The 56,866-nt window shown below is 61.5% G+C and carries 52 protein-coding genes and 1 pseudogene (1 of these 53 running past the window's edge); 23 read left to right on the plus strand and 30 right to left on the minus strand.

The features are described from left to right. Positions 1–173 precede the first annotated feature (173 nt). From HX818_RS26385 to HX818_RS26415, 7 genes are all read left to right on the plus strand, one after another. On the plus strand, positions 174–755 hold the full coding sequence (locus tag HX818_RS26385; protein ID WP_003211820.1) for an alpha/beta hydrolase: 582 nt from the start codon (positions 174–176) through the stop codon (positions 753–755). A 48-nt stretch (positions 756–803) separates the two neighbouring features. Beyond that, positions 804–1,724 (plus strand): sigma 54-interacting transcriptional regulator, encoded by a 921-nt coding sequence (locus HX818_RS26390; protein WP_003211821.1) that lies wholly within the window; start codon positions 804–806, stop codon positions 1,722–1,724. A 232-nt stretch (positions 1,725–1,956) separates the two neighbouring features. After that, positions 1,957–2,739, plus strand: coding sequence for a MetQ/NlpA family ABC transporter substrate-binding protein (locus HX818_RS26395; protein ID WP_003211822.1), 783 nt, complete (start codon positions 1,957–1,959; stop codon positions 2,737–2,739). A 560-nt stretch (positions 2,740–3,299) separates the two neighbouring features. Next, positions 3,300–3,965 (plus strand): amino acid ABC transporter permease, encoded by a 666-nt coding sequence (locus HX818_RS26400; protein WP_003211825.1) that lies wholly within the window; start codon positions 3,300–3,302, stop codon positions 3,963–3,965. After that, positions 3,946–4,605 (plus strand): amino acid ABC transporter permease, encoded by a 660-nt coding sequence (locus tag HX818_RS26405; protein WP_177021014.1) that lies wholly within the window; start codon positions 3,946–3,948, stop codon positions 4,603–4,605. Before HX818_RS26400 ends, HX818_RS26405 begins: the two co-directional genes overlap by 20 nt. Further along, positions 4,602–5,378, plus strand: a complete 777-nt coding sequence (locus HX818_RS26410; RefSeq protein WP_003211829.1) for an amino acid ABC transporter ATP-binding protein — start codon at positions 4,602–4,604, stop codon at positions 5,376–5,378. Before HX818_RS26405 ends, HX818_RS26410 begins: the two co-directional genes overlap by 4 nt. Further along, entirely contained in the window at positions 5,375–6,250 is an 876-nt protein-coding gene (locus HX818_RS26415; RefSeq protein ID WP_003211830.1) for a transporter substrate-binding domain-containing protein, read from the plus strand. The genes HX818_RS26410 and HX818_RS26415 overlap by 4 nt, the downstream gene beginning before the upstream one ends. Positions 6,251–6,367: 117 nt before the next feature. On the opposite strand, the gene HX818_RS26420 is transcribed toward HX818_RS26415, so the two are convergent. Continuing rightward, positions 6,368–7,528, minus strand: coding sequence for an AAA family ATPase (locus HX818_RS26420; RefSeq protein ID WP_177021015.1), 1,161 nt, complete (start codon positions 7,526–7,528; stop codon positions 6,368–6,370). A gap of 122 nt (positions 7,529–7,650) precedes the next feature. On the opposite strand from HX818_RS26420, the gene HX818_RS26425 reads away from it, so the two are divergent. From HX818_RS26425 to HX818_RS26440, 4 genes are all read left to right on the plus strand, one after another. Continuing rightward, on the plus strand, positions 7,651–8,754 hold the full coding sequence (locus HX818_RS26425; RefSeq protein WP_177009308.1) for an efflux RND transporter periplasmic adaptor subunit: 1,104 nt from the start codon (positions 7,651–7,653) through the stop codon (positions 8,752–8,754). Beyond that, on the plus strand, positions 8,751–9,821 hold the full coding sequence (locus HX818_RS26430; RefSeq protein ID WP_003211833.1) for an efflux RND transporter periplasmic adaptor subunit: 1,071 nt from the start codon (positions 8,751–8,753) through the stop codon (positions 9,819–9,821). Before HX818_RS26425 ends, HX818_RS26430 begins: the two co-directional genes overlap by 4 nt. Further along, complete coding sequence (locus HX818_RS26435) at positions 9,818–12,871, plus strand: efflux RND transporter permease subunit (RefSeq protein ID WP_087692737.1); 3,054 nt, start codon at positions 9,818–9,820, stop codon at positions 12,869–12,871. The genes HX818_RS26430 and HX818_RS26435 overlap by 4 nt, the downstream gene beginning before the upstream one ends. Before the next feature lie 120 nt (positions 12,872–12,991). Then, positions 12,992–15,175 carry a glycoside hydrolase gene (locus tag HX818_RS26440; RefSeq protein WP_177021016.1) on the plus strand — a complete coding sequence of 728 codons (2,184 nt, stop codon included), beginning with the start codon at positions 12,992–12,994 and terminating at the stop codon, positions 15,173–15,175. Positions 15,176–15,269: 94 nt separating this feature from the next. Here HX818_RS26440 and HX818_RS26445 read toward each other — a convergent pair whose 3' ends face one another. The 12 genes from HX818_RS26445 to HX818_RS26500 all read right to left on the minus strand — a co-directional run bounded on the left by HX818_RS26445 (position 15,270) and on the right by HX818_RS26500 (position 27,195). Next, on the minus strand, positions 15,270–15,896 hold the full coding sequence (locus HX818_RS26445) for a bifunctional 2-polyprenyl-6-hydroxyphenol methylase/3-demethylubiquinol 3-O-methyltransferase UbiG (protein WP_177021017.1): 627 nt from the start codon (positions 15,894–15,896) through the stop codon (positions 15,270–15,272). Between the two features lie 39 nt (positions 15,897–15,935). After that, the gene (locus HX818_RS26450) at positions 15,936–16,580 is read right to left on the minus strand and encodes a methionine ABC transporter permease (RefSeq protein WP_003211840.1); all 645 of its coding nucleotides are present in this window, start codon (positions 16,578–16,580) and stop codon (positions 15,936–15,938) included. Then, positions 16,570–17,688 carry a methionine ABC transporter ATP-binding protein gene (locus tag HX818_RS26455; protein WP_102367883.1) on the minus strand — a complete coding sequence of 373 codons (1,119 nt, stop codon included), beginning with the start codon at positions 17,686–17,688 and terminating at the stop codon, positions 16,570–16,572. Before HX818_RS26455 ends, HX818_RS26450 begins: the two co-directional genes overlap by 11 nt. Then, entirely contained in the window at positions 17,685–18,500 is an 816-nt protein-coding gene (locus HX818_RS26460) for a MetQ/NlpA family ABC transporter substrate-binding protein (RefSeq protein WP_003211844.1), read from the minus strand. Before HX818_RS26460 ends, HX818_RS26455 begins: the two co-directional genes overlap by 4 nt. A gap of 143 nt (positions 18,501–18,643) precedes the next feature. Further along, entirely contained in the window at positions 18,644–19,996 is a 1,353-nt protein-coding gene (locus HX818_RS26465; protein WP_003211846.1) for an LLM class flavin-dependent oxidoreductase, read from the minus strand. Next, positions 19,996–21,189 (minus strand): SfnB family sulfur acquisition oxidoreductase, encoded by a 1,194-nt coding sequence (locus HX818_RS26470; protein ID WP_008435819.1) that lies wholly within the window; start codon positions 21,187–21,189, stop codon positions 19,996–19,998. The genes HX818_RS26465 and HX818_RS26470 overlap by 1 nt, the downstream gene beginning before the upstream one ends. A gap of 23 nt (positions 21,190–21,212) precedes the next feature. Further along, positions 21,213–22,454 (minus strand): SfnB family sulfur acquisition oxidoreductase, encoded by a 1,242-nt coding sequence (locus tag HX818_RS26475; RefSeq protein WP_008435817.1) that lies wholly within the window; start codon positions 22,452–22,454, stop codon positions 21,213–21,215. Between the two features lie 184 nt (positions 22,455–22,638). Next, positions 22,639–23,424 carry a hypothetical protein gene (locus HX818_RS26480; protein WP_003211852.1) on the minus strand — a complete coding sequence of 262 codons (786 nt, stop codon included), beginning with the start codon at positions 23,422–23,424 and terminating at the stop codon, positions 22,639–22,641. Positions 23,425–23,761: 337 nt separating this feature from the next. After that, positions 23,762–24,508, minus strand: coding sequence for an L-cystine ABC transporter ATP-binding protein TcyN (gene tcyN, locus HX818_RS26485; protein ID WP_177021018.1), 747 nt, complete (start codon positions 24,506–24,508; stop codon positions 23,762–23,764). A 3-nt stretch (positions 24,509–24,511) separates the two neighbouring features. Beyond that, the gene (gene tcyL, locus HX818_RS26490) at positions 24,512–25,177 is read right to left on the minus strand and encodes a cystine ABC transporter permease (protein ID WP_003211857.1); all 666 of its coding nucleotides are present in this window, start codon (positions 25,175–25,177) and stop codon (positions 24,512–24,514) included. Further along, a complete protein-coding gene (gene tcyJ / locus HX818_RS26495; protein ID WP_003211859.1) occupies positions 25,177–25,971 on the minus strand; it encodes a cystine ABC transporter substrate-binding protein in 795 nt (264 codons plus the stop codon). The genes tcyL and tcyJ overlap by 1 nt, the downstream gene beginning before the upstream one ends. 231 nt (positions 25,972–26,202) lie before the next feature. Next, positions 26,203–27,195 (minus strand): D-cysteine desulfhydrase, encoded by a 993-nt coding sequence (locus HX818_RS26500; protein WP_003211860.1) that lies wholly within the window; start codon positions 27,193–27,195, stop codon positions 26,203–26,205. A gap of 166 nt (positions 27,196–27,361) precedes the next feature. Between HX818_RS26500 and epsC the strand changes: the two genes are divergently transcribed. Then, entirely contained in the window at positions 27,362–28,288 is a 927-nt protein-coding gene (gene epsC / locus HX818_RS26505) for a serine O-acetyltransferase EpsC (protein WP_003211862.1), read from the plus strand. A gap of 449 nt (positions 28,289–28,737) precedes the next feature. After that, on the plus strand, positions 28,738–30,699 hold the full coding sequence (betT, locus tag HX818_RS26510; RefSeq protein WP_003211865.1) for a choline transporter BetT: 1,962 nt from the start codon (positions 28,738–28,740) through the stop codon (positions 30,697–30,699). A 3-nt stretch (positions 30,700–30,702) separates the two neighbouring features. Here the strand turns inward: betT and HX818_RS26515 are convergent, their stop codons facing one another. Together HX818_RS26515 and HX818_RS26520 are read right to left on the minus strand one after the other, a co-directional pair. Next, the gene (locus HX818_RS26515; protein WP_003211868.1) at positions 30,703–30,951 is read right to left on the minus strand and encodes a hypothetical protein; all 249 of its coding nucleotides are present in this window, start codon (positions 30,949–30,951) and stop codon (positions 30,703–30,705) included. Between the two features lie 177 nt (positions 30,952–31,128). Next, entirely contained in the window at positions 31,129–31,860 is a 732-nt protein-coding gene (locus tag HX818_RS26520) for an SDR family oxidoreductase (RefSeq protein WP_177021019.1), read from the minus strand. A gap of 119 nt (positions 31,861–31,979) precedes the next feature. On the opposite strand from HX818_RS26520, the gene HX818_RS26525 reads away from it, so the two are divergent. The 3 genes from HX818_RS26525 to mgrA all read left to right on the plus strand — a co-directional run bounded on the left by HX818_RS26525 (position 31,980) and on the right by mgrA (position 35,507). Further along, positions 31,980–32,870 (plus strand): LysR family transcriptional regulator, encoded by an 891-nt coding sequence (locus HX818_RS26525; RefSeq protein WP_008435806.1) that lies wholly within the window; start codon positions 31,980–31,982, stop codon positions 32,868–32,870. Between the two features lie 161 nt (positions 32,871–33,031). Further along, on the plus strand, positions 33,032–34,360 hold the full coding sequence (locus HX818_RS26530) for an OprD family outer membrane porin (RefSeq protein ID WP_080673292.1): 1,329 nt from the start codon (positions 33,032–33,034) through the stop codon (positions 34,358–34,360). A gap of 109 nt (positions 34,361–34,469) precedes the next feature. Next, on the plus strand, positions 34,470–35,507 hold the full coding sequence (gene mgrA, locus HX818_RS26535; RefSeq protein WP_003211877.1) for an L-glyceraldehyde 3-phosphate reductase: 1,038 nt from the start codon (positions 34,470–34,472) through the stop codon (positions 35,505–35,507). Positions 35,508–35,654: 147 nt separating this feature from the next. On the opposite strand, the gene tauD is transcribed toward mgrA, so the two are convergent. The 7 genes from tauD to HX818_RS26570 form a co-directional block, all read right to left on the minus strand. Beyond that, positions 35,655–36,491 carry a taurine dioxygenase gene (gene tauD, locus HX818_RS26540; protein WP_003213162.1) on the minus strand — a complete coding sequence of 279 codons (837 nt, stop codon included), beginning with the start codon at positions 36,489–36,491 and terminating at the stop codon, positions 35,655–35,657. A gap of 21 nt (positions 36,492–36,512) precedes the next feature. After that, complete coding sequence (gene tauC, locus HX818_RS26545) at positions 36,513–37,349, minus strand: taurine ABC transporter permease TauC (RefSeq protein ID WP_003213163.1); 837 nt, start codon at positions 37,347–37,349, stop codon at positions 36,513–36,515. Further along, the gene (tauB, locus tag HX818_RS26550; RefSeq protein WP_023659332.1) at positions 37,346–38,125 is read right to left on the minus strand and encodes a taurine ABC transporter ATP-binding subunit; all 780 of its coding nucleotides are present in this window, start codon (positions 38,123–38,125) and stop codon (positions 37,346–37,348) included. Before tauB ends, tauC begins: the two co-directional genes overlap by 4 nt. Positions 38,126–38,143: 18 nt before the next feature. Then, a complete protein-coding gene (gene tauA, locus HX818_RS26555; RefSeq protein WP_177021020.1) occupies positions 38,144–39,121 on the minus strand; it encodes a taurine ABC transporter substrate-binding protein in 978 nt (325 codons plus the stop codon). Between the two features lie 261 nt (positions 39,122–39,382). Next, on the minus strand, positions 39,383–40,966 hold the full coding sequence (gene gshA / locus HX818_RS26560; RefSeq protein ID WP_008435798.1) for a glutamate--cysteine ligase: 1,584 nt from the start codon (positions 40,964–40,966) through the stop codon (positions 39,383–39,385). A 214-nt stretch (positions 40,967–41,180) separates the two neighbouring features. Continuing rightward, on the minus strand, positions 41,181–41,564 hold the full coding sequence (locus HX818_RS26565; RefSeq protein WP_003213170.1) for a PaaI family thioesterase: 384 nt from the start codon (positions 41,562–41,564) through the stop codon (positions 41,181–41,183). Further along, a complete protein-coding gene (locus tag HX818_RS26570; RefSeq protein WP_102367889.1) occupies positions 41,564–43,888 on the minus strand; it encodes a Tex family protein in 2,325 nt (774 codons plus the stop codon). Before HX818_RS26570 ends, HX818_RS26565 begins: the two co-directional genes overlap by 1 nt. Before the next feature lie 357 nt (positions 43,889–44,245). Here HX818_RS26570 and ompR point away from each other — a divergent pair, with 357 nt between their 5' ends. Together ompR and HX818_RS26580 are read left to right on the plus strand one after the other, a co-directional pair. Beyond that, a complete protein-coding gene (gene ompR, locus HX818_RS26575; RefSeq protein WP_003213175.1) occupies positions 44,246–44,986 on the plus strand; it encodes a two-component system response regulator OmpR in 741 nt (246 codons plus the stop codon). A gap of 116 nt (positions 44,987–45,102) precedes the next feature. Next, positions 45,103–46,416 carry an ATP-binding protein gene (locus HX818_RS26580; protein WP_003213176.1) on the plus strand — a complete coding sequence of 438 codons (1,314 nt, stop codon included), beginning with the start codon at positions 45,103–45,105 and terminating at the stop codon, positions 46,414–46,416. A 124-nt stretch (positions 46,417–46,540) separates the two neighbouring features. Here HX818_RS26580 and rimK read toward each other — a convergent pair whose 3' ends face one another. From rimK to HX818_RS26595, 3 genes are read right to left on the minus strand one after another with little or no spacing between them, the layout of a single operon-like run. Next, the gene (gene rimK / locus HX818_RS26585; protein ID WP_003213178.1) at positions 46,541–47,446 is read right to left on the minus strand and encodes a 30S ribosomal protein S6--L-glutamate ligase; all 906 of its coding nucleotides are present in this window, start codon (positions 47,444–47,446) and stop codon (positions 46,541–46,543) included. Then, positions 47,443–47,907 (minus strand): ATP-dependent zinc protease, encoded by a 465-nt coding sequence (locus HX818_RS26590; protein ID WP_371132397.1) that lies wholly within the window; start codon positions 47,905–47,907, stop codon positions 47,443–47,445. Before HX818_RS26590 ends, rimK begins: the two co-directional genes overlap by 4 nt. A 34-nt stretch (positions 47,908–47,941) precedes the next feature. Further along, positions 47,942–48,721 (minus strand): EAL domain-containing protein, encoded by a 780-nt coding sequence (locus HX818_RS26595; protein WP_177021021.1) that lies wholly within the window; start codon positions 48,719–48,721, stop codon positions 47,942–47,944. 116 nt (positions 48,722–48,837) lie between these two features. On the opposite strand from HX818_RS26595, the gene HX818_RS26600 reads away from it, so the two are divergent. Continuing rightward, positions 48,838–49,245 carry a S4 domain-containing protein gene (locus HX818_RS26600; RefSeq protein ID WP_177021022.1) on the plus strand — a complete coding sequence of 136 codons (408 nt, stop codon included), beginning with the start codon at positions 48,838–48,840 and terminating at the stop codon, positions 49,243–49,245. 42 nt (positions 49,246–49,287) lie between these two features. Here HX818_RS26600 and HX818_RS26605 read toward each other — a convergent pair whose 3' ends face one another. Continuing rightward, a complete protein-coding gene (locus tag HX818_RS26605; RefSeq protein WP_087692726.1) occupies positions 49,288–50,088 on the minus strand; it encodes a phosphatase PAP2 family protein in 801 nt (266 codons plus the stop codon). A gap of 125 nt (positions 50,089–50,213) precedes the next feature. Here HX818_RS26605 and hslO point away from each other — a divergent pair, with 125 nt between their 5' ends. After that, positions 50,214–51,116, plus strand: a complete 903-nt coding sequence (hslO, locus tag HX818_RS26610) for an Hsp33 family molecular chaperone HslO (protein ID WP_102367891.1) — start codon at positions 50,214–50,216, stop codon at positions 51,114–51,116. 179 nt (positions 51,117–51,295) lie between these two features. Further along, entirely contained in the window at positions 51,296–52,837 is a 1,542-nt protein-coding gene (locus HX818_RS26615) for a phosphoenolpyruvate carboxykinase (RefSeq protein ID WP_003213191.1), read from the plus strand. A 57-nt stretch (positions 52,838–52,894) separates the two neighbouring features. Here HX818_RS26615 and HX818_RS26620 read toward each other — a convergent pair whose 3' ends face one another. Next, positions 52,895–53,746 (minus strand): DMT family transporter, encoded by an 852-nt coding sequence (locus HX818_RS26620; RefSeq protein WP_087692724.1) that lies wholly within the window; start codon positions 53,744–53,746, stop codon positions 52,895–52,897. Between the two features lie 21 nt (positions 53,747–53,767). Between HX818_RS26620 and HX818_RS31560 the strand changes: the two are divergent. Further along, a pseudogene (locus tag HX818_RS31560) lies at positions 53,768–53,890 on the plus strand (outer membrane lipoprotein carrier protein LolA); the annotation flags it as partial. On the opposite strand, the gene HX818_RS26625 reads toward HX818_RS31560, so the two are convergent. From HX818_RS26625 to HX818_RS26635, 3 genes are all read right to left on the minus strand, one after another. Beyond that, on the minus strand, positions 53,868–54,221 hold the full coding sequence (locus HX818_RS26625; protein ID WP_134325549.1) for a DUF1493 family protein: 354 nt from the start codon (positions 54,219–54,221) through the stop codon (positions 53,868–53,870). The pseudogene HX818_RS31560 and the gene HX818_RS26625 sit on opposite strands and share 23 nt — an antisense overlap. Positions 54,222–54,530: 309 nt before the next feature. Then, complete coding sequence (locus tag HX818_RS26630; protein ID WP_003213199.1) at positions 54,531–55,124, minus strand: putative adenosine monophosphate-protein transferase Fic; 594 nt, start codon at positions 55,122–55,124, stop codon at positions 54,531–54,533. Continuing rightward, positions 55,124–55,294, minus strand: coding sequence for a YhfG family protein (locus tag HX818_RS26635; protein WP_003213201.1), 171 nt, complete (start codon positions 55,292–55,294; stop codon positions 55,124–55,126). The genes HX818_RS26630 and HX818_RS26635 overlap by 1 nt, the downstream gene beginning before the upstream one ends. A gap of 209 nt (positions 55,295–55,503) precedes the next feature. Between HX818_RS26635 and HX818_RS26640 the strand changes: the two genes are divergently transcribed. Continuing rightward, on the plus strand, positions 55,504–56,866 hold the 5' portion of the coding sequence (locus tag HX818_RS26640; RefSeq protein WP_177021023.1) for an ATP-dependent DNA helicase RecQ. 575 nt of this gene lie beyond the right edge of the window; only the first 1,363 of its 1,938 coding nucleotides appear in the window; it begins with the start codon at positions 55,504–55,506; its stop codon lies beyond the right edge, outside the window.

Here is a 56,866-nt window from a genome sequence, read left to right on the forward strand (position 1 = left end):
GAACCAATAGCGGCCATAACCGAAGAAACGGATATGTACCCCCATCCCCCTAAACCCCCCATCACTCTCAACAAACATTTTGGTTATTAATAAATAGCTTCTTATTCCTTAACGAATATATACCCCGTGCCTATACTGACCCACAACGTTAAACGCTGCAGGAGGGCACACCCATGCACAGCGAGTCGATTCGTTATCTGATCGTGCCGGGCTGGCAAGGATCGCCAGAAGATCATTGGCAAAGTCATTGGCAGAACAGCCTGCCCAACAGCGCGCGCGTGGAGCAGGCCGACTGGCTCACCCCACGCCGCGAAGACTGGGTGGCCGCCCTGGCCGAAGCCATCGCCGCCGACAGCACCCCGGTGATTCTGATCGCCCACAGCCTGGGCTGCATCACCGTCGCCCATTGGGCGGCCACCGCACCGGTGCAATTCCTGCGTCAGGTACGCGGCGCCCTGCTGGTGGCCCCGGCCGATGTCGAACGCCCTGCCTGCGCACCCGCCCTGCGTAACTTTGCGCCAATCCCCAGCCACCTGTTGCCCTTCCCAAGCCAGGTCGTCAGCTCCGACAACGACAGCGCCGTCAGCGCCACCCGCGCCTTGGAACTGGCACGTAACTGGGGCGCCGAAGCGGGAATTCTCGCGGGCGCCGGGCACATCAACGTGAAGTCCGGCCATCAACGCTGGGAACAGGGTTTCGCCTACCTCTATCGCCTGCAAAATCGCCTGGAACATCACTCCCGGCGCCGTGCATAAAATTTTTTAAACGCCCCTTCCCCTTCGTGGATGGGGCGGGAGCCTGCCATGAGCCTGCATGAAACCTTCGGTCAGCCCCTGCTGACCTTCCCCGACGCCGAAAAAAGCCCCCTGAGCATTCGTGCCAAGGCGCTGGTGTTTGTCGACCCGCGTTCGCGGCAACTGCGCGAAGACCTCGAAAACCTCGCCCCCCGTGCCTTGCCCGTGTTGATCCGCGGCGAAACCGGCAGCGGCAAGGAGTTGCTCGCCCGGCATATCCACCGTGGCAGCGACCGCACCGGCCTGTTTGTCTCGGTGAATTGCGGCGCCATCAGCCCGACATACGCCGACGCCGAACTGTTCGGCTACGCCGCAGGCAGCCACAGCGGCGCAGCCAGCAGCCGCGCCGGCTGGTTTGGCTCAGCCAACGGCGGCACGTTGTACCTGGATGAAATCGGCGACTTGCCGCTGCCAATCCAGGTCAAGCTGCTGGCGGCGCTGGAAAACCACGAAGTCACCCGCGTCGGCGCCCATCAGCCAAGCCCGGTGGATGTGCGGCTGGTGGCGGCCACCAGCATCGACCTCGCCCAGGCCGTGGCGGCCGGCAAGTTTCATGAGCGCCTGTTCCATTACCTCAGCGAAGGCCAACTGGAGCTGCCCGCACTGCGCGAGCGGGTGGGCGACATCCTGTCACTGGCCGAATATTTCCTCGGCATCTACAGCCAGCGCCTCGACCTGCCGGTGCCGCTGATCAGCGACGAAGCCCAGCGCGTGCTGGAGCATCACAGCTGGCCGGGCAACACCCGGGAGTTGGAGAACGTGATTCACTTTGCCTTGCTGGTCAGCAGTGGCGACGAGATTTTGCCTGAGCATTTGAACCTGCCCGTGGCGGGTTCACCTGTGGAGCAGGTGCGGCGAATTCTTGGCCACGCCAGCGCCGCCGAGGTTGAAGCCCTGAAAAGCTATCTGAAAGAACACGCTGTTTTGTAGAGCCCGGCTTGCCGGCGATGGCGTCCTCAGGAGCATCGCAAGGCTCAAGACCGCCATCGCCGGTAAGCCCGGGCTCCTGCATGAACAAAATGGAATATCAAAGTGAATAAAAAGTATTGTTCTGGAATAAAAAACCTCGGTATTGTCCGCTCCACGCCGCGATAGCACTTCGCTGGCATCCACTAAAAAAGCGGCCGTCCCAGACGACCCGGATTTTCGATAAGGACACTGCATGAAAAAGGTTCTGTTGTTTACCGCACTGGCGGCTGCCCTGACTGCAAGCTTCGCCCAGGCCAACGAGAAACTGGTGGTAGCCGCTACCCCGATCCCGCACGCCGAGATCCTTGAGCTGGTCAAGCCGACCCTGGCCAAAGAAGGCGTGGACCTGGAAATCAAAGTCTTCACCGACTACGTACAACCGAACGTACAGGTGGCCGAGAAGCGTCTGGACGCCAACTACTTCCAGACCCTGCCGTACCTGGAAAACTTCAACAAGGGTAAAGGCACCAACCTGGTCACCGTAGTGGGTGTGCACGTTGAACCCTTCGGCGGCTACTCGAAAAAAATCAAAAACATCTCTGAGCTCAAAGATGGCGCCACCGTGGCCATCCCGAACGAAGGCAGCAACTCCGGCCGTGCCCTGCTGCTGCTGCAAAAGGCTGGCGTGATCACTCTGAAAGACCCGACCAACGCCCTGGCCACGCCGAAAGACATCGCCAGCAACCCGAAACACCTGAAATTCAAAGAGCTGGAATCGGCGCTGCTGCCACGCGTCCTGGACCAGGTTGACCTGGACCTGATCAACACCAACTACGCCCTGGAAGCAGGCCTGAACCCGGCCAAGGACGCGTTGATCATCGAAGACGCCAAGTCGCCGTACGTGAACTTCCTGGTTGCCCGCCCGGACAACAAGGACAGCGACGCGATCCAGAAGCTGGCCAAAGCCCTGACCAGCCCTGAAGTGAAAGCTTTCATCGAGAAGAAATACAACGGCGCGGTCGTGCCGGCGTTCTGATCGAACCCAAAAACCTCCTTCAAGGTTTAAACGCCGACGGCTTCTACAGCGTCGGCGTTTTTTATGGCTGGAACACAATCGAAATGTGGGAGCGGGCTTGCTCGCGAATGCGGTGGGTCAGCCAACACATCTGCTGACTGATACACCGCATTCGCGAGCAAGCCCGCTCCCACTTTTTGGGACTGTGTCTGCTCAGAGATTCCGGCTATTGATGGCCCTGCGCAGTGCCACCAGCCACTTCACCAGTTCCTGCGGATCAATCGGTTTTGCCTCGTTCATCGCTCACTCCCTCGCTGTTGGTTGGCCGTCAGTCTGGCCACGTACCGCCTATCCCTGAAGTGCAGCTCCGATAAAAAGACCCTTCCTACTTCCCCGGGAACAGTAGCTGTCATCCATCTGCACCGCGAATCCGCAGGTTATCTATTTGGGTGATATCAATATGCTATTTCGGTATTTAAATTTTGCTTTTTATACCTTTAAAGTCGGCGCTACCCGGCGTTACCCACGCTGGACCGGACCGCACCAACGCCGCTTTACCCCTGCGGCGTCAGGGATTTCAGATGACCTTCGATTACGCATTTATCCTCAGCACGCTGCCGGCGTTTCTCAAGGCCGTGGGCGTTACCTTGCAAGTCGGCCTGATCGCCATTGGCACCTCCATGCTGGTGGCCTTGATCAACGCCGCGCTGCTGGTGTTTCGCACGCCCTACGTGTGGCGCCTGGTGGCGCTGTACGTGGAGTTGGCGCGCAACACACCGCTGCTGATCCAACTGTTTTTCGTCTACTTCGCGTTGCCCGCCCTGGGGCTGAATATCTCCGGGTTCTGGGCGGCAATCATCACCATGACCTTTCTCGGCGGCGCCTACCTCACGGAAGTGTTGCGCGCCGGTGTCGAGGCGGTGCCGCTGGCACAGATCGAATCGGGCAAGTCCATCGGGCTGTCCCACTGGCAACTGCTGCGCCATGTGATCCTGCCCCAGGCCGGGATCCTCAGCCTGCCGGCGCTGTTTGCGAACTTTATTTTCCTGCTCAAGGAAACCACGATCGTGTCGGCGGTGGCGGTGCCGGAGATTCTCTACACCACCAAAAGCTATATCGCCCTCTACTACAAAACCTACGAAATGCTCGCGGTGCTCACGTTGATCTGCGTGCTGTTATTCCTGCCGCTGTCGCTGCTGCTCAGCCGCCTTGAAAGGAGGCTCCAGCATGGCCAGTTCGGGTCTTGAATTACTCTGGGTGTCCTTGCCGCAACTGGGCAAGGGCGCGGCGCAAACCCTGTCGATCTCGTTCTTGAGCATCGCCTTCAGCACCGTCGGCGGCGTGGTGTATGGCGTACTGCGCACGTTGAATTCGAAAGCGATCAACCTGGTGCTGCGGATTTACCTGGAGCTGTTCCGTGCCATTCCGGTGTTGGTGTGGTTGTACTTGCTGTTCTTCGGCCTGCCGATTTTCTTTGGCCTGAGCATTCCGAGCTTCTGGTGCGCCGTGCTGGTGTTGTCGCTGTGGGGTGCCAGTGAAGTCGGCGAAGTGGTGCGCGGTGCGTTGCATTCGTTGCCCCGTGGCCAGCGTGAAGCCGGCCTGTCGATTGGCCTGTCGGACCCGCAACTGTACGGCTACGTGCTGTTGCCCCAGGCCCTGAAACGCATGACGCCGCCGACCATCAACGTCTACACCCGCATCATCAAGACCAGCTCCCTGGCGGTGCTGATCGGTGTGGTGGACGTGATCAAGGTCGGCCAGCAAATCATCGAGCGCACCTACGAGTCGGTGTTGATCTACGGCGCGCTGTTCCTGTTTTTCTTCTTTATCTGCTACCCGTTGTCGGCCGCCTCCAAGCTGCTGGAACGGCGCTGGGCCCAAGCATGAGCGCATTGATCGAGTTCCAGGGTTTCAACAAGTTTTTCGGCGACCAGCAGGTGCTCGACGGCATCGACCTGAGTGTTCAAAGCGGCGAAGTGGTGGTGATCCTCGGCCCCAGCGGTTGCGGCAAAAGCACCTTGCTGCGGTGCCTCAATGGCCTGGAAGTGGCCCACAGCGGCAGCCTGCGTTTTGCCGGCAAGGAGCTGCTGGACAAGGCCACCGACTGGCGCCAGGTGCGCCAGGACGTGGGCATGGTGTTCCAGAGTTATCACCTGTTCCCGCACATGAGCGTGCTCGACAACCTCCTGCTCGGCCCGCTGAAAGTGCAAAAACGCGAGCCCCGCGAAGCCCGGGCCCAGGCTGAAAAACTGCTGGAACGGGTGGGCCTCTCCGACAAACGCGACGCCTACCCGCGCCAGCTGTCGGGCGGCCAGCAGCAACGCATCGCCATCGTCCGCTCGTTGTGCATGAACCCGCAGGTCATGCTGTTTGACGAAGTCACCGCCGCCCTCGACCCGGAGATGGTCAAGGAAGTACTGGAAGTGATCCAGGGCCTGGCCCGGGACGGCATGACGCTGCTGATCGTCACCCATGAAATGGCCTTCGCCCGCGCCGTCGCCGACCGCGTGGTGTTCATGGAGGCCGGCCGCATCCTCGAACAAAACACCCCCGAGGCATTCTTTACGAACCCGCAAACCGCACGCGCGCAGCAGTTCCTGGAGAAGTTCTCCTTCGTTTCAACACTGCCCAAAAGAACCAAGGAACTGGAGCTGTCATGAAAACTGCCAAGTTGTTATTCCCCCTGTTCGGCCTCGCTTTGCTGGCCGGCTGCAATAAGTCCGAAGAGCCCGCCAAGACGGCTGCCGCTGCCACCCCGGCACCCGCTGCGGTGAGCTACATCGACAAGATCAAGGCGCGGGACAAGCTGATCGTCGGCGTATTCACCGACAAGCCGCCGTTTGGTTTCGTGGATGAGTCCGGCCGTTATGTCGGCTTCGATACCGACATCGGCCGCCGTTTCGCCAAGGACCTGCTGGGCGACGAGAACAAGGTTGAATTCGTCGCGGTGGAACCGGCGAGCCGCATTCCGTTCCTGCAAAGCGACAAGGTCGACCTGATCCTCGCCAACATGACGGTGACGCCGGAGCGCAAGGAAGCGGTGGACTTCACCAACCCGAACCTGAAAGTCGCGGTGCAGGCCCTGGTGCCGCAGGACAGCTCGGTGAAGAGCCTGGACGACCTGGCGACCCGCACCACCATCGTCACCACCGGCACCACCGCGGATATCTGGCTGACCAAGAACCACCCGGACTGGAAACTGCTGAAGTTCGAGAAAAATTCCGAGTCGCTGCAAGCGTTGTCGGCGGGCCGTGGTGATGCCTATGCCCAGGACAACCTGGTGCTGTTCAGCTGGGCCAAGCAGAACCCGGGCTATCGCGTGCTGGAGCAGAAACTGGGGGATGAAGCGCCGATTGCGCCGGCGGTGAAGAAGGGCAACATCGAATTGCGGGATTGGGTGAATACCGAGCTGGCAAAGTTGGGCGAAGAGAAGTATTTGCTCAAGCTGTATGACCAGTATGTTCGCAAGGAACTGAGCGATGACACCAAGCCGGAAAGCGTGATTGTTGAAGGCGGGAAGTGGCAGGGTTGACCCGTCAATGATCGTTCCCACGCTCCGCGTGGGAATGCCGCCTTGGACGCTCCGCGTCTGCTGCTGGGACGCGGAGCGTCCCGTGATGCGTTCCCACGCAGAGCGTGGGAACGATCATCAGCTGGGCCAATGCCACGCCGGCTCATCCAGCACCCGCTGCCCCACCACCTGCGTCTGCCCCATCACCTTCTCCAGCACGATCGAATTACACCCTTCATCCTGCTGCAACGCCGCAATCAAGCGGCTGGCATGGGACACCACCCACACCTGACACTGCTGCGACACCTGAATGATCAGCCGCGCCAACGCCGGCAACAGGTCCGGGTGCAAGCTGGTTTCCGGTTCGTTCAATACCATCATCGTCGGTGGCCTCGGCGTCAGCAGCGCCGCCACCAGCAGCAAGTAGCGCAAGGTCCCGTCCGACAGCTCCGCCGCCGATAACGGCCGCAGCAATCCTTCCTGATAAAACTCGATGGCAAAGCGTCCGCCCTGCAACGGCTCGATATTCAACCGCGCGCCCGGAAACGCATCGCTGATCGCCCGCTGCAACGCCTCGGGGTCGCCGATCTCGCGGATGGTCTGCAACGCCGCCGCCAAGTCCCGCCCATCGTGATGCAGCACCGGCGTACGCGTGCCCAGTTGCGGCTGGCGCACCGGGGCGTCGACGTCGCTGCGAAAGTGGTCATAAAAGCGCCAGCCGCGAATGCTTTCGCGCAGCAGCAACACCTCCGGCGAACCCCGCAGGCTGCCGACCTGATCGAACAGGCTGTGGTAGTTCGGCGTGTGCTGGGCCAGTACATCCCAGGCGCGGCCATCGCGGGCACGTACCATCGGGCCGGAGCGCTGCACCAGCAGGCTCGCCGGACGGTACACGTGGCCGGCCCAGATGCATTCTTTCTTGATCTCCGGGTCCAGGGAAAAATAGGACAAGGTCTTCTCGGGCAACCCCAGGGAAATCGCATAGCTGAAATCCTCTGCGGCAAACCCCAGGCGCAGGCGCTTGGCGCCCTGGCGGACGATGGGCTCCACCGCCACTTCACCACTGAGCATGCGCCGGCTGATGCTTTCCGGCCCGGCCCAGAAGGTTGAATCCAGCCCACCCTCGCGGGCCAGTGCGTTGATCACGCCGCCCTGGGCCGTTTCCGCCAGCAGCCGCAGGGCGCGGTACAGGTTGGACTTGCCGCTGCCATTGGGGCCGGTAATCAGGTTCAACCGATCCAGCGGCACCACCAATTTGTTGATCGAGCGGTAATTGGCCACCGCGAGGGTCTTGAGCATGAGAAAAATTATCGGTTTGGGAACCCCTGGAGTATGGGATTCTCCATGCAGATAAGGAACCCTGTTCTAAGCTCACAGTCGCATAGACACTGGCACGTCGGCATCACGCAAAAGGAGCCTGCATGGGCGGTCACAAACTCACATTTATCCTCGGCCTTGGCCTGCTGGCGCTGCTGAGCGGTTGCGGCCAGGAAAAAGCCGAACCCAAGGAACATTCCCGGGTGTTTGTGCAGACGGTGAAGTCCACCGACTTTGCCGCCGCCGTGACCTTGACCGGCGATATCCAGGCCCGGGTGCAGACCGATCTGTCGTTCCGCGTCGGCGGCAAGATCATCCAGCGCATGGTGGATGTCGGCGACCGCGTCAGCGCCAAGCAGGTGCTGGCCAAGCTCGATCCGAAAGATTTGCAGACCAACGTCGACTCCGCCCAGGCCCAGGTGGTCGCCGAGCAGGCGCGGGTCAAGCAGACCGCCGCCGCGTTTGTGCGCCAGGAAAAACTCTTGCCCAAGGGCTACACCAGCCGCAGCGAATACGACTCTGCCCAGGCCGCGTTGCGCAGCAGCCAGAGTGCGCTGACCGCCGCCCAGGCGCAGTTGGCCAATGCGCGCGAGCAGTTGGGCTACACCTCGCTGGTCGCCGACGCGCCGGGCATCATCACCGCCCGCCAGGCCGAGGTGGGCCAGGTGGTGCAGGCCACCGTGCCGATTTTCAGCCTGGCCCGGGATGGCGAGCGCGACGCGGTGTTCAACGTCTATGAATCGCTGCTGGTGGAGCCGCCGCCGGACAAACCGATTACCGTCAGCCTGCTGGAAAATCCGCAGATCACCGCCGTGGGCAAGGTGCGCGAAGTCACCCCGGCCGTTGCCGCCAATACCGGCACGGTGCAAGTCAAAATCGCCCTCGACGCGCTGCCCAAGGGCATGCAACTGGGCTCGGTGGTCAGCGCCACCGCCAACGGGCCGGCCAAGGCCAGCATCGAATTGCCGTGGGCTGCCTTGACCAAAGACATCAGTGCGCCGGCTGTCTGGCTGATTGACGGCGACGGCAAGGCGCAACTGCACAAGGTCACGGTCGCGCGTTATCTCACCGGCAAGGTGATCATCAGCGACGGCCTCAAGGGCGGCGAAAAAGTCGTGGTGGCCGGCGGGCAATTGCTGCATCCCGGCATGATCGTGGAAATCGCCCAGCCGCCGGATCAGGCCCAGGCCCAGGGAGTGCAGCCATGAAGCAGTTGACGTGTGTGCTCGCCGCCAGCCTGCTGTTGATGGCGTGTTCCAAGGAAGAACCGGCGCCGGAACCGGTGCGCCCGGTGCTGTCGATTGAAGTGAAAGCCGAGGACCAGGAAAACCTCGGCCGCTTCGCCGGCACGATCCAGGCCCGCTACGAAAGCAATCTCGGTTTCCGTGTGCCAGGCCGTATCGCCCGGCGCGCGGTCGACGTGGGCGCTGAAGTGCAGCAGGGCGCGTTGCTCGCCGTGCTCGACCCCACCGATCAACAGAACCAGTTGCGCGCCGCCCAGGGCGACCTGGCCCGGGTCCAGGCACAGTGGATCAACGCCCAGGCCAATGCCCGCCGCCAGCAGGAACTGTTCAACCGTGGCGTCGGCGCCCAGGCCCAACTGGACATCGCCCAGACCGACTTGAAAACCACCCAGGCTTCCCTGGATCAGGCCAGGGCCTCGGTCAACCAGGCCAAGGACCAGCTCAACTACGCCGAACTGCGTACCGACCATGCAGGCATCGTCACCGCCTGGAATGCCGAGGCCGGCCAGGTGGTCAGCGCCGGGCAGCAAGTGGTGACCCTGGCACGACCGGACATCAAGGAAGCCGTCATCGACTTGCCCGCCGGCCTCGCCGAGCGCCTGCCGCCGGATGTGGTGTTCCTGGTCGCCGGGCAGATGGACCCCACGGTCAGCACCACCGCCACCGTGCGCGAGATCGAACCCCAGGCCCAAAGCGCCACGCGCACCCGTCGCGCCCGCCTGACCCTGGCGGAAACACCGCCCGCGTTCCGCCTTGGCACCGCCATCAGCGTGACCCTGAGTTCAGCCATCGCGCCGCGTATCGAACTGCCCCTCAGCGCCTTGCAGGAAGCCGACGGCAAGACCCGCATCTGGGTCATCGACACCCAAAGCCAGACCGTACAGCCCCGTGACGTCAGCATCGTCAGTCGTGACGCCGACAGCGCCTTGCTCAATGCCGGCGTCAAACCCGGCGAGCGTGTGGTGAGTGCCGGTGTGAACAGCCTGAAGCCCGGGCAAAAAGTCAAAATCGACGAGGACAGCCCGCGATGAAAGGGAGCTTCAACTTATCCGACTGGGCCCTCAAGCATCAGTCCTTCGTCTGGTACCTGATGTTCGTCGCGCTGCTGATGGGCGTGTTCTCGTACATGAACCTCGGTCGCGAGGAAGACCCGTCGTTCACCATCAAGACCATGGTGATCCAGACCCGCTGGCCGGGTGCGACCCAGGAAGAGACCCTGAAGCAGGTCACCGACCGCATCGAGAAAAAACTCGAAGAGCTGGACTCCCTCGACTACGTGAAGAGCTACACCCGGCCCGGCGAGTCCACGGTGTTCGTGTTCCTGCGGGACACCACCAGCGCCAAGGACATCCCGCAGATCTGGTACCAGGTCCGCAAGAAGATCGACGATATTCGCGGCAGCTTCCCCCAAGGCTTGCAGGGGCCGGCGTTCAACGACGAGTTCGGGGATGTGTTCGGCTCGGTGTACGCGTTTACCGCTGACGGCCTGTCGATGCGCCAGCTGCGCGATTACGTGGAGCAGGTGCGCGCCGAAATTCGTTCGGTACCGGGGCTGGGCAAGGTCGAGATGATCGGCCAGCAGGACGAAGTGATTTACCTGAATTTCTCCACTCGCAAACTCGCAGCGCTGGGGATCGATCAGCGCCAGGTGGTGCAGAGCCTGCAATCGCAGAACGCCGTGACCCCGGCTGGGGTGATCGAGGCCGGGCCGGAGCGGATTTCGGTGCGCACTTCCGGGCAGTTCGCCTCGGAGAAGGACCTGGCCAACGTCAACCTGCGGCTCAATGACCGTTTCTATCGGCTGGCCGACGTGGCGGAAATCACCCGTGGCTATGTCGACCCGTCGACGCCGATGTTCCGCTTCAACGGCAAGCCCGCCATCGGCTTGGCCATCGCCATGCAGAAGGGCGGCAACATCCAGGACTTCGGCAAGGCCCTGCACAAACGCATGGACGACCTGACCGCCGACCTGCCAGTGGGTGTGGGCGTGCACAAGGTTTCCGACCAGGCCGAAGTGGTGGAGGAGGCCGTTGGCGGCTTTACCAGCGCGTTGTTCGAGGCGGTGATCATCGTGCTGGTGGTGAGCTTTATCAGCCTCGGCGTGCGTGCCGGGTTGGTGGTGGCGTGCTCGATCCCGCTGGTGCTGGCGCTGGTGTTCGTGTTCATGGAATACAGCGGCATCACCATGCAGCGGGTGTCGCTGGGCGCGTTGATCATTGCCCTCGGCCTGTTGGTGGACGACGCGATGATCACCGTGGAGATGATGATCACGCGCCTGGAAAAAGGCGAGACCAAGGAGCAGGCGGCGACGTTCGCCTACACCTCCACCGCGTTCCCGATGTTGACCGGCACGCTGGTGACCGTCGCCGGGTTTGTGCCGATTGGCCTCAACGCCAGTTCGGCGGGGGAGTACACCTTCACGCTGTTCGCGGTGATTGCCGTGGCAATGCTGGTGTCGTGGGTGGTCGCGGTATTGTTCGCGCCGGTGCTCGGGGTGCATATCCTCAGCAGCAAGGTAAAACCCCACAATGCCGAGCCCGGCCGGGTGGGCCGGGCGTTCAATGGCGGCATGCTCTGGGCGATGCGTAACCGCTGGTGGGCCATTGGCATTACCGTGCTGCTGTTTGTGGCGTCGGTGTTTTCGATGCAGTTTGTGCAGAACCAGTTCTTCCCGTCTTCTGACCGTCCGGAAATCCTCGTCGACCTCAACCTGCCGCAAAACGCCTCGATCAACGAGACCCGCAAGGCCGTCGACCGTCTTGAGGCGATCATCAAGGACGACCCGGACATCGCCCGCTGGAGCACCTATATCGGCCAGGGCGCGATCCGTTTCTACCTGCCGCTGGACCAGCAACTGGAGAACCCGTACTACGCGCAACTGGTGATCGTCAGCAAGGGCCTGGAAGAGCGCGGCGCCTTGATTGCGCGCCTGCAAAAACGCCTGCGGGAAGATTTTGTCGGCGTGGGCAGCTTCGTGCAGCCACTGGAAATGGGCCCGCCGGTGGGGCGTCCGATCCAGTACCGGGTGTCTGGCAAGGACATCGACCAGGTGCGCAAACACGCGATCGAACTGGCGACCATGCTCGATAAAAATACCCACATGGGCGAGATCATCTACGACTGGAACGAGCCGGGCAAAGTCCTGCGGGTGGACATCGCCCAGGACAAGGCGCGGCAACTGGGGCTGTCGTCGGAAGACGTGGCGCAGTTGATGAACAGTGTGGTCAGCGGTGCGTCGGTGACCCAGGTGCATGACGATATCTACCTGATCAACGTGGTCGGCCGCGCCGAAGATGCCGAACGCGGTACGCCGGAAACCTTGCAGAACCTGCAGATCGTCACGCCCAACGGCACCTCGATTCCGCTGCTGGCGTTTGCCACCGTGCGCTATGAGCTGGAACAGCCGTTGGTGTGGCGTCGCGACCGCAAGCCGACCATCACCATCAAAGCGGCGGTGCGCGACGACATGCAGCCGACCGACCTGGTGAAACAGCTCAAGCCGGACATCGACAAGTTCAGTGCTGGGTTGCCGGTGGGCTACAAGGTCGCCACCGGCGGCACCGTGGAAGAAAGCGGCAAGGCCCAGGGCCCGATTGCCAAGGTAGTGCCGTTGATGCTGTTCCTGATGGCGACCTTCCTGATGATCCAGCTGCACAGCGTGCAGAAGATGTTCCTGGTGGCCAGCGTGGCGCCGCTGGGGCTGATTGGCGTGGTGTTGGCGCTGATTCCCACGGGCACGCCCATGGGCTTTGTGGCGATTCTGGGGATCCTTGCGCTGATCGGCATCATCATCCGTAACTCGGTGATCCTGGTGACGCAGATCGACGCCTACGAGCGCGACGGCTACACGCCGTGGGACGCGGTGGTGGAAGCTACCGAACACCGGCGCCGGCCGATCCTGCTGACCGCAGCAGCGGCCAGCCTGGGCATGATCCCTATCGCCCGTGAAGTGTTCTGGGGCCCGATGGCCTACGCGATGATCGGCGGGATCATCATCGCCACCTTGCTCACGCTGCTGTTCCTGCCGGCGCTGTACGTGGCCTGGTACAAGATTCGCGAGCCGAAGAAAGAACAAGCCTGACGGCCACAGCGGTGACATTCCTACACGGACGTGGGAATGTTCCCTGAAACATTTTTTTGCCCTTCGCACCCGATCAATTGTTTTACCCTCCGGGCCTGATCCTTTGCCAAGGCCTGCCCCATGCGTTGTTTCCTGCTGGTTTGTAGCTTGTTACTGTCGCCCGTGGCCCTTGCCGGCACGGTGCTGGAGAACGCCCTGTGGCGGGTTGAGATCGACCCGGCGACCCTTGCGATCCACGTTTTCCCCAGCGACAAGACCGCCGTGCAGGCTTCAAGCGGAGGCCCTGCGCACAGGGTCAACCAGCTCTCCCAAAGCACCCGTCAGGCCAGTTGGCAATGGGACGATGGCGCCTATCGCCTGAGCGCCACCCTCGAGCAACGGGATCTTGCCCTGACGATTACCGCCCGTGATGCCGGTGAGTTGGCGATCCTGCGCCAACCCGCCAGCGCCATGGGCAAGGGCCTGATCTGGCCCCTGGCCGAAGGGCATTACGTGCCGGCGGGCAATGGTGTGTGGCAGGACTTCCTGCTGGAACAGGGCGACGTCAACACCACCCAGGACCTCAGCTTGCCGCTGTGGGGCGTGGATCACGGCGCGTTTACCCTCAACTGGCTGATGACCAATCCTTACAACAACCGTCTGCACTGGCAGGCCGACGGCAAAGGACTGGCGTTGTCCGCCTTCCATGAATTCACCACGCTGGACCCCGCGGCACCGATGACCGTTCTGTTGCACCTGGGCGAAAGCGACCCGCTGGCCGGCGCCAAGCGTTATCACCAGTGGCTGGTGGAGCAGGGGCTGTTTGAACCGTTGGCGGACAAGTTGCGGCAAACCCCGGAAGCGGAAAAGCTGCTGGGCGCCAGCCATATCTACCTGTGGGGCAATGATCTGCTGGCTCCGGGGGATGTGCGCGACTGGCCGCAACTGCTCAAGCTGCTACGCAGCGGCAAAGGCTTGGCGGCTGAATTGAATGGCTTGCTGGACAAAGAGGCTGCGCAGGTTCGGCAGGTCAAGCAACCGTATGAGCAGGCTGTCTTGCTGCGCGGCCTGAACGCGGCGATCAACACAAAGGCCCGGCAAAGCTGGCAGCCCTCCACCGAGCCGAATATGACCCAACTCGCTGACGGTTATGGTGCGCTGCGTCGTGAGTTGGCCGTGGCCTTTGCCGGTGCATTGAGCGCAACGCCCGAGACCTGGGGCAATACCTTGTCGGTCACCAATGCATTGAAAGGCGCTGGCCTCAAACGCTTGCTGGTGACCCAGGGCGAAGGCTGGGAAGGCGGGCTCTGGCATCCTGAGGCGGTGAAGACCGGGGTCGAAGCCGGTTACCTGATGGCGCCCTACGACTCTTATGAAACGGCACTGTCGGCCACTGAAAATCCCGACTGGACCACCGCGCACCTGGGCAGCAAGGCCTATGGCGAGTGCGCGATCGTGTTGAAGGGCGGCCAGCTCAAGACAGGCTTCCAGAAGTCCGGCCACTACACCGACCCGCGCTGCGTGCGGCCGTTGCTGGAGGCGCGGATCAAGGCGGTGCAGGCCAAGTCCGGGTTCAACGCCTGGTTCCTCGACGCCTATGCCACCAGCATGTTGTTCGACAGCTATCGCACGGGTGCGAGCATGACCCAGGCACAAAATGCCGAAGGCAATATCGATGCGGCCCGCTGGATCAATACGGCGCTGAAGTTGCCGGCAGGTTCCGAGGACGGCAACGCGATCACCGCCCGAGGCATCCTGTTTGCCCACGGCATGCAAACGCCGGTGCTGGGCTGGGGTGATCGTGAGATGACCAAGGACAGGCAGTCGCCGTATTACGTCGGGGCCTGGTACCCGCCGGAACAGCCGGCGGTGTTCTTCAAGTCGGTGCCGTTGAAAGAGCCGTTTCGCACGATCTACTTTGACCCGACGATGCGCCTGCCGCTGTATCAGGCGGTGTTCCATGGCTCGGTGATCACCACCCACCATTGGCTGTTCGACAGCCTGAAACTGAGCAACGTGCGGGCCGAAAACGAGCTGACGCAACTGCTCTACAACGTGCCGCCGCTGTATCACCTGAGTGCGGCGACGGTGAAGCAGCGCTTGCCGGTGATTCAGCGCCAGGACGCGTTCTTCCGGCCGCTGCATGAGCGGTTGGCGACTCAGGCGATGACCGATTTTCGCTGGCTGACCGAAGATAAACAGGTGCAGCAGACCACGTTTGCCGATGGGACGCGGTTGGTGGCGAATTTTGCTGAGGGGCGTATTACGGCTTTTGTACCTGGCGCCCAGGCTGTGGTGTATCAGGTGGATGAGTGGCGGCTGTGAGTCCTTCGCGAGCAAGCCCGCTCCCACAGGGGAATGCATTCCAAAATGTGGGAGCGGGCTTGCTCGCGAAGGCGTAAGCCCAAACAACAAAGACCTACAGCTTGCGCCACACACTTGCCAGCCACGGCTGTTGTTCCCGAGGCAATCCCGCTGGCCGGTAGTAATGCTCCAGCTCCACAAACCCCGCAGCCGTCAGCAATTCCTGCCACGCCTGCAAGTCGTGATACGAGCCATACCGCGGCCCATTCCAGCCCTCCTGGTTTTCACCTCGAGGGTTTGAGCTGAACAACACTCCACCGACCTTCAACGCCCCATGCAACTGCCCAAGAATGCGCGGCAGTTCCTGCTTGGGAATATGAAACAGCACCGCATTGGCGAAGATCCCGTCGAAACGGCCGGCCGGCAAATCCAGCTTCAGGAAGTCCTGTTGCAGCACTTCACAGCCGCTGTCTTCCCGGGCCATCTGTGCAAAGCGCTCCGAACCATCGAGCCCCACCGCGATGTGGCCCATGCGGGTAAACGTCTGCAAATCCCGCCCCGGCCCGCAGCCGAAGTCCAGCACGGTAAACGGTGCGTCGCCCTGGATATGCCGCAGCAACGCATCAATGTTCTGGCTCACATCGTGATCGCGGGTGCCTTCACGAAAATCCTCGGCCACTTTGTTGTAGTGGCCAAGGGTGGTGGAGGTGATCTGGTCGAGGTCGTCGGGGGCGAGTTTCATGGCAGGTTATACCGGGCGCTGAGATGGCCCGACTATACCTCACCTCTTGTTCAGAACCCTGGCCAACCGATCGCCGCCCAACTGAATCACGGCTACCAGGATCACCAGCAGCACAATCACGGTGAGCATGATCTGCGTGTCAAAACGCTGATAGCCATAGCGATAGGCAATATCCCCCAGCCCACCGGCGCCAATTGCCCCGGCCATGGCCGAGGAGTTGATCATCGTCACCAGGGTAATCGTGAACCCGCCGACAATCCCCGGCAGCGCCTCCGGCAGCAGCACATGCCAGACGATATGCCAGCGCCGGCAACCCATGGCCTGCGCCGCCTCGATCAAGCCGTGATCGACTTCGCGCAAGCTGACTTCGGCGATCCGCGCAAAAAACGGCGTGGCCGCGATGGTCAACGGCACCACCGCCGCCCACACGCCATAGGTGGTGCCGACGATCAACCGGGTGAACGGAATCAGCGCCACCATCAAAATCAAAAACGGGATCGAGCGGAACAGGTTAACGAACGCCCCCAGCACCCGATTCAAGGCAGGCGCCTGATAGATGCCGCCCTTGTCGCTGGTCACCAGGAACACCGCCAGCGGAATCCCCACCAGCAATGCAATCAACGACGACACTCCGACCATCAACAGTGTGTCGATGGCGCCCTGCAATAAACGATCAAACCACATAGCCCAGCACCTCCACCTGTTGTGCCCAGCGCCCGGCGCGGCTGCGCAGTTCTTCGGCGGTCAGGGACGAGCCGCTCACCGCCAGCAGCAATTGCCCCAAGGCGTGGCCCTGGATGCGTTCCACACCGCCTTGCAGCAAGCGCACGCGCCCGCCGAGGGCGCTGAACAACGCAGCAAGATCGGGTTCGTCTTCGGCACTGCCAGTCAGTTGCAAGCGCAGCACCACGGCGGCGTCCTTTGAGGTCGGATTGGCCTGCAGGCGGCTTTGCAACTCTTCAGGCAGGCCATGTTGCAGCGGCGCCAGCAGGGTTTTACTGACCTCATGCTGCGGGTTGCCGAACACTTCCCACACCGGACCTTGCTCGACCACATGGCCGTGTTCCAGCACCACCACGCGGTCGCAGATTTCGCGAATCACGGCCATTTCGTGGGTGATCAGCACGATGGTCAGGCCCAGGCGTTTGTTGATCTCCCGCAGCAGGCCGAGGATGGATTGCGTGGTCTCAGGGTCGAGCGCCGAAGTGGCTTCGTCGCACAACAGAATCTGTGGGTCATGCACCAGTGAGCGGGCGATGCCCACCCGCTGTTTCTGCCCGCCGGACAGCTGGGCCGGGTAAGCCTGGTGCTTATCCTGCAAACCGACCAATTCCAGCAGTTCACGCACCTTCTTCTCGCGCTGCTCCTTGGGCACGCCTGCGACTTTCAACGGCAGTTCGACGTTCTGCCATACGGTCTTGGCCGACATCAGGTTGAAGTGCTGGAAGATCATGCCGATGCGTCGGCGCAGGGCGACCAGGCGGTCTTCGTCGAAGTCGCCGATGTCCACCTGGTCAATCAATACCCGGCCGCTGCTCGGTTGTTCCAGGCGGTTGATGGTGCGGATCAGCGACGACTTGCCGGCGCCGCTGCGGCCGATGATGCCGAAGACTTCGCCGCGCTGGATCGCCAGGTCGATGCCTTGCAGGGCGGGCACGGATTGGCCGTCATAGGTCTTGCCCAGGTTGATAAAGCGCACGTGCGCGCGGTTCAGGTCCGGGTGCAGTTCTGTCTGCTCGGCGTCCCTGGGCGGCAAGCCCAGGTCGCGCAGTTGAGAGTGGGCGGCGGTCATTTTTTATCTTCCCAGCCGACTTGGTAGAGCTTGCCAAGGGATTTATCCAACGCGGCGCGCACCACCGGCGAGTGCTGGTAGATGTCGACGAACTTGATCACCCGCGGGTCGGTTTTGCTCTTGGGCTGGACCACGAACTGGATCACATATTCCGGATGGTCGAGGCCGTCGAACAGCAGCGCCGACTCGGCATCGAAGGTCTTGGACAGGCGGATATACGCCGGGTAGCCCTGCACCAGGTCGGCGTCGTCATAAGCGCGCACCAGTTGCACCGCCTCCACTTGCAGGATCTTGATCTTCTTCGGGTTGGTGACGATGTCTTCTTCAGTGGCCTTGTAGCCCACGCCCGGCTTGAGCGTGATCAAGCCGGCCTTGGCCAGCAGTTGCAGGCCGCGACCACTGTTGATCGGGTCGTTGGCAATCGCCACGCTGGCGCCCTGGGGCAGGTCGTTGATGCTCTTGTACTTCTTCGAATACAGCCCGACGTTGTTGATGATGCCCGGCGCGTACGGCACCAGGTCAAAGCCCGCAGCGGCCTTGGCGTTTTCCAAAAACGGGATGTGCTGGAAGTAGTTCACGTCGATATCGCCGGCTGCCAGGCTGACGTTGGGTGCGATCCAGTCGGTGAATTCCACCAGTTCGACTTTCAAACCCTGTTTGCCGGCCTCTTCGACGGCGGCCTCCAGTGGAATGGCGAAGGCGGCGGTGGTGCCGACTTTCAACGGTGCGTCAGCGGCGAATACCGCCGAGCTGAACAATCCGAGGGCGAGCGCCAGTGCTTTGACTGGGTGGCTGAGCAATGTTTTTTTCATAGTGGATTTCCAGTCATAAGGTGTGAGTGCAAACAACTCGGTCAACTGTGGGAGCGGGCTTGCTCGCGAAAGCGGTGTGTCAGTGAATGCATCCGGCGACTGATACAGCGCTTTCGCGAGCAAGCCCGCTCCCACATTTTGGTTCAGTGGCGGTAGGTGGAGCCGGTGTGTTGTTCAGGTAAGTGCGCCGAGTGGTGGAAGACTTTCTCCCGCAACGTCCCGGTCTCATACGCGGTCTTGTACGAGCCCCGGCGCTGCAGCTCCGGCACCACCAGTTCGATAAAGTCGACGTAGCTTTCCGGGGTGACGATGCGCGTCAGGTTGAAGCCATCCAGGCCGGTTTCGCTGATCCATGATTCAAGTTCATCCGCCACCTGTGCCGGCGAACCCACCAGGGTGATGTAGCGCCCGCCAAGAGCGTGTTGCTCAAGCAACTTGCGCCGGGTCCAGTCATTGTTCTGCAGGTTCTTGGTCGCGGACTGGATGGCGTTGCTCTTCACGTACTGGATCGGTTCGTCGATTTCGTACTGTGAAAAATCAATCGCCGTAGAGGCCGAGAAATGCGCCACGCCGGCTTCCGCACTGGCGTAGCTCAGGTACTCGGCGTGCTTGGCCCATGCGGCTTCTTCGGTGGCGCCGACAATCACGTTCAGGCCCATGAACACCTTGATGTCGTCCGGGTTACGCCCGGCTTCCACGGCGCTGGCGCGCACCTTGTCCACCTGGATCTTGGTCGAGGCCTTGTTCTGCCCGCTGATGAACACGCACTCGGCGTGACGCCCGGCAAACAGCAGTCCACGGTCGGAGCTGCCCGCCTGGAACAGCACTGGCGTGCGTTGCGGCGACGGCTCGCACAGGTGATAACCCTCCACCTGATAGAACTCGCCCTTGTGCTCGACCTTGTGCACCTTCTCCGGCTGGGCATACACCCGCGCCTGCGGATCGTTGATCACCGCGTCGTTTTCCCAGCTGCCTTCCCAGAGTTTGTAGAGCACCTCCAGGTATTCGTCGGCCTGGTCGTAGCGCCGGTCGTGCTCGACCTGCTCGGTCAGGCCCATGGCCTTGGCGGCGCTGTCGAGGTAGCCGGTGACGATGTTCCAGCCCACCCGGCCACGGCTCAGGTGGTCGAGGGTCGACATGCGCCGGGCGAACAGATACGGCGGTTCGTAGGTGAGGTTGGCGGTCAGGCCGAAGCCAAGGTTTTTGGTCACCGCCGCCATGGCCGAGACCAGCAGCAACGGGTCGTTGACCGGCAGCTGGATCGCCTCCTTGAGCGGCACGTCCACCGAGTTCTGGTAGACGTCATACACGCCGACGATGTCGGCGATGAACAGCCCGTCGAACAGTCCGCGTTCCAGCAACTGCGCCAGTTCGGTCCAGTACTCGATGGTTTTGTACTGGGTCGAGTTGTCCCGTGGATGGGTCCACAGGCCGTGGTTGATGTGCCCGATGCAGTTCATGTTGAAGGCATTGAGCAGGATCTTTTTCTTCGCCATCAGATAGTCCCCCGCAGTGGCGGGTTTTCATCGTTGAGGTAGTAATTGCCCACAGCAAAGTACTTCCAGCGCACCGGGTCGTGCAGGGTGTGCACCCGGGCGTTGCGCCAGTGGCGGTCCAGGCCGTGTTCGGCGAGGGTCGCCTGGCTGCCGGCGAGTTCGAACAGGGTGCTGCCGGCCGCCAGGGAAATCTCGGTGCTGAGGGCGCGCACTTCGGCGACCGCGATGGATGCGGCCGCGACGGTGTCGGCATTGCTGTCGGCCTGGGCGCGGTCGAGGAATTCGCCTGAGCGTTCCAGCAGGGCTTCGGTGGCGTGCAGGCGGATGCTCAAGTGGCCGAAGCTTTTCAGGGTCAGCGGATCTTCGGTGGCCTTGTCGCTGGTGGCATCGATCCACGGCCGGGTCTTGGTGCGCACGAAGTGCAGGGCATCTTCATAGGCTGCGCGGGCAATGCCGGTGTCGATGGCGGCGTGAAGGATCTGCGCCAGCGGGCCGACAGTGGTCGGGCGCTCGAAGGCACTCTGGAACGGGATCACGTCCTGGGCCGCGACCCACACGTTATCGAATACCACCGAACCGCTGCCAGTGGTGCGCTGGCCGAAGCCGCTCCAGTCGTCGATCACACTCAGGCCCTCGCTGTCACGGGTGACAAAGGCCAGTTGCTGCACACCGTTTTCGTCCACCACGGACGTGGGAATACGTTGGGCGTAGATCGCGCCGGTCGAGTAGAACTTGCGGCCGGTGATACGGAAACCGTCACCGTCGCGGGTGATCTTGGTGATGCGGTCGTGGGCGGTCTTGGTGCCCAGTTCTGCCAGGGCATTGCCGAAGCGCTGGCCGGCGAGCACTTCGGCGTACAGGCGTTTTTGCTGCGCCGGGCTGCCGTTCACCCGCAGCACTTCGAGGGCATAAAAATGGTTCTGCGGGATCTGCCCCAGGGACGCATCCGCCTGGGCAATCAGTGCCGTGACCTTGGCCAGGGTGACGTTGGAAACGCCGGCACCACCGAACTCCTTGGGTACGCTGATGCCCCACAGGCCGGAGCGGGAAAACACGTCCAGCTCAGGCAAGGGCAGGCGGCGTTCACGGTCACGCAAGGCGCTGTCGCGGCGGAAGTCTTCGGCCAGGTCGCTGGCGACAATGAGGGCTTGTTCATCGCTGGTAATAACCGCGACGTGATGAGAAAGGGTCATAGGTTTCTCCAGAGGTCTGGTCGTTAAATCCAGGAATGCCGGGCAGGCAAAGTGCCGTTGAGGTGGTAAGCGCCCACCGCGTGGTACTTCCAGCGCACCGGGTCGTGCAGGGTGTGCACCCGGGCGTTGCGCCAGTGGCGATCGAGGTTGAATTCGGCGAGGGTCGCGCGGCTGCCGGCCAGTTCGAACAGCTTTTCGCTGGCGAGCAGGGAAATCTCGGTGGTCAGCACCTTGGCTTCGGCCACGGCAATCGAGGCGCGTGCGGCGGACTGCGCGGTGATCGGCGCGGCGCTGACTTGGTCCAGTACCTGGCCGGCCTTGCGCAGCAGGGCTTCAGCGGCGTGCAGTTCGATCTTCAGCTTGCCGATATCGGCGATCACATACAGGTCATCGCTGGCCCGTTCGACCTTGGCGTCGATCCATGGCCGCGAGCGTTCGCGTACAAAGCTGATGGTGTCGTCGATCGCGCCACGGGCGATGCCGGCGTCGATGGCCGCCTGGATCAATTGCGAGACTGCACCCTGGATGCCCGGTGTTTCGCCGAGTCGCCAGGTTTCCACCACCAGTTCGGCGTCCACCGCCACTTGATCCAGCAGCACTGTGCCGCTGGCGGTGGTGCGTTGGCCAAAGCCTGACCAGTCATCGACAATACGCAGGCCTTCGGTGCCACGGCGCACGAACGCCATGACGACTTTGCCGTCATCGTTCAAGGCCTTGACCGCCACCCAATGGGCGAACAGCGCGCCAGTGGAGTAGAACTTCTGGCCACTGACGACGTAGCCGTCACCTTCGGCGGTGATGCGTGACTTGAGGTCCAGGGTGTTTTTGGTACCGCGTTCCGGGCCGCCGTTGCCGATGCGCCAGCCGTCCAGCACGCTCTGGAACAGCTGCTTTTTCTGGCGCTCGCTGGCCGCACCTTGCAGCACGTGCAGGATGCCGAAATGGTTCTGCGGGATTTGCCCCAGCGCCGGGTCGGCCGCGCTGATGATCGCGAACACCTCGGCCAGGGTCACGAAGGACACCTGCGGGCCGCCGTACTCACGGGGAATGGAAATACTGCCCAGGCCGCTGCGGGTGAAGTGTTCGATTTCAGCCCAGGGCAGTTTGCGTTGCTGATCGCGCCTGGCCGCTTGCAGGCGCGCGGCCTGTGCCAGCTCGTGGGCGGCGCTCAGGGCCTCGGCGTCGTTGCGCAGCACTTTGGCGGGCAACAACAGCGGGGCAACGTCCAGATCACTCTGGGGGGGTGTTTGTGCCAAGTTAGACATCAGCGCCGCTCCTTGGCTGCACGCAATGCCCTGGCGTTACGCACCGGGGTAATTTTGACCATACCTACCTCACATCCGTTGAAAAGATAAAAAAATCAGGAATGTCCGGTGGTCCGGTGCATATACCCTAAGCGTGTTAAATTTTTTAATAAACTAACTTTTAGGAATATGCATAGAAGGTCTGTCACCCCGGTTCACAAGGCGAGCCGGGGCGACGGGGTTGGTAGGCCAGCGGGGCCCTGGCGGGGCTGGTCGGGGCCTGGGGAGCGAGCGCGGCGATGCGCAGGATGCGGGCTGGCGCCCAGCTTGAATTGTTGCCGACCCGGTCGAGAATGCAGTAGGTCACTTCGAGGCGATGGTCGTCCCCGGCCTCGACAATGATGGCCGACGGCACCCACACCTGCACCGCCTTGCCCACATCGCCAGCCTGGATGCTCGGCAGGTCCAGGCGCACGTCACCCCAGCGCAGGGTGATCTCGTCATCGGTCGCCATGTTCAGGTACGGCTCGATGGTCAGGGGCACGCCACGGCGGATCTGGCTGCTGTTGACGCCATGGCGACGGATGGTCTCGGGCAGGCTGACGGCGGCCAGGTTCTGGTTTTCATCAAGGCTCAGTGCCGAGGGCATGCCGCCGGGGTAGTCGGTCTTGACCTGCACCCGGGTAATGGCCGAACGCGCCGGGCCGTGGCCAACCTGCATGACCCGGTAATGAATCCGTGCCGGGCCATTTTGCACAAAGCTCTCCGGCACTCGCAGGCTGGTGGGCATGCCGATCTTGCCGGCGGTGATGCGCCGGGAGGCGGCAAAGCAGTTGTTCCAGAACAACTCGATCAGGTCGCCCTCGTCCATGCCGCAGTAAGGCGCGATATCGACCTGCAGGTTTGTCGCAGCGAGGGCATTGATGCCTTCTCGATGGGCCTGGGGCAAGGTCGGGGCAGTGAGCAGCGCCTGGGTGGAAATACGCTTCATAAATAATCTCCTTGGTGCAGCCAGCAGCAATCGTTCCGGACATCAGGCGCGGGCAGGCGACGTAGTCCGAAAGAAACGATTTAATAAAAAACCAGAATGGATCCAATCCTCTGGGCGTTAGATAAGAGGCTTGGTTAGTTGGCGTCAAGAGGCTGGGCGGGGCAAACAGGGGGTTATGGAATATTCAGAAGGGTCTTACTGGGAGGGCGCTGCAAGTGCGTGCTTCAGAGTGACTTTTACCCAATGAATAAAGGGTGTTTCCCCAAAAACACTAAAGAGGCGAGTTGCCTTTCGGCAACTCTATAAAGCGAAGCTTCTTACAATAAATCGGCGCAAGTTAGTTGTTGATGAACTTGCTGAGAAACTGCCGGGTACGTTCTTCTTTCGGGTTGGCAAACAGCGTCTTGGCTTCGCCTTGTTCAACAATGACGCCCTTGTCGAAGAAGATCACCCGGTTGGCCACATCCCGGGCGAAACTCATTTCGTGGGTCACGATGACCATGGTGCGGTTTTCTTCCGCGAGGCTGCGAATGGTCGCCAGCACTTCGCCTACCAGCTCCGGGTCCAGGGCCGAAGTCGGCTCATCGAACAGGATCACCTCCGGCTCCATCGCCAGGGCCCGGGCAATGGCCACCCGTTGCTGCTGCCCACCGGAGAGGCGGCGTGGGTAGGCGTCTTCCTTGCCTGCCAGGCCGACCCGGGCCAATAGCTTGCGGCCCAGGGCATCTGCGGCGGTCCGGGGCATCTTCTTGACCACGATCGGGCCTTCGATGACGTTCTCCAGGGCCGTGCGGTGCGGGAACAGGTTGAAGTTCTGGAACACAAAACCCACGTGCTGGCGCAGGCGCCGCACCAGGCTTTGCTGTTGGTTGAGCGGGCGGCTGCTGTCGATCTCGATGTCACCGACCTTGATTCGGCCACTGGTGGGTTCTTCGAGGAAATTCAGGCAGCGCAGCAAGGTGGTCTTGCCGGAACCGCTGGGGCCGATGATGGCGACGACTTCGCCTTCCTTGACCTCAAGGTCGATCCCGTTAAGCACCACCTGACCCTTGAATTGTTTGGTCAGTTTTTCAACCACGATCATGCTTCAAGACTCCAGGTCATGCCGGTTGACTCGTGCTTCCAGGCGGTTTTGCACGTGCGCCAGGACGCTGGCAAGAATCCAGTAGATCAAGGCGGCGGACAGATACATGGTGAAAATTTCGAAGGTACGGGCCGAGACCAATTGCGCCTGGCGGAACAGCTCCGGAACCTGGATGGTGGCGGCCAGGGCAGTGTCCTTGACCAGGGAAATAAAGCTGTTGCCCAGCGGCGGCAAGGCCGTGCGCATGGCCTGCGGCAGGATGGCCCGGCGCAGGGTCTGCGCACGGGTCATGCCGATACTGGCCGCAGCTTCCCACTGGCCGCGCTCGATGGAACCGATGGCGGCACGCAGGATTTCACAGGCATAAGCAGCCATGTTCAGCGAGAAGCCGATCATGGCCGCCGGGATCGGATCCAGCTCGATGCCCACTTGCGGCAAGCCGTAGTAGATCAGGAACAGCTGTACCAGCAAGGGCGTGCCGCGAAAGAACGACACGTAGACGCGGGCGGTCCAGCTCAACAGCTTGAAGCGCGACAGGCGCATCAAGGCCAGGCCGAAGCCCAGCAGCAAGCCGAAAAACATCCCGCCGAGGCTAAGGATGACCGTGAAGTACGCGCCCTTGAGCAGAAAGGGCGCGGAGTCCAGCGCGAGTTGGAAACCTGCTTCCATTATTGAGTAACGTCAGCGTTGAAGTACTTCTCGGACAGCTTCTTCAAGGTACCGTCGGCGCGCAGTTCGTCCAGAGCCTTGTTCACCGCGGCCAGCAGTTCAGGCTCGCCTTTGCGCAGGGCAATACCGGCTTCCTGACGGGAGAACGCAGCACCTGCGGCGGCGGTGTCCTTGGCTTTCTTGGCGTATTCCAGCGCGGCGAGGCGGTCGATCAGGATGGCGTCGACACGGCCGATGCGCAGGTCCTGGAACTTGGTTGGGTCATCGTTGTAGGTTTTGACGATGGCTTTCGGTTGGTTTTCCTTGAGCCATTGTTCGTAGTTGGTGCCCAGGCCCACACCGATTTTCTTGCCGGCCAGGTCGTCGGCGGTCTTGATGGTGTCGACGTTCTTCGCCAGGGTCAGCGCCTGGATCCCGGAGACGGTGTAAGGCTTGGAGAAGTCATACTTTTCCTTGCGCGCATCGGAGATGGTCACCTGGTTGACGACCGCGTCCAGGCGCTTGGATTCCAGGGCGGCGAGGATGCCATCCCACGGCGTGGCTTGCAGCTTGACCTTGACGCCCAGCTTCTTGGCCAGCGCTTCGGACAACTCGACCTCGAAACCGCTGAGCTTGCCGCTTTCATCGACGAAGCTGAACGGCGGGTAGGTGCCTTCCAGGCCAATCTTGATTTCGCCGGCTTTCTTGATGTTGTCCAACTGCTCGCCAGCAACTGCCTGACCGAGCCACCCGGCGCCAAGCGCCAGCCCCAATGTGCCAACCAGTAACGTGCGACGGAATACGGAAATAGTCATGAAGAGCCCCTGTGTTTTTTATGTTGAGCGATGCAGGTGACGCGGTAGTCGTATCCTGCCTTAAAAGCGCGGTGTGTGGGAGCCGGGCTTGCCCGCGATTGCATCAACTCGGTGTTTTGGATCTGCCCAGTCATGCGTATCGCCATCAAGCTCGCCTACGGCGCGACTATAAAGCCGGTTTTTAAGACTTGAAAATAATATAAAATCAGATTGATATTTCTTTATGGAATATCAAAAGCTCGAATCATAAGCAAACAACGCCGGTGCGCCACCCGTGTGCAGGAAGATGATCGGCCCCTCTTCAAAGCGCTGGCGTCCAATGCCATCCAGCAACCCGGCCATGGCCTTGCCCGTGTAGACCGGGTCCAGCAGCAGGCCTTCCTGGCTGGCTACCAGCTTGATCGCCGCCAGCGTGCCGGCACTCGGCTCGCCATAACGGGGGGCGAAGTACTCGTCCCACAGGATCACCTTGAACGCGTCCGGCAGCGGCACGCCGAGCAGTTCGGCGGTACGTTCGGCCAGGCCCTGCACCTTGGGGCGCTGGGCTTCGTCGGTACGGGACACCGTGATGCCAATCACTTGCAAGTCGGGCAGCACTTCGGCCAGGGCCAGGGCCAGGCCGCTGTGGGTGCCGGCGCTGCCGGAGGCCAGGACCACGGTGGAGAACGGGATGCCGCTGTCTTCAATCTGCCCGGCCAGCTCCAGCCCGGCGCGCACGTAACCCAGGGCGCCGAGGGCGTTGGAGCCGCCGATGGGCACCAGGTACGGTTTCTTGCCGTTGCTGCGCAGGCGGTCGGCGAGGGCGTTGAGCTGGTCGTCGACGTTGTCCAGGTTCTCCACCAACTCGACCTTGGCGTCGAACAGCTCCAGCAACAGGCGGTTGCCGTTGGCCAGGTAGTTGGGGTCTTCGGTGCCCGTCGGGTTTTCCAGCAGGGCAACGCAGCCCAGGCCCAGCTTGGCGGCCAGCGCAGCGGTCTGGCGTACATGGTTGGACTGGATCGCGCCGGCGGTCACCAGGGTGTCGGCACCCTGGGCCAGCGCATCGGCGGCGAGGTATTCGAGTTTGCGCAGCTTGTTGCCGCCCATCGCCAGCGGCGTGGTGTCGTCGCGTTTGACGTAGACGTCACGCCCCAGCCAGGCCGACAGCCGCTCGAGTTTTTCCAGGGCGGTGGCGCCGCCCAGCAGTTCCAGACGGTTAAAGCGGTCGAGCTGTTGTTTGATCATGGCTACGCACGGGTGGTCAGAGATGCTGGGACTATAGGCAGGCACTTTTGCGTCGGCAACCGCCAATCGCTTATGTCGGCGGGTTATTAGCATTGCACTATTGGTTCTTAAGGACGCTCAGGTTCCTTGCCGTAAAGTGATGGGCATTTCGTCAGGAGTGAAGACCGTGAGTGAGCGTTCCAGTCATTGGCAATTACAGACCATCGTCAGCCAGCTGCGCAGCGCCCGGGACCAGTGGCGCACCCGCAACGGCCGGGTCAGCGGCGAGCAGGGCGGGCGCGAGCTGCCTTCACGGGAAGCCGTAGCGCAGATTCTCGAGGCGTTGTGTGGTGCGCTGTTCCCCATGCGTCTGGGGCCGGTGGACCTGCGTGAAGAAAGTGAAGACTTCTACGTCGGCCACACGCTGGATGTGGCGCTGAATGCATTGCTCGCCCAGGCGCGCCTGGAGCTGCGATATGCCGCGCGGCAAGGTGGCCAGGATGACAGTGAAGTCGACGCCCATGCCATCCACCTGATCCAGGATTTCGCCCTGGCGTTGCCAGGCTTGCGCAGCCTGTTGGACACCGACGTGCTCGCCGCCTACCACGGCGACCCGGCGGCGCGCAGCGTGGATGAAGTGCTGTTGTGCTACCCGGGGATTTTGGCGGTGATTCACCATCGCCTGGCGCACCACTTGTATCGGGCAGGCTTGCCGTTGCTGGCGCGCATCAGCGCGGAAATCGCGCATTCGGCGACCGGGATTGATATTCACCCGGGCGCGCAGATCGGCCCGAGCTTCTTTATCGACCACGGGACGGGTGTGGTGATTGGCGAGACGGCGATCATCGGCGAGCGGGTACGGATCTACCAGGCCGTGACATTGGGCGCCAAGCGTTTCCCAGCGGATGAGGATGGGCAATTGCAGAAAGGCCATCCGCGGCATCCGATTGTCGAGGATGATGTGGTGATCTATGCCGGGGCGACGATCCTGGGGCGGATTACGATTGGCAAGGGCTCGACCATTGGCGGCAATGTGTGGCTGACGCGCAGTGTGCCGGCGGGGGCGAACCTGACCCAGGCGAATCTGCAGCATGATGATGGGACGCAGAAATAGAGCAGCTCCCTCTCTAACGATCACACAGATCCAATGTGGGAGCGGGCTTGCTCGCGAATGCGGTGTATCAGTCGCCAGAAGTGTTGGCTGACACGCCGCATTCGCGAGCAAGCCCGCTCCCACATTTTGTCTGCATTCCAAATTTGAGCCGCACTACCCAAATTCGAGCCGTATTTCACTCAGCAATCGCTGAACGTTTCGTCATCCCCATACGTCATACCTTTCCTTGAGCTAGTGTAGGAAACACCTACCACTCGGCCCTGCGATTAGTCCTCAAACCCCTATCCATGTTTAACTTGACTGTTCGTTCAAGTTAAATCGGTGGTTCGCTGCCCGCTCACAACAGGAGGCTTACCTTTGCTGAGTCCGTTTTTTACAGCCACATCCCATACCCTTGAGGTGCGCCCTACATGAGTGCATCGTCCACACCTTCCAGCGGTCTGGTCCGCATGAATCCGCCGGTGTTTTACTTCGCCGCGAGCTTCATCCTGCTGTTCGGCCTGACCGTCATCGCGATTCCCGAACAAGCCGGCGCCTGGCTGCTGGCCGCACAAAACTGGGCGGCCAACACGGTCGGCTGGTACTACATGCTGGCGATGACCCTGTATCTGGTCTTCGTGGTGGTCACCGCGTTATCGGGCTACGGCAAGATCAAACTCGGTGCCGACCACGACGAGCCCGAATTCAGTTACCTGTCCTGGGCCGGCATGCTGTTCGCCGCCGGGATCAGCATCACGCTGTTTTTCTTCTGCGTGTCCGAACCCCTGACTCACCTGGTGCAACCGCCCCAGGGCGAGGCCCTGAACGGTGACGCGGCGCGCCAGGCCATGCAGATCCTGTTTCTGCACTGGGGCCTGCATGGCTGGGGCGTGTTCGCCTTCGTCGGCATGGCCCTGGCGTACTTCGCCTACCGGCATAACCTGCCGCTGGCGTTGCGCTCGGCGCTGTATCCGCTGATCGGCAAGCGCATCAACGGCCCCATCGGTTATGCGGTGGACGGCTTCGGCATCATCGCCACGGTGTTCGGCCTCGGCGCCGACATGGGCTTTGGCGTGTTGCACCTCAACTCCGGGCTCGATTACCTGTTCGGCGTGGCCCACACCCAGTGGATCCAGGTCGGCCTCATCACCTTGATGATGGGCGCGGCGATCCTGGTGGCGGTCTCCGGTGTCGATAAAGGCGTGCGGGTGATGTCCGACATCAACATGCTGCTGGCCTGCGCGCTGCTGCTGTTCGTGTTGTTCGCCGGCCCTACCCAGCACTTGCTCAACACCCTGATCCAGAACATCGGCGACTACCTCGGCGCCTTGCCGACCAAGAGTTTCGACCTCTACGCCTACGACAAACCGAGCGACTGGCTGGGCGGCTGGACCGTGTTCTATTGGGCCTGGTGGATCGCATGGTCGCCGTTCGTAGGCCTGTTTATCGCGCGCATTTCCCGCGGTCGTACCATCCGTGAATTTGTGTTCGGCGTGCTGTTGATCCCGCTGGGCTTCACCCTGGCGTGGATGTCGATCTTCGGCAACAGCGCCATCGACCAGGTACTCAACCACGGCCTTACGGCGCTGGGACAGTCGGCCATTGATGACCCGTCGATGAGCCTCTACCTGCTGCTGGAAACCTACCCGTGGAGCAAGACGGTGATCGCGGTCACGGTGTTTATCAGCTTCGTGTTCTTCGTCACCTCGGCCGACTCCGGCACGGTGGTGCTCTCGACCTTGTCGGCCAAAGGCGGCAACGCCGATGAAGACGGGCCGAAGTGGCTGCGGGTGTTCTGGGGCGCGATGACCGCGTTGGTGACCAGCGCGCTGCTGTTTGCCGGCAGCATCGACTCGCTCAAGTCGGCCGTGGTCCTGACCTCGCTACCGTTCTCGATGATCCTGCTGCTGATGATGTGGGGGCTGCACAAGGCGTTCTACCTTGAGTCGCAGAAGCAGATTGCGCAGATGCATTCCCTCGCGCCGGTATCGGGCTCACGCAAGGGCACCGGCGGTTGGCGCCAGCGCCTGAGCCAGGCGGTGCATTTCCCGTCACGGGATGAGGTGTACCGTTTCCTCGAGACCACGGTGCGCCCGGCCATCGAAGAAGTGACGGCGGTGTTTGTCGAAAAAGGCCTCAACGTGGTCACCCAGCCTGACCCGGCCAATGACAGCGTCAGCCTGGAGATCGGCCACGGCGAGCAGCACCCGTTTGTGTATCAGGTGCAGATGCGCGGCTATTTCACCCCGTCATTCGCACGGGGCGGCATGGGTTCCAAGCAGCTCAACAACCGCCGCTACTACCGGGCGGAAGTGCACTTGAGCGAGGGCAGTCAGGACTACGATCTGGTGGGCTACACCAAGGAGCAGATCATCAACGACATCCTCGACCAGTACGAACGGCACATGCAGTTCCTGCACCTGGTTCGTTAAGGCTCAGGCCCTGATAAACAGGGCCAGTGCCACCAACGGCGCACCGAATACCCCGCTGCCGATCACCAGCTCCGAGACCAGGGGCTGGCCGGCAGTGACCACACCTACCGCGCCGTTCACCACCGACACCACCAGCCAGATCCCGACAAAGCTGTAGGCCAGAATGTGCCGGCTGACGCCCAGCTTTTGGCCGATGAACAGCATCAGCGCGAGGAGGATCAGGCCGGCGGTGATGACGAGGGCGGTGTGCATATCTGACGTCTCCTGATACCCGCTGATTTTCCGTGAACAGCAAACCTGTGGCGAGGGAGCTTGCTCCCGCTGGGCTGCACAGCGGCCCCAAAAAAGATGGGAGCGCTGCGCACTCCAGCGGGAGCAAGCTCCCTCGCCACAATATTAGTGCGTCGTAGAGTGAGTGCTGCGTGGCCTTCAGACCAAACCACCATTGGCCCGCAGGATTTGCCCGTTCACCCAACCACCGGCCGGGCTCACCAGGAACGCCACCACGCTGGCGATATCTTCCGGTTGGCCCAGGCGTTCCAGCGGTGCCATCTTGGCCAGGCCCTGGATCTGCTCTTCGCTTTTGCCATGCAGGAACAGTTCGGTCGCCACCGGCCCCGGGGCAACGGCGTTGACGGTGATGCGCCGGCCGCGCATTTCCTTGGCGAACACCTGGGTCAGGGATTCCACCGCCGCCTTGCTGGCGATGTACACCGCATAACCGGGGAAGTTGAGGCCGACGGTGCTGCTGGAGAAATTGACGATGCGCCCGCCGTCGTTCAGGCGGGTGGCGGCTTCACGCAGGGCGTTGAAGGTGCCGCGGGTATGGATGTCGAAGTTCTGGTTGTAGAGCTCATCGCTGTGTTGGGCCAGCGGCAGCACCTTGAGGATCCCGGCGTTGTTGATCAGCACATCAACCTTGCCCAGCTGGGCTTCGGTCTCGTCGAACAGGCGCTTGACGTCGGCGGCGCTGGCCACGTCGCCCTGGATCGCTATGGCTTGGTGGCCGGCCTGGCGCAACTCCACTACCAGCCTTGACGCTTCGATGGCGCTGTTGGCGTAGTTGATGGCGACGGCATAACCGTCGGCAGCCAGTTGTCTGGCAACCACGGCGCCGATGCCGCGTGAGGCGCCGGTAACGATAGCAACTTGGGTAGTCATGATCTGGTTTCCTTGGGGGAGTGGTTGGGTGTGGAAGCAGATTCACATGTTTACCCAGGCCGATAAATGCGCCAGAGTTGCCTTGACTGTTCAAGAATCGCCAACAATGGAGACGCGCCGTGGACCAGGTCAAAGCGATGAAAGTGTTCGTGAGGATTTACGAACGCAGCAGCTTCACGCTGGCGGCCGATGACCTGAACCTGCCGCGCGCCACCCTGACCCACACCCTCAACCAGTTCGAGGCCTGGCTCGGCACGCGCCTGCTGGAACGCAGCACCCGCCGCGTCCGCCCCACGCTGGATGGCGAGGCCTATTACCTGCGCTGTGTGCAACTGCTGGCGGAGCTGGAAGAGGCGGAACTGGCCTTCCGTTCGGTGGCCCCCAAGGGCCGCCTGCGGGTGGATTTGCACGGCACCCTGGCCAAGTACTTCGTGATTCCGGCGCTGCCGCAATTCATGGCGCGCTACCCGGAAATCGAGCTGTCCATCAGCGAGGCGGACCGCTTCGTCGACCTGATCGCCGAAGGCGTGGATTGTGTGCTGCGGGCGGGCACCCTGGGGGATTCGGCGTTGATCGGTCGCCGGGTTGCGACGCTGCGCCAGGTGACCTGCGCGAGCCCGGCCTACCTGCGCAAATACGGCGAGCCGAAGCGCCTCGCCGACCTGGGCGAGCACCGTGCGGTGAACTATGTTTCACGCACCACCGCGAAGCTGTTCCCCTTCGAATTCATGGTCGACGGCCAGGTGCAGGAAGTGACCATCGAGGGGGCGCTGTCGGTGTTCGGTGCAGAGATTTATGCCGCCAGCGCAGTCGCCGGACTGGGCATTATCCAGTGCCCGCACTACCGCATCGCCGAGCTGATCAACCAGGGCGTGATGCAGGAAATCCTCATTGATACACCACCGCCGCCCATGCCGGTTTCGGTGCTCTACCCGCAAAACCGACACATGTCGCCGAGGGTGCGGGTGTTCGTCGATTGGCTCGCCGAAATCTTCGCCACTGCCCGCTAACCCGCGTCTTTACTGGGTTTCTTAAATTTAATTTCATCCGGGTAAAGGGTGTTTTGACTCCGAACTGTCACATGGCCATCGCCTAATTGTGTGAAGCGTTTGACGCTTTCATTTCAGAACAGTGACGGAGACCGGTACCAATGAAGACGTTATTAAGCCCCATGGTGGGTGCCGCCATGGCGAGCTTTATGCTGTCCGCCCACGCCGATTTTATCGATGACAGCCACGCCGACGTGACCCTGCTCAACCGCTACCTCAACCAGCAGGGGCGCGATGTGGTGAACAGCAATAACAAGGCCCACAGCATCCGCGATTGGGGCCAGGGTTTTGAGTTCAATTTCAAGTCCGGCTACACCGATGGGCCGGTGGGCTTTGGCCTGGACCTGCAGGCGTTCTACGGTTTGAAACTGGACTCCGGCGGCGACCTCAATGACAAGGATCACCAGGGCCGCTACCCCGGCAGCATGTTCCCGCTGGATAACGGCAAGTCGGCCGACCAGTTCGGCGTGCTCAGCCCGACCTTCAAGATGCGCTTCGCCCAGGATGAATTGCGCGTCGGTACGCTGTACGGCAACAACCCGGTGCTGGCCAACACCGACGGCCGCCTGTACCAGCAGACCAACACCGGCGTGCAGTTGGTTTCCAAGGACTTGACCGACTTCACCTTTACCGCCGGTGACATCCTCAAGACCAAGATCCGCAACGAAACCGGCGACCAGGGCATGATCACCGCCGGCGGCACCAAAGAGAGCGATCGCTTCCTCTACGGCGGTGCGGACTACAAAGGTTTGCCGGACACCACCGTCAGCCTGTGGTACTCCAACCTTGAGGATTACTACCAGCAGTTCTTCCTCGGTGCCAAGCGTCATGACGCCCTGCCTGTCGGCGCGATCGACACCGACGTGCGCCTGTACCGCAGCCTGGGTGTGGGTGAAAACGCCGCGGGCGACAAAGACTATTCCGCGGCGGGTCTCTACGGCGATGGCACCTCCAAGGGCCGCATCAACCAGTCCACCGTCAGCCTGTTGGAAAGCTACAGCCTGGACGGCCATACCGTCGGCCTGGGCATCCAGAAAAACAGCGGCGACAGCGACTTCCCGTACCTGGATTCCGGCCTGAACAGCGGTGCCAGCAACCAGGGCCCGGGCTCGGGCGCCGACACCCCGGCACTCACCAACATGCAACTGAACAAATTCCAGCATGCCGGCGAGCGCACCTGGCTGGCGCAGTACAAATATGACTTCGGCAAACTCGGCCTTAACGGCCTGACCTTCGCCACGTCCTACGCCCACGGTGATGACATCCGCACCACCCAAGGCACTACCAGTGAATGGGAACGTAACGTCACCGTGGCTTACCAGGTGCCCACCGGCACCCTCAAAGGCCTCGGCGTAACCTGGCGAAATGCCCACGCCAGCCCGGATATCACCGGTGCCACGGTGCAAGATGAAAACCGCTTCTATGTAAGCTACGTCGTTCCACTCTGGTAGGACTTTGCTGTAAAAGGGATAGGCAGACTTAAGCGATTCAGCTGCTTAAAAGGCCCGGGAATATGCTTATTCCCGGGCCTTATTTGCCCCAAGTCCAAGAGAGGATTCGATGACTTACATTGCTGCCGAAAACCGCTATGAATCTATTCCTTACCGCCGCGTAGGTCGCAGCGGACTGGTGCTGCCGGCACTGTCCCTGGGGCTGTGGCACAACTTTGGCGACAGCACCCCGATCGATACCCAGCGCGCCTTGCTGCGCACCGCGTTCGACCTGGGTATCAACCACTTCGACCTGGCCAACAACTACGGCCCTCCATACGGCAGCGCCGAGATCAACTTCGGTCGTTTGCTGCGGGAAGACTTCAAGCATTACCGCGATGAACTGATCATCTCCAGCAAGGCGGGCTGGGACATGTGGCCGGGCCCTTATGGCCAGGGCGGCGGTTCGCGCAAGTACGTGCTGGCGAGCCTCGACCAGAGCCTGCAACGCCTGGGCGTCGACTACGTGGACATCTTCTACTCCCACCGTTTTGATGCCGACACCCCGCTGGAAGAAACCGCCAGCGCACTGGCCACCGCCGTGCAACAGGGCAAGGCGTTGTACATCGGGATTTCGTCCTACTCCGGCGTGAAAACCCGGGAAATTGCGGCGCTGCTCCAGGAGTGGAAAGTCCCGCTGCTGATCCACCAGCCGGCCTACAACCTGCTCAACCGCTGGGTGGAAAAAGACCTGCTGGACGTCACCGAAGAACTCGGTGCCGGGGTGATCGCGTTCACGCCATTGGCCCAGGGCCTGCTGACCGACAAATACCTCAACGGCGTACCGGCGGATGCGCGGGTCAATCGTCCGGGGGGTGGTTCGTTGCAGGCCAAGCACTTGTCCGAGGCCAACATCGCCCACGCCCGCGCGCTGAATGAAATTGCCAAGCGCCGTGGCCAGAGCCTGGCGCAGATGGCGTTGGCGTGGACGTTGCGTGATCCACGGGTCACCAGCGCCCTGATCGGCGCGAGCCGGCCGGAGCAGATCATTGAAAACGTCGGTGCGTTGCAGAACCTGAGCTTCAGCGCGCAGGAGCTGGCGGAGATTGATCGGTTTGCCCAGGAAGGCGGGATTAACCTGTGGGAGAAGCCGTCTACGGCTGAATAAGCGGTAGAGCCCGATTCCGGCATCAACCTCTACCCAATGTGGGAGCGGGCTTGCTCGCGAAAGCGGAGTGTCAGTCACTGGATATGTCGACTGATTCACCGCTTTCGCGAGCAAGCCCGCTCCCACATTTGATTTGTGGTGTGCCTGCTAGAACGGCACATCTCCAAGAATCGTCGCCCGATGCATCACCCGCCGCTGCGGCCGGTAATCATCCACCGCGTAATGCTGGGTCACGCGGTTATCCCAGAACGCCACGTCATTTTCCTGCCAACGCCAGCGAATGGTGAATTCCGGCCGTGTTGCATGGGCAAACAGCAGCTTCAACACCACGTCGCTTTCCGCCGGCTCCAGTTCGTTGATCTTGCTGGTGAACCCCTCGCTGACGAACAGCGACTTACGCCCGCTCACCGGGTGCGTACGAATCACCGGGTGAGACAGCGGCGGGTTCTTGCGCCGGGCTTCTTCCCAGCGCGCCAAATCTTCCGGCGTGTTGCCGTAACGCTCCAGCGGGAAGGAGCGGGTGAAGTCATGGGTTGCCGTCAAACCGTCCAACAGCTTCTTGAACGGCTCGGACAACGCCTCATACGCGGCAATCCCGCTGGCCCACAACGTATCGCCACCAAACTCCGGCAGCAGCTTGGCGCTCAGTACCGCACCGAGGGCCGGGGTGGGCAGGAAGGTCACGTCGGTGTGCCAGATGGCGTTGTCGCGCACGTCGGTCACGGCGGTGTCGAGGATCAGCACTTCAGGCTGCTCCGGCACGTTGGGGTAGATCGGGTGAATGTGCAGGTCGCCGAAATTCGCCGCGAACCGCGCCTGTTGCTGCGGGTTGATTGGCTGGTTACGGAAGAACAGCACCGAATGCTTGAGCAGCGCCTGTTCGATGGCGTCGCGGTCTTCAATGTTCAACGGTTGGGTGATGTCGACGCCACTGATCTGGGCGCCAAGGGCGGTGCTGAGAGGTGTTACGGTCAGGCTGCTCATGGGATTCTCGTCGAAAATTTTTCAGTGTGCCTGGCCATGCCACGGCACCAGTTTGCGCTGCAGGGCACGCAAGCCCATTTCCATGGCGAAGGCGATCAGCGCGATCACCAGAATCCCCAGCACCACCACGTCGGTGACCAGGAATTGCGCGGCGGACTGCACCATGAAGCCCAGGCCGCTGGTGGCCGCGATCAATTCTGCGGCTACCAGGGTCGACCAACCCACGCCCAGGCCAATCCGCACGCCGGTGAGGATGTCGGGCAGGGCGCTCGGCAGGATCACATGGCGAATCAGTTGTGCCCGGGTAGCGCCCAACGACTGCGCGGCGCGCAGTTTGGCCGGGTCGACGGTACGTACGCCGGTGGCGGTCGCGATGGCGATCGGCGCAAAAATCGCCAGGTAGATCAGCAACACCTTGGACAGCTCGCCGATGCCGCACCAGATCACGATCAGCGGCAGGTAAGCCAGCGGCGGGATCGGGCGGTAAAACTCGATCAGCGGATCCAGAATGCCCCGGGCGATGCGGTTGGAACCGATGGCAATCCCCACCGGCACAGCGGTCAGCACGGCAAAGCCGAGGCCCAGGCCGATGCGCTTGAGGCTCGCGCCCAGGTGCTGCCACAGGGTGGAATCCATATAGCCGGTGGTCGCCAGCAGCCAGCCTTTTTGCAGCACGGCCGAAGGCGGTGGCAGGAACAGCGGCTCGATCAGCCCGCTGGCGGTCACGGCCCACCAGATGGCAACCAGGGTCACCAGGGTCAGCACGCTGATCCAGCGGGTGCTCAGGCTGCGGCGTACGGGCACGACGGGTTTGCTCGCCGGCTTGGTGGCCGTGGCCGGTAATTCGTAACTGCTCATGCGGACACCTGCCGTTGGGAGAACACCTTGCCCAGCACGTGTTCGCGGGTTTCGATAAAGCGCGGGTCGGACTTGATCGCGCGTGCCGACTCACCGGCGGCGTAGCGCTGGCCGAAGTCCAGGCTCAGGCGCTCGACGATCTGGCCGGGGTTGGGCGCCAGCAGAATCAAATCCGTGGCGAGGAACACCGCTTCTTCGATGTCGTGGGTAATCAGGAATACCGGTTTGGCCGTGCGCCGCCAGACTTGCAGCAACAGCTCCTGCATCTGTTCGCGGGTGAAGGCATCAAGGGCGCCGAAGGGTTCGTCCATCAGCAGTACGCGGGGGTCGGCAGCCAATGCACGAGCCAGTCCGACACGTTGCTTCTGGCCACCGGAGAGTTGCCAGATACGACGGCTGTCGAAACCGGCGAGGTCCACCAGGGCGAGCATTTCCCGGGCGCGGATTTCCCGCTGGTCCTTGGGCACGCCTGCCAACTCCAGGCCGAAGCCGACGTTGGCCAGCACGTCCTGCCAGGGCAGCAGGGCGTCGTCCTGGAACACCACGCCGCGTTCGGCGCTCGGTCCTTTTACCGGCACACCGTCAAGGGTGATGCGCCCGGCGCTGGGTTCGACAAAGCCGGCAATCAGGTTCAACAGCGAAGTCTTGCCACTGCCGGAAGGGCCGAGGGCCACCAGCAATTGCTGGGGCCCAAGGCTCAGGGAAATATCTGCCAGCACTGGCTCCGGGCTGCCTGGGTACTGTGCGCTGATGCGCTCCAGTTGTAGCAAGGCCATCGCGGTTAACTCCTGGTATCAGTTAGTGATGAACTTCGGGCTGACGTACGGGGCGTAGTCCGGCAGTACGGCGTCGACCTTGCCTTGTTCCTTGAGGAATGCGGCGGTGTCGGTGACAGCCTTGGTGGTCGGTGCGCCGAGCAGGGCGACCTGGTCAGCCGCCAGCGGGTAGACGTTGCCTTGCAGCAGCAGCGGAATGTCGCTGGCCTTGGCCCCGGAGAGCTTCACCAGTTTGTCGACGTTGCCTTTGTCAGCCAGCCAGGCTTGTGGGTCTTTGCGGTAAGCGGCGTAGGCATCCAGGGTGACCTTGGCAAAAGCCGTGACGATTTCCGGGTGCTTCTCGGCGAAATCCTTACGCACGATCCAGGCATCGAAGGTCGGCGCGCCGAACTTGGCCAGTTCGCCGGAGGTGATCAGCACCTTGCCGTTTTCCTTGGCCACGCCAAGCGCTGGGTCCCACACGTAGGTGGCGTCGATATCACCACGTTTCCAGGCGGCGATGATGGCCGGCGGGGCGAGGTTGAGGATGGTCACTTTGGACGGGTCGATGTTCCAGTGCTTCAACGCGGCCAGCAGGCTGTAGTGGCCGGTGGAAACGAATGGCACGGCGACTTTCTTGCCGATCAGGTCCTGCGGGCTGTTGATCCCGGAACCGTTGCGGGCCACCAGGGCCTCGGCCCCGCCGATCTGGGTGGCGATCAGGAAGGTTTCCACCGGAACCTTGCGGGTCACGGCAGCGGTCAGCGGGCTGGAACCGAGGTAGCCGATCTGCACGTCACCGGAAGCGATGGCGGCGATGATGTCGGCACCGTTGTCGAATTTGCGCCAGTCGATCTTGGCGTTGGTGGCTTTTTCGTACGCGCCGTCGGCCTGAGCGACTTTCGCCGGGTCAACGGTGGTCTGGTAAGCGATGGTCACGTCGGCGGCCTGGGCAAACAGGCTGGCACCGGCCAGGGACAACGCCGCCAAGAGGCGAAGGGGGAAGTGCAGTTTCAAGGGGGAAGTCCTCATCAGGCGGCCGGAGGTCGGCGTGCGAGAAGACTAAATGATCTAAGAATCCGAAAATAAATAACATTTTCGAATTAGCTTATGAGGAGAAACTCGCGCGCCAGGCTAGAAGGCGCATAGGCCAAATGTGGGAGCGGGCTTGCCTGCGATAGCATCGACTCGGTACTGATGAAATACCGCGGCGCCTGCATCGCGGGCAAGCCCGGCTCCCACAAGAGCCCGGCCCCCACAGGGTTTTGTGTCAGGCTTTTAGTTGCTGATGGCGAGGATGCTCGCCTGGTACGACCCGACAAACACGTCAAAATCACCCACTTCGTTCTGCTCAAGCTCCGCCTGCTGCGCCAGCGAACTGCGCGCCAGCTCCTCAAAGCGTGCCTGTTCCTCAGCCTTCAACGGCTCGCTGCGGAAGTACTCCGCATGCACCTGGCTCTGATGCAGCGAGAACTGCGCAAAGCTCTCTTTACGCTCGCTCATCGCCGCGAGCACCTGGGCCGACGGGGTCAGGGACGAATCCTTGACCTTCGCCAGCTGCGCGTCCAGCGCCTGGCTGTGTTCATTGATGCCCTGGCTCTGGTCCAGCATCGCCGCCAGCGGAGCAATCTGCTCCAGCAGCTCTGCCGCCCATTCCTTCATGTCCACCGATTCGCCACGGCGCTGCAATTGCAGGCCCGGACGGCGGCCTTCCTTGACCACGCTGAGGAAGTTGGAGGTGGCGTTGCCGCACTCATTGTCGGCGAACAGCGGGCTGTCATTCAGCGCGCAATACAGCAGGAACGCATCGAGGAAGCGCGACTCTTGCAAGTCGATGCCCATCGGCAGGAACGGGTTGATGTCCAGGCAACGCACTTCGATGTACTGGATGCCACGGGCCATCAGCGCCTGGATCGGCCGTTCGCCGGTGTAGGTCACGCGCTTGGGCCGGATGTTGGAGTAGTACTCGTTTTCGATCTGCAGGATGTTGGTGTTGAGCTGAACCCACTCACCGTCCTTATGGGTACCGACTTCGACGTACGGTGCGTAGGGCGTTGCCACAGCTTCGCGCAGGCTGTCGGTGTAGCTCGCCAGGTCGTTGTAGCACGGCGTCAGGCCGGCCTGGGCGTTGCTCTGGTAACCCAGGTCGCTCATGCGCAGGCTGGTGGCGTACGGCAGGTACAGGGTGTCGGCGTCCAGCACTTCGAGCTGGTGCGAGCGACCGCGCAGGAAACCCGCGTCCAGGGCCGGCGAGGCGCCGAACAGGTACATCAGCAGCCAGCTGTAGCGGCGGAAGTTACGGATCAGCGCGATATAGGCCGTGGACTGGTAATCCCGGTCGGTGCCCACAAAGCCTTCGGCTTCCTTGAGCAACGGCCAGAGGTCTTCCGGCAGGGAAAAGTTGTAGTGGATCCCGGCGATGCACTGCATGGTCTTGCCGTACCGCAGGGCCAGGCCCTTGCGATACACGTACTTGAGCTGTCCGATGTTGGAGGTGCCGTAGTAGGCAATCGGAATATCTTCCTCGGCCGGCAACGGGCACGGCATCGATGGACTCCACAGGTACTCGCTGCCGAGCTTGCTGTAGGCAAAACGGTGGATCTTGTCGAGGCTGCTCAGGGTATCGGCCGGGTTGGGCAACGCCGGCGTGATGAACTCAAGCAGCGACTCGGAATAGTCGGTGGTGATCTGTTCGTGGGTCAGTGCAGCGCCCAGGGCCTCGGGATGCGGCGTTTGTGCCAGTCGGCCTTCACCGGTGACGCGCAGGCATTCGCGCTCGATGCCGTGCAGGCATTGCTCGAGCAAAGAGAGGTGTTCGTGCTTGCCGAGCAGGGCCAGGCGGCGGTTGAGAAGTTCGCTCAAGTTGGATTCCTTCACGCGTCAGTCGCCCCAATATGGGGGTGGTCAGGACGGTCTACAAGGGTGAAGTGGAAACTGGCGTTATCGCCTGGTTTTTGAGCCGGATTGACCCACTCTGAAAGAGCCGCCCTCGTCCCTGAATCTGGCTATCGCGCACGAGGAAAAGTTCGGCGCAACTTTCGAAGCGCCGAAATTAACTCAAATCGATGACAGGGAGCTATAGGACAGCGAAGGTGCCTTGTGCTTTTGCGACCAGTTTTTCGTCCTGGTACACGTCCGCCTCGACCACCAGCGTGCGCCGGCCCGGGTGAATCACCCGGGCGGTGCACAGCACATCGCCGTCGGAAACGGCGCGGATGTAGTTGATCTTGCATTCGATGGTCGCGCTCTGCTGGTCGAAACCATGGGAGCTGGAACACGCCAGCCCCATGGCAATGTCCACCAGGCTGAAGATCGCCCCGCCATGGAGCTTGCCAGCGCGGTTGCGCAACTGCGGTTCCAGGGTCAAGGCCACCTCGGCAACACCGGTTTCCAGGCGCTGCAGGCGGCAGCCAATGAGTTCGCTGAACGCGCTGTGGGTCAAGCCGGCTGGCAGTTCCATTAACGTTTCTTCAGTTGTTTGGCGTTGGCGAACAGCGAAGCCATGGCGTTGTTGGCCGGGGCTGGCGCAGCGGTTTCCTTGCGGGGGGCGGCGCCTTGGGACTGGCGTGGCGCCGAGCCCGGGCGTGCGCCGCGGGCACCGTCGATTTTCTCGCCCGGGGTGTCGCTCATGCGCATCGACAGGCCGACGCGTTTGCGCGGGATGTCGACTTCCATGACCTTGACCTTGACCACATCACCGGCTTTCACCGCTTCACGCGGGTCCTTGATGAACTTCTCCGAAAGCGCAGAGATGTGCACCAAACCGTCCTGATGCACGCCGATATCCACAAACGCGCCGAAGTTGGTCACGTTGGTCACCACGCCTTCGAGGATCATCCCCAGTTGCAGGTCCTTGAGGTCTTCGACGCCTTCCTGGAATTCGGCGGTCTTGAACTCGGGACGCGGGTCGCGGCCAGGTTTTTCCAGCTCTTGCAGGATGTCGGTGATGGTCGGCACGCCGAAGGTTTCGTCGGTGTACTTCTTCGGGTCCAGGCGCTTGAGGAATGCGGCGTCGCCGATCAGCGAGCGGATGTCGCGGTCGGTTTCAGCGGCGATGCGTTGTACCAGCGGGTAGGCTTCCGGATGGACAGCCGAGGAGTCCAGCGGGTTGTCACCGTTCATGACGCGCAGGAAGCCGGCGGCTTGCTCGAAGGTTTTTTCGCCAAGGCGTGCGACTTTTTTCAGTGCTGCACGGGTCTTGAACGCACCGTTTTCGTCGCGGTGGGTCACGATGTTCTGCGCCAGGGTGGCGTTGAGACCGGAGATGCGGGCCAGCAGCGCAACCGAAGCGGTGTTTACGTCCACGCCCACGGCGTTCACGCAGTCTTCAACCACGGCGTCCAGGCCGCGAGCCAGTTTCAGCTGCGACACGTCGTGCTGGTACTGGCCGACGCCGATGGATTTCGGGTCGATCTTCACCAGCTCGGCCAGTGGGTCCTGCAGGCGGCGAGCGATGGACACTGCGCCACGGATCGACACGTCGAGGTCCGGGAATTCCTTGGAAGCCAGTTCAGACGCGGAGTACACCGAAGCGCCGGCCTCGGAGACCATCACCTTGGTCATCTGCATGCCTGGGTATTTTTTGATCAGCTCGGCGGCCAGCTTGTCGGTTTCACGGCTGGCGGTGCCGTTGCCGATGGCAATCAGGTCCACCGAGTGCTTGGCGCACAGGGCGGCCAGGATGGCGATGGTCTGGTCCCACTTGTTGTGCGGCACGTGGGGGTAAACCGTGGCGTGATCCAGCAGCTTGCCGGTGGCGTCGACCACGGCAACCTTGCAGCCGGTGCGCAGGCCCGGGTCGAGGCCCAGGGTCGCGCGTGGGCCGGCGGGTGCGGCCAGCAGCAGGTCGTGCAGGTTGTGGGCGAATACGCTGATGGCTTCGGTTTCGGCGCCGTCGCGCAACTCGCCCAGCAGGTCGGTTTCGAGGTGGGTGTAGAGCTTGACCTTCCAGGTCCAGCGCACGACCTCACTGAGCCACTTGTCCGCAGGACGATTCTGATTCTGGATGCCGAACTGTTGACCGATCATGCCTTCGCACGGGTGCATGGTGCCTGGCAGCTCGTCGCCGACTTTCAGCGCGGAGCTCAGGATGCCTTCGTTGCGGCCGCGGAAAATCGCCAGTGCACGGTGGGACGGCATGCTTTTCAGCGGCTCGTCGTGTTCGAAGTAATCGCGGAACTTGGCGCCTTCCTCTTCCTTGCCGGCGATTACGCGGGCACTGAGGGTGGCTTCCTGCTTCAGGTAGTTGCGCAGTTTTTCCAGCAGGTTGGCGTCTTCGGCGAAGCGCTCCATGAGGATGTACTTGGCGCCTTCGAGGGCGGCCTTGACGTCGGCCACGCCTTTTTCGGCATCGACAAAGCGTGCAGCTTCGGTTTCCGGGGCCAGGGACGGGTCGTTGAACAGACCGTCGGCCAGCTCGCCGAGGCCGGCTTCCAGGGCGATCTGGCCCTTGGTGCGGCGCTTCTGCTTGTACGGCAGGTACAAGTCTTCGAGGCGGGTCTTGGTGTCGGCGAGCTTGATGTCGCGTTCCAGCTGCGGGGTCAGCTTGCCTTGCTCTTCAATGCTGGCGAGGATGCTGATACGCCGTTCGTCGAGTTCTCGCAGGTAGCGCAGGCGCTCTTCCAGATGCCGCAACTGGATATCATCGAGGCTGCCGGTGACTTCTTTACGGTAACGGGCGATGAAGGGCACTGTGGAGCCTTCATCCAGTAGAGCGACGGCCGCTTCGACCTGTTGTGGGCGTACGCCGAGTTCCTCGGCGATGCGGCTGTTGATGCTGTCCATAAAACCACCTGAAATTCTGAAAGCAGGCTCGCAGGCCCGGAAAACAAGGCTCGCGAGGCTGGTTGAGCGGCCCGTCTGGCGCCGCTGCCTGGGTCAAGAGGCAGCCTATTGACCCTCGAAATCGAAAAAATCACTACAAGCGGGTGAAAAAAATCCCCTGGCAGTAAACGGTAACGAACTGACGTTGCCCTGCACAAAGGCGCCGCATTATAACCAGCGTTCTGCCCTTGGGGGGATTGCCGCCAAGGTTGTAGGGCGCGGGTTCGCTGGCGGTAGAGGAAAAATCTGCTAACAATGCACACGGTGCGTATAACGGCAGCTACGCCATAATGCGCGCCGAGATAAGAGGAGCATCTAATGAGCAGCACTGCACAAACTGCTGAAGGCGAAAAAATTCTCATCGTTGATGACGATCCGGGGCTGAGCAGCCTGCTGGAGCGTTTCTTCAACTCCAAGGGCTACCGTGCCCGCGCGGTGCCAAACACCGAACAGATGGACCGCCTGTTGGGACGTGAAGTCTTCAACCTGGTGGTGCTGGACCTGATGCTGCCCGGCGAAGACGGCCTGACCGCCTGCAAACGCCTGCGCGGCGCCAACAATCAGATCCCGATCATCATGCTGACCGCCAAGGGCGATGAGCTGAGCCGCATCAAGGGCCTGGAACTGGGCGCCGACGATTACCTGGCCAAGCCGTTCAACCCGGACGAGCTGATGGCACGGGTCAAGGCCGTACTGCGTCGCCAGGCCGCCCCGGTACCGGGTGCCCCAGGCAGCGAAGACGAAAGCGTGACCTTCGGTGACTACGAGCTGTCGCTGGCCACCCGTGAGCTCAAGCGTGGCGATGAAGTGCACATGCTGACCACCGGCGAATTCGCCGTGCTCAAGGCACTGGTGATGAACGCTCGCCAGCCGCTGACCCGCGACAAGCTGATGAACCTGGCCCGTGGCCGCGAGTGGGACGCCCTGGAGCGCTCCATCGACGTACAGATCTCCCGTCTGCGCCGGATGATCGAGCCCGATCCATCCAAGCCGCGTTATATCCAGACGGTGTGGGGCGTGGGTTACGTGTTTGTGCCGGATGGCACTGCAACCAAGTGACCGATGATTTGCAGAGGCGGGCGTGCCGGTGATGACTCGATAAGAGTCAGCCGGTTGCCCGGCGTTTGCAATTCTGCGAGCTTGGCTCGCTCCTGCAAGGTGTCCAGCTGTCTTTTATGAAAACCCCGTTGTGGTTCCCGCAGAGTTTCTTCTCACGCACCCTTTGGCTGGTGCTCATCGTCGTACTGTTTTCCAAGGCCCTGACACTGGTTTATCTGTTGATGAACGAAGACGTGCTGGTGGACCGGCAGTACAGCCACGGTGTCGCGCTGACCTTGCGCGCCTATTGGGCCGCAGACCCCGAGAACCGCGAGAAGATCGCCAAGGCCGCTACCCTGGTCCGGGTCGCGGGCGCGGGCGTGCCCGAGGGCGAGCAACATTGGCCCTACAGCGAAATCTACCAGCGCCAGATGCAGGCCGAACTGGGTGAAGACACCGAGGTGCGGTTGCGCATGCATGTGTCGCCGGCGCTGTGGGTGCGAGCGCCGAGCCTGGGGGAGGACTGGCTGAAAGTGCCGCTGTATCCGCATCCACTGCGGGGGCAGAAGATCTGGAACGTGCTGGGCTGGTTCCTGGCGATTGGCTTGCTTTCCACCGCGTCTGCCTGGATTTTCGTGCGCCAGCTCAACCAGCCGCTCAAGCGCCTGGTGTTTGCCGCACGCCAGCTGGGCCAGGGCCGCAGTGTGCGCCTGCCCATCAGCGATACGCCGAGTGAAATGACCGAGGTGTACAGCGCGTTCAACCAGATGGCCGAGGATGTCGAACAGGCGGGGCGCGAGCGCGAGCTGATGCTGGCGGGGGTGTCCCATGACCTGCGCACGCCGCTGACGCGTCTGCGGCTTTCCCTGGAACTGATGGGTAACCACACCGACCTTACCGACGACATGGTTCGAGACATCGAGGACATGGACGCGATTCTCGACCAGTTCCTGGCGTTTATCCGCGATGGCAGGGACGAGGTGGTGGAAGAGGTCGACCTGACGGACCTGGTACGTGAGGTGGTGGCGCCCTACAACCAGAACGGCGAGCAGGTGCGGATGCGCCTGGAACCGATCCAGCCGTTCGCGTTGCGTCGGGTTTCGATGAAGCGCCTGCTGAATAACCTGATTGGTAACGCGCTGCATCACGCTGGTTCCGATGTGGAAGTAGCAGCCTACGTTTCCGGGGATACCAGTGCGCCTTACGTGGTGCTGAGTGTCATGGACCGTGGTGCCGGCATCGATCCGGCGGAACTGGAAGGTATCTTCAACCCGTTCACCCGCGGCGACCGTGCCCGGGGTGGCAAAGGCACGGGCCTGGGGCTGGCGATTGTGCGGCGGATTGCTTCGATGCATGGCGGCAACGTCGAATTGCGCAACCGGCCGGATGGCGGCCTGGAAGCGCGAGTGCGCTTGCCGTTGGGGCTGATGTTGCCCAGGGACGCGGTCTAAATGTGGGAGCGGGCTTGCTCGCGAAGGCGGTGGGTCAGTCCATAGAAATGTCGACTGATCCACCGCCTTCGCGAGCAAGCCCGCTCCCACACTGGTTTTGCGGTGCTTTATAGGTCGGGTGTATTCAGCCCTTGCCTTTGGTGCGCGTCATATTCGGCCCACCACTCTTCTCCAGATGCTGAATGATGATCCCCGCCACATCCTTGCCGGTGGTGGTCTCAATTCCTTCCAGGCCCGGTGACGAGTTCACCTCCATCACCAGCGGCCCGTGGTTGGAGCGCAATATATCCACACCCGCCACGCTCAACCCCATGACCTTGGCTGCCCGCAGTGCGGTCATGCGTTCTTCCGGGGTGATCTTGATCAGGCTGGCACTGCCTCCACGGTGCAGGTTGGACCGAAACTCACCCGGCTTGGCCTGGCGCTTCATCGCGGCAATCACCTTGTCGCCCACCACGAAGCAGCGGATATCCGCACCGCCGGCTTCCTTGATGTACTCCTGCACCATGATGTTCTGCTTGAGGCCCATGAACGCCTCGATCACCGACTCGGCCGCAGTCGCGGTTTCACACAGCACCACGCCGATGCCCTGGGTGCCTTCCAGCACCTTGATCACCAGCGGCGCGCCGTTGACCATCTCGATCAGGTCGGGAATGTCATCCGGGGAGTGCGCAAAGCCGGTGACCGGCAAGCCAATGCCACGGCGCGACAGCAACTGCAGCGAGCGCAGCTTGTCCCGCGAACGGGCGATAGCCACCGATTCATTGAGGGGAGACACCCCCATCATTTCAAACTGGCGCAGTACCGCGCAGCCATAGAACGTCACCGAAGCACCGATACGCGGGATCACCGCATCGAAGCCTTCCAGCGGTTTGCCCCGGTAGTGGATCTGCGGCTTATGACTGGCAATGTTCATATAGGCGCGCAACGTATCGATCACCACCATCTCATGGCCACGTTCGGTGCCGGCCTCGACCAGGCGACGGGTGGAATACAGACGCGGGTTACGCGACAGCACAGCGATCTTCATGCAGCACCTGTGGCAGAGGTAGTAGAGACCGGGAACACCGGCTTGTCTTGAACGTATTTGACGCCGGGACTGACCACCAGTTGGCCGTCAATCAGGGCCTTGGAGCCCAGCAACAGGCGGTAACGCATGGCCTTGCGGCAGGCGAGGGTGAATTCCACCCGCCATACCCGATCGCCCAGGGCCAGGGTGGTGCTGATCACATACCGCACCTGGGCCTGGCCGTTGGAGCTTTTAATGGTTTTCATCGCCACCAGCGGTGCTTCGCAGCGCCGGTGACGCAGTTGCACCACGCTGCCCAGGTGCGCGGTGAAGCGCACCCACTTTGCACCGTCGCGCTCAAATGGCTCGATCTCGGTGGCATGCAGGCTTGAGGTACTGGCGCCGGTGTCGATCTTGGCGCGCAGGCCTGCCACTCCCAAGTCGGGAAGTGCCACCCACTCACGCAGACCCACAACGGTCAAATGGTCAAATGTCTTCAATATGAATAACCGGCAATTAATACGCCCAGGCGGCGGGTGATACCTCGGCCAGGGCTTTGAATGCAGGCTTGGCGAACCAGTAGCCCTGCATCAGAAATATTCCACAGTCGGCGAGAAAGTCCCGCTCGCCGGCACTTTCGATGCCCTCGGCGATGACAGTAACGCCCAACTGCTCACAGATTGTGACAATCCCCCGGACGATCACCTGACGGACACGATCACGGTCGACATCGCGGATCAGCGCCATGTCGAGTTTGATCAGGTCAGGTTGGAAATCGGCCAGCAGATTCAGCCCCGAATAGCCCGCCCCGAAATCGTCGATGGCGGTCTTGAAGCCGAATTCGCGGTATTCACGCAGAATATTCGTCAAATGGCGATAGTTATCTACATGCTCGCTTTCCAGGGTCTCGAAAATCAGCCGATCCAACGGAAAATTATGCGCGCGGGCCGCCTCCAGGGTGCTGCGGATGCACAGTTCTGGTCGATAGACCGCATTGGGCATGAAGTTGATTGAAAGGTGCGTCTGCATGTTGAGTGTCGAAGCGGTGGCGATCGCGCGGGTGCGGCATTGCTGGTCGAAACGGTAGCGATTGCTGTCGTTGACCTGATCCAGCACCGACATCGCGCCCTCACCATTCACGCCGCGCACCAAGGCTTCATGGGCAAAGATCGACTGGTTACGCAGGTCCACGATAGGCTGATACGCAAAGGCGAACTCAAAGCCCAGCGGCTCACTTTGCTGGCAGCCCGCACAGGCTTGTTTGGGCGAGGTCAGTGAAATGGGAAAGTCGGTCACACGTTAACCTCGCGAAAACAGGATGCTACCTGGCGTATCTTAGGTGAGCTCAAGGGTTTATGCGTTGAAGGGTTTCAACGGTAAAGTTGCGACATTTTTCAGAGCGAGGAATTCAAGTGGCTCAGAAGCAGGAAGAGGAAGAAACAGTCCGTTTGGACAAGTGGTTGTGGGCGGCGCGTTTCTTCAAGACCCGTGCCTTGGCCAAGGCGGCGATCGAGAGTGGCAAGGTGCATTGGCGCGGCGAGCGTTGCAAGCCCGGCAAGGAGCCACGCATCGGCGATGAGTTTCAGATCCGTGCCGGGTTTGATGAACGAACCGTCGTGGTCCAGGCGCTTTCAATTGTGCGAAGGGGCGCTCCCGAGGCGCAGGCGTTGTATACCGAGACCGAAGCCAGCATCGCCAAGCGCGAAAACGCGGCGGCCATGCGCAAGGCCGGCTCCCTGGGCATGACCACCGACGGCAAGCCAAGCAAGAAGCAGCGGCGCGACCTGTTCAAGTTTCGCGGCAGTGGCAATGATGATTAATCGGCAGACCGCAGGAGCCAGGTCGGCTCCTGCTATTTCAACTCAAACGCTGCGAATCACGCTCAAGCGATTAACCAGCGGTACTCGCCGAAACAACTCAAACACCGGGCTCGTCACTCGCACCAGCCCCCGCGAAACCTTCGCTGCAAAGGGCGTGTAGTAACCCCAGCCCAACGCCAACAGCGCCAGCAACACCCCACCGATATAATCGTCCTGCCCCCAATGCGCACCGGCCACCAGCCGCGGCATCATGAACAGCAGCGCCAAGCCCCAGATCACCAGCACCTGCCCGATCCGCTTGGCAAACACGGTCATGAACATCCCCCAGATCAGCAATACCGATGCATGATCCCCCGGGAAGCTCTGGCTGGAGCGGTCCTTCAACTCCCATGTCTTCTCCAGGCCCGGGAAATAGTCGCTCATCTGAATCGCGCCGCTGATCACCATCGACGGGCTATGGTGTTGCCAGCCCATCTGCGCCGCCAGCTTGGAAAACAGCATGCGGATAAACAGCAACAGCAGCAGAATGCCCAGGAAGCCGAAAAACGCCTGGCGCACTTCAATCGCCTTGAACACCCAGTCGCCACGGATCAACAGCGTCAGCAGAATCACCCCGACCACCGCGTCAAACGGCCGCAAACTGGCCACCGCCCATACATGCAGCCACGCGGAGCTGCTTGCCAGCGGGTCATTGAGCAGATGAAACAGCCACTCGTCGAAAACCGTGCAGAGCGCCTGGCCCGCCGGCCAGAGCCAAAAACACAGCAGCCCCACAGCGAGTAAATTACACAGGGCCAATCGACCGAGGTCCCACCTGGCTTGGAACAAACCCGGATTGTTCATAAACTGTTTCCTCTTAGCTTTAAAGCGCTTCGTTTTCCCGCAGAAGGCCGCACCAAAAAGGTGCTAAAGCGTGTAATTCTATAAACCTTGTCATCTTTTTGTCATCAATTCAGATACCCAGACCTATGACTGATCTACCGGATACCGACTTCACCCAACGCTTCATCTTCGACGACAGCGACGCCCGCGGCGAACTGGTCGCCCTGGAGCGCAGCTATGCCGAAGTCCTTGCCAAGCACCCCTATCCGGAGCCGGTCGCGCAATTGCTCGGCGAGCTGATGGCGGCTGCCTCGCTGCTGGTGGGCACCCTGAAGTTCGATGGTTTGCTGATCCTGCAGGCCCGCTCCGAAGGCCCGATCCCGCTGCTGATGATCGAATGCTCCAGCGAGCGCGAAATCCGTGGGCTGGCCCGCTACGACGCGGACCGCATCGCCGCCGATGCGACCCTGGCTGACCTGATGCCAGACGGCGTGCTGGCCCTGACCGTCGATCCGACGGTAGGCCAGCGTTACCAGGGCATCGTCGACCTCGATGGCGAAACCCTGTCCGACTGCTTCACCAATTATTTCGTGATGTCCCAGCAAGTGGGCACCCGCTTCTGGCTCAACGCCGACGGCAAGCGCGCCCGTGGCCTGCTGCTGCAACAACTGCCGGCCGACCGCATCAAGGACGAAGAAGACCGCGCCGACAGCTGGGCCCACATCACCGCCCTGGCCGGCACCCTGAAAGCCGAAGAGTTGCTGGGCCTGGATAACGAAACCATCCTGCACCGCCTCTACCACGAAGAGGCCGTGCGCCTGTTCGACGTGCAGTCCCTGCGCTTCCACTGCAGCTGCTCCCGCGAGCGCTCGGCAACTGCCCTGGTCAGCCTGGGCCTGGAAGATGCGCAGGACCTGGTGGTGGAACACGGTGGCAACATCGAGATCGACTGCCAGTTCTGCAACCAGCGCTACCTGTTCGACGCTGCCGATATTGCTCAATTATTCGCCGGCGCGGGCGTAGATACCCCTTCAGGCACCCGCCACTAAAACGTTTAAGCACAGGTAAATCACCTGACAAACGCCGGATTTCCGCCGTTCTGACCGGAGGGCCCTACTCTTTTTGGGCTTTTCTGGCATAATCCGGCCCACTTTTTTCGCGGTAGTAGTGCGCAACTTTCTACTACAAAACGTTTGGAGCACTCGGCCACTGGCCGACGGGGAACCTCATGACGCAAGCCAATAACGCCGTATACACCGATCTGAGTGTTGACGATCTGGTCAAAGAAGCCCTGCAGCGCGGTGAAGGCGTGCTTGCCGATACCGGTGCGCTGGTCGTAGAAACCGGTCACCGTACCGGCCGTTCGCCAGTCGACCGCTTCATCGTTGAAGAGCCTTCCACCCAGGCTGCCATTGCCTGGGGCCCGATCAACCGCAAGTTCCCGGCCGACAAGTTCGATGCCCTGTGGGCTCGCGTCGAGGCATTCAACAACGCGCAAGAGCATTTCGTTTCCCACGTTCACGTAGGGGCTGCAGAAGACCACTACCTGGCCGTGAAAATGACCACCCAGACTGCCTGGCAGAACCTGTTCGGTCGTTGCCTGTTCATCAACCCGGCCCAGTACAACCCGGCCGGTCGTGAAGAGTGGCAAGTGCTCAACGTGGCCAACTTCGAATGCGTGCCAGAGCGTGACGGCACCAACTCCGACGGTTGCGTGATCCTCAACTTCGCCCAGAAAAAAGTCCTGATCGCCGGCATGCGTTACGCCGGTGAGATGAAAAAAGCCATGTTCTCGGTGCAGAACTTCCTGCTGCCGGCCTCCGACGTGCTGCCGATGCACTGCGCAGCCAACATCGGCGAAGCCGGCGACGTGACCCTGTTCTTCGGTCTGTCGGGCACCGGTAAAACCACCCTGTCCGCCGACGAAAGCCGCTACCTGATCGGCGACGACGAACACGGCTGGGGCGAAGGTGTGGTGTTCAACATCGAAGGCGGTTGCTATGCCAAGTGCATCGACCTGTCCGAGAAGAACGAGCCGGTGATCTGGAAAGCCATCAAGCACGGCACCGTGCTCGAAAACGTGGTGATCGACGATGCCAAGCACGCCGACTACACCAACGTCAGCCTGACCCAGAACAGCCGCGCCGCCTACCCGCTGGAGCACGTGGCCAAGCGTTCCGAGAAAAACCTCGGTGGCGAGCCAAACGCTGTGATCTTCCTGACCTGCGACCTGACCGGCGTACTGCCGCCCGTGTCGATCCTCAGCGAAGAACAAGCGGCCTACCACTTCCTATCCGGCTACACCGCTCTGGTGGGCTCGACCGAAATGGGTTCGGGCGGCGGCATCAAGTCGACCTTCTCCACCTGCTTCGGCGCGCCATTCTTCCCACGCCCGGCGGGTGAATACGCAGAACTGCTGATCAAGCGCGTGCGCGGCTTCGGCTCCAAGGTCTACCTGGTCAACACCGGCTGGACCGGCGGCGGCTACGGCGTTGGCAAGCGCTTCAACATCCCGACCACCCGTGGCGTGATTGCAGCGATCCAGAGCGGTGCGTTGATTGGTGCCGAGACCGAGCACCTGGACACCATCAACCTGGACGTGCCATTGGCCGTACCGGGCGTCGAGACTGGCCTGTTGAACCCACGTAACACCTGGGCTGACAAGGCTGCCTACGATGAAGCGGCGAAAGCGCTGGCGGGTCTGTTCATCGAGAACTTCAAGAAGTTTGAAGTGAGCGATGCGATCAAGGCTGCGGGTCCGAAGTTGTAAGATTCGGCCGTTGTGAAAAAGCCGCCCCTAGTGGGCGGCTTTTTTGTGGGCGAAGGATCAGTCGACGAGGTGCAGAACCACGGCTCCCACTAACACCAGCACCACACCGGTCACTTGCACCGCTGACAGCCGCTCCTTGAAAAACACAAACCCCAGAATCGCGGCGATCCCACCGGACAGGGTGCTGATCACCGTCACCACGGAAACCGACCCCGCCATTGCACCCCACGAGAACGCCGAGAACCCACCCAGGTTCATCAGGCTCGCGCTGGTCAGCGTTGCGCAGTTTTTCAGCGGTGGGATTTTCAGGCCGTCTTTGATCTTAAGCACCATCAACACCAGGACGCACAGGCCAACCAAATACCCAAGCCAAAGCATCGTGACCGGGCCAAGCGTCGGCAGGGTGTAGCGGCCCTGCACCCAAAAGCTTGTGCCGTAGAGCAACGCTGCGAGCATCGCGTAGGCGATTGAGCGGCTGGAACTGTTGTGAGGGACGCCATTGTCCTTGTGAATGCTGGACAGGATCACGCCAATTACGCAGAGAGCGATGCAGCCAAGTTGGATCAGGCTGATGTGTTCGCCGCTGGCCCATGACAGCAAAGTAGTCACGACACCGTAGGACGTCACCAGCGGCGCGACAATGGCCGCTTTGCCCAGCGAGAAGGCCTTGGACAGCGCAAGGGCGCCGGAGACGGTCAGCAGGGCTGCTGCGGCTCCCAGGAGCCACACACTCAAAGGCGCCGCGAGGGATTTGACGAGGAAGGCCGGGAATATGACCAGCAGCAGGGTCATGATCAGGAAGCCCAGCGCCTGGCCGAAGTACACCGCGCGTTTGACGCCGACAGCTCGGGCGTTGAGGCCCACGAGGAAGTCCGTGCCGCCCCAGAGCAGGGCGGCCAGCAGGCCCATTAGTACGTCCATGTAAGGTCCTTGGTTGTAGGTGCGAGCTTGCTCGCGAAGGTCGTTAACGATAATGCGGGCTTTCAGGGGGAACGCGGCGCTCTCAGGTTTTTCGCGAGCAAGCTCGCTCCTACAGGTTTTCCAGGGTTTGCGTGTCCCAGCGTTGGGCCTTGATAGCCAGGTAAAGCATGCCGATGGTCAGCGGGATTTTGTCGCCGCGGCCTTTGGCTCTGTGCTTCAGGAAGACATCGAAGACGGGAGGTTGGAAATAACGATAAGCGTCGTAGTCGTTCAAGTCGACAGCGAAGTCTTGCTCCAGAGCTTCCATCAATTGATTGGCTTCGGTGCCGTCGCAGCCCAGTTCGAGGTTGATGGCGGTTTCAAGGCGCAGCGTCTTATGTTCGGGCAGGCCAATTTCTTCATGCAGCAGTTGCAGGAGCTGCTGCATCGCGATGTCTTCGGGGAAGTTGGGGGCCAGGTTCATGGTGGTTACGCGAGAGTGGGTGGAGGCGACCGACTTTATCGATGGCACCGCGATCCTTCAAACGAAACTGGTCAAATGTGGGAGGCGGGCTTGCCCGCGATGGCGGTGTTTCAGTGGTAAAGGTGTTGTCTGACACTCCGCTATCGCAGGCAAGCCAGCTCCCACATTTGATCGTTCCCACGCTCCGCGTGGGAATGCATCCCGTGACGCTCCGCGTCACCAGTGTTCATGGCTTGGGTCGTGCGCGGATGACGGGACGCGGAGCGTCCCTGGCGGCATTCCCACGCGGAGCGTAGGGAACGATCGGGGCTAGCGCGGGGTGCTGATACACCGCTCGAAAATCGCCTCCAACCCCCGATAATCGCACGCCACCGCATCGATGTTCGCCGGTATCCACGCTGCGTTCTTCACCAGCCACCAGTTCACTGAAAACCCGGCATTCACGATGATCTGCTCGAACAGAATCCGCTGCGCCCGGCCATTCCCTTCGCGAAACGGGTGGATCACGTTGAGGTCGCCATAGGCCTCGGCAATTTGCGTCACCAACTCTGCCTGCGTCACCCCGACAAACCAGTTGGCCTGCGCCATGTGCTGGATGATCTTGCTCGCCTCAGGCGGGATACGCTCCGGTGTGCAGAACAGCGTGTCGCCTTTCTGGATGTTGACCGTACGCAGTTCCCCGGCCCATTCGTAAATGTCTGCGAACAGGGTGCGGTGGATGTGTTGCAGGCGTTCCAGATCGTAGGGCGGCGGATACAGCGGAAGGCTGCCGACGGCAATTTCAGACAATTCCCGCTCGGCCTGATGCAGGCGTTCTTCGTCGAACAAATCGAGGCGGTTACGCAGGACGCTGCTACCGGGGTAGCAGTACGGGTCCTGGCCCACGCCATATTTGTCGAGCATCAGCGTGGGGTGTTGCGGTACTTGGCGAGGACGGCTTCGCGGGTCGGCAGGGGTTTGTCGACGTCGGCGGGCTGGGTGTCGAACCCTTCCAGGCGCAGGCTGGCGAGGTAGTTGGAACGACGGATCTTGTCGTAGTGATCCTGCTTTTGCTCAAACGTCAGTTCGGCCATGACAGCGTCCTCTCGGTGCGAAGGTTGATTGTAGCGCAATGAGTTTCGAGATGCGTCCCGCGTAAGGTTGGAACGATTCTTACGGGTGCCTACTCCACTTCCCAGGCTGTGTATCATCCAGACTCTTTTTTCCTTGCGACCTTTCTCGATTCGCTGAATCCGCTGGTCTATGTTTTGGGCTCGTTCAGCGGTCAATGGAGTGACAGCTTATGCACAACACCCTCCAACAGGTCTTTGGTTATCCACAGTTTCGTTTGGGCCAGGAGGCGGTGGTCAGTGCCGTGCTGGCCGGCCGTTCGGCGGCGGCGATTTTCCCCACCGGTTCCGGCAAGTCCCTGTGTTATCAACTTTCCGCTGTGTTGCTGCCGCACCTGACGCTGGTGGTGTCGCCGTTGCTGGCGCTGATGCAGGACCAGTTGGGTTTCCTGCAGCGCCACGGTATCTCGGCGGGCAGCATCGACTCGGCCCAGAGCCGCGATGATGCCAATGACGTCATGGCCCGGGCGCGTTCGGGCGAGCTGAAGATCCTGATGGTTTCCGTGGAGCGCTTGAAGAACGAGCGCTTTCGCAACTTCCTGCAAAGCGTGCCGATCTCGCTGCTGGTGGTGGATGAGGCTCACTGCATTTCCGAATGGGGCCATAACTTTCGCCCGGACTACCTGAAGCTGCCGGATTACCAACGCCAGTTCCGCATCCCCCAGGCGCTGCTGCTGACCGCCACGGCGACGCCCAAGGTGATCGCCGACATGCAGGCCAAGTTCGCCATTGCACCTGACGATGTGATTACCACCGGGTTCTATCGCTCCAACCTCAACCTGCTGGTTGAGCCCGTCAGTGGCCAGGACAAGCGACGACGCCTGGTGACGTGGATGCAGGAGCGAGCCAATCAGCCAAGCATCGTCTACGTCACGCTGCAAAAAACCGCGGAGCAGATTGCCGAGCATTTGAATCGCAATGGAATCCAGGCCGAGGCTTATCACGCGGGCCTGGCTCACGATAAGCGGGAAGCCATTCAGAAGCGATTCATGGGCGGGCAGTCCAACTGCATCGTCGCCACCATTGCCTTCGGCATGGGCATCGACAAAAGCGATATCCGCAACGTGGTGCACTTCGACCTGCCCAAATCCATCGAGAACTACAGCCAGGAAATCGGCCGTGCCGGGCGTGACGGGCAGCCGTCTGAGTGTCTGGTTCTGGCCAACCGCGACAGCCTGAATATCCTGGAAAACTTTGTGTACGGCGATACGCCGGAACAGGAAGGTATTCGCCGAGTCCTGGAGGAAATACAGGCGGTCCGTGCCGATGGACAGTGGGAGTTTATGCTCCGGTCACTGTCGGACCACAGCAACATCCGTGAACTACCGCTGAAGACCTTGCTCGTGCAGCTTGAACTTAAGGGTGTGATCGCGCCACGCTACGCGTTTTATGCCGAATACCGCTTCAAGTATTTGATTGAACCAGAGGCATTGCTGGCGCGTTTTACCGGCGAGCGGCAGCAGTTTGTCGCAGCGATTATCCAGGTCTGCAAACGGGCGAAAACCTGGGCGACGGTGGACTTCGACGCGCTGTATC

The sequence above is a fragment of the Pseudomonas sp. F9001 genome, assembly GCF_013385435.1.
Taxonomy (GTDB): domain Bacteria; phylum Pseudomonadota; class Gammaproteobacteria; order Pseudomonadales; family Pseudomonadaceae; genus Aquipseudomonas.

Excerpts from the sequence above, each read along its gene's own strand:
- HX818_RS26385 (WP_003211820.1), top strand. The coding sequence starts at position 174 with ATGCACAGCGAGTCGATTCGTTATCTGATCGTGCCGGGCTGGCAAGGA.
- HX818_RS26390 (WP_003211821.1), top strand. The coding sequence starts at position 804 with ATGAGCCTGCATGAAACCTTCGGTCAGCCCCTGCTGACCTTCCCCGAC.
- HX818_RS26395 (WP_003211822.1), top strand. The coding sequence starts at position 1,957 with ATGAAAAAGGTTCTGTTGTTTACCGCACTGGCGGCTGCCCTGACTGCA.
- HX818_RS26400 (WP_003211825.1), top strand. The coding sequence starts at position 3,300 with ATGACCTTCGATTACGCATTTATCCTCAGCACGCTGCCGGCGTTTCTC.
- HX818_RS26405 (WP_177021014.1), top strand. The coding sequence starts at position 3,946 with ATGGCCAGTTCGGGTCTTGAATTACTCTGGGTGTCCTTGCCGCAACTG.
- HX818_RS26410 (WP_003211829.1), top strand. The coding sequence starts at position 4,602 with ATGAGCGCATTGATCGAGTTCCAGGGTTTCAACAAGTTTTTCGGCGAC.
- HX818_RS26415 (WP_003211830.1), top strand. The coding sequence starts at position 5,375 with ATGAAAACTGCCAAGTTGTTATTCCCCCTGTTCGGCCTCGCTTTGCTG.
- HX818_RS26420 (WP_177021015.1), bottom strand. The coding sequence starts at position 7,528 with ATGCTCAAGACCCTCGCGGTGGCCAATTACCGCTCGATCAACAAATTG.
- HX818_RS26425 (WP_177009308.1), top strand. The coding sequence starts at position 7,651 with ATGGGCGGTCACAAACTCACATTTATCCTCGGCCTTGGCCTGCTGGCG.
- HX818_RS26430 (WP_003211833.1), top strand. The coding sequence starts at position 8,751 with ATGAAGCAGTTGACGTGTGTGCTCGCCGCCAGCCTGCTGTTGATGGCG.
- HX818_RS26435 (WP_087692737.1), top strand. The coding sequence starts at position 9,818 with ATGAAAGGGAGCTTCAACTTATCCGACTGGGCCCTCAAGCATCAGTCC.
- HX818_RS26440 (WP_177021016.1), top strand. The coding sequence starts at position 12,992 with ATGCGTTGTTTCCTGCTGGTTTGTAGCTTGTTACTGTCGCCCGTGGCC.
- HX818_RS26445 (WP_177021017.1), bottom strand. The coding sequence starts at position 15,896 with ATGAAACTCGCCCCCGACGACCTCGACCAGATCACCTCCACCACCCTT.
- HX818_RS26450 (WP_003211840.1), bottom strand. The coding sequence starts at position 16,580 with ATGTGGTTTGATCGTTTATTGCAGGGCGCCATCGACACACTGTTGATG.
- HX818_RS26455 (WP_102367883.1), bottom strand. The coding sequence starts at position 17,688 with ATGACCGCCGCCCACTCTCAACTGCGCGACCTGGGCTTGCCGCCCAGG.
- HX818_RS26460 (WP_003211844.1), bottom strand. The coding sequence starts at position 18,500 with ATGAAAAAAACATTGCTCAGCCACCCAGTCAAAGCACTGGCGCTCGCC.
- HX818_RS26465 (WP_003211846.1), bottom strand. The coding sequence starts at position 19,996 with ATGGCGAAGAAAAAGATCCTGCTCAATGCCTTCAACATGAACTGCATC.
- HX818_RS26470 (WP_008435819.1), bottom strand. The coding sequence starts at position 21,189 with ATGACCCTTTCTCATCACGTCGCGGTTATTACCAGCGATGAACAAGCC.
- HX818_RS26475 (WP_008435817.1), bottom strand. The coding sequence starts at position 22,454 with ATGTCTAACTTGGCACAAACACCCCCCCAGAGTGATCTGGACGTTGCC.
- HX818_RS26480 (WP_003211852.1), bottom strand. The coding sequence starts at position 23,424 with ATGAAGCGTATTTCCACCCAGGCGCTGCTCACTGCCCCGACCTTGCCC.
- tcyN (WP_177021018.1), bottom strand. The coding sequence starts at position 24,508 with ATGATCGTGGTTGAAAAACTGACCAAACAATTCAAGGGTCAGGTGGTG.
- tcyL (WP_003211857.1), bottom strand. The coding sequence starts at position 25,177 with ATGGAAGCAGGTTTCCAACTCGCGCTGGACTCCGCGCCCTTTCTGCTC.
- tcyJ (WP_003211859.1), bottom strand. The coding sequence starts at position 25,971 with ATGACTATTTCCGTATTCCGTCGCACGTTACTGGTTGGCACATTGGGG.
- HX818_RS26500 (WP_003211860.1), bottom strand. The coding sequence starts at position 27,195 with ATGATCAAACAACAGCTCGACCGCTTTAACCGTCTGGAACTGCTGGGC.
- betT (WP_003211865.1), top strand. The coding sequence starts at position 28,738 with ATGAATCCGCCGGTGTTTTACTTCGCCGCGAGCTTCATCCTGCTGTTC.
- HX818_RS26515 (WP_003211868.1), bottom strand. The coding sequence starts at position 30,951 with ATGCACACCGCCCTCGTCATCACCGCCGGCCTGATCCTCCTCGCGCTG.
- HX818_RS26520 (WP_177021019.1), bottom strand. The coding sequence starts at position 31,860 with ATGACTACCCAAGTTGCTATCGTTACCGGCGCCTCACGCGGCATCGGC.
- HX818_RS26530 (WP_080673292.1), top strand. The coding sequence starts at position 33,032 with ATGGTGGGTGCCGCCATGGCGAGCTTTATGCTGTCCGCCCACGCCGAT.
- mgrA (WP_003211877.1), top strand. The coding sequence starts at position 34,470 with ATGACTTACATTGCTGCCGAAAACCGCTATGAATCTATTCCTTACCGC.
- tauD (WP_003213162.1), bottom strand. The coding sequence starts at position 36,491 with ATGAGCAGCCTGACCGTAACACCTCTCAGCACCGCCCTTGGCGCCCAG.
- tauC (WP_003213163.1), bottom strand. The coding sequence starts at position 37,349 with ATGAGCAGTTACGAATTACCGGCCACGGCCACCAAGCCGGCGAGCAAA.
- tauB (WP_023659332.1), bottom strand. The coding sequence starts at position 38,125 with ATGGCCTTGCTACAACTGGAGCGCATCAGCGCACAGTACCCAGGCAGC.
- HX818_RS26565 (WP_003213170.1), bottom strand. The coding sequence starts at position 41,564 with ATGGAACTGCCAGCCGGCTTGACCCACAGCGCGTTCAGCGAACTCATT.
- HX818_RS26570 (WP_102367889.1), bottom strand. The coding sequence starts at position 43,888 with ATGGACAGCATCAACAGCCGCATCGCCGAGGAACTCGGCGTACGCCCA.
- ompR (WP_003213175.1), top strand. The coding sequence starts at position 44,246 with ATGAGCAGCACTGCACAAACTGCTGAAGGCGAAAAAATTCTCATCGTT.
- HX818_RS26580 (WP_003213176.1), top strand. The coding sequence starts at position 45,103 with ATGAAAACCCCGTTGTGGTTCCCGCAGAGTTTCTTCTCACGCACCCTT.
- rimK (WP_003213178.1), bottom strand. The coding sequence starts at position 47,446 with ATGAAGATCGCTGTGCTGTCGCGTAACCCGCGTCTGTATTCCACCCGT.
- HX818_RS26605 (WP_087692726.1), bottom strand. The coding sequence starts at position 50,088 with ATGAACAATCCGGGTTTGTTCCAAGCCAGGTGGGACCTCGGTCGATTG.
- hslO (WP_102367891.1), top strand. The coding sequence starts at position 50,214 with ATGACTGATCTACCGGATACCGACTTCACCCAACGCTTCATCTTCGAC.
- HX818_RS26615 (WP_003213191.1), top strand. The coding sequence starts at position 51,296 with ATGACGCAAGCCAATAACGCCGTATACACCGATCTGAGTGTTGACGAT.
- HX818_RS26620 (WP_087692724.1), bottom strand. The coding sequence starts at position 53,746 with ATGGGCCTGCTGGCCGCCCTGCTCTGGGGCGGCACGGACTTCCTCGTG.
- HX818_RS26625 (WP_134325549.1), bottom strand. The coding sequence starts at position 54,221 with ATGAACCTGGCCCCCAACTTCCCCGAAGACATCGCGATGCAGCAGCTC.
- HX818_RS26630 (WP_003213199.1), bottom strand. The coding sequence starts at position 55,124 with ATGCTCGACAAATATGGCGTGGGCCAGGACCCGTACTGCTACCCCGGT.
- HX818_RS26635 (WP_003213201.1), bottom strand. The coding sequence starts at position 55,294 with ATGGCCGAACTGACGTTTGAGCAAAAGCAGGATCACTACGACAAGATC.